Annotated in this window: 38 protein-coding genes (2 of these 38 cut by a window edge); 19 read left to right on the plus strand and 19 right to left on the minus strand. The window is 69.6% G+C overall.

The window, feature by feature from the left end; translation table 11 throughout:
• A protein-coding gene (locus tag BO221_RS25515) for a hybrid non-ribosomal peptide synthetase/type I polyketide synthase (RefSeq protein WP_073563093.1) crosses the window boundary here: on the plus strand, positions 1 to 787 show its final stretch. Its footprint begins 10,571 nt before the window's first position; the window shows 787 of its 11,358 coding nt (coding positions 10,572-11,358); its start codon lies beyond the left edge, outside the window; its stop codon occupies positions 785 to 787.
• Positions 784 to 20,805 carry a non-ribosomal peptide synthase/polyketide synthase gene (locus BO221_RS25520; protein ID WP_073563094.1) on the plus strand — a complete coding sequence of 6,674 codons (20,022 nt, stop codon included), beginning with the start codon at positions 784 to 786 and terminating at the stop codon, positions 20,803 to 20,805. The genes BO221_RS25515 and BO221_RS25520 overlap by 4 nt, the downstream gene beginning before the upstream one ends.
• Here BO221_RS25520 and BO221_RS25525 read toward each other — a convergent pair.
• Together BO221_RS25525 and lon are read right to left on the minus strand one after the other, a co-directional pair.
• A complete protein-coding gene (locus tag BO221_RS25525) occupies positions 20,776 to 21,711 on the minus strand; it encodes an N-acetylmuramoyl-L-alanine amidase (RefSeq protein ID WP_073563095.1) in 936 nt (311 codons plus the stop codon). The genes BO221_RS25520 and BO221_RS25525 overlap by 30 nt on opposite strands.
• A gap of 120 nt (positions 21,712 to 21,831) precedes the next feature.
• Positions 21,832 to 24,300: an endopeptidase La gene (gene lon / locus BO221_RS25530; RefSeq protein WP_073563096.1), complete on the minus strand. Its 2,469-nt coding sequence runs from the start codon at positions 24,298 to 24,300 to the stop codon at positions 21,832 to 21,834.
• A 261-nt stretch (positions 24,301 to 24,561) separates the two neighbouring features.
• Here lon and BO221_RS25535 point away from each other — a divergent pair, with 261 nt between their 5' ends.
• The 3 genes from BO221_RS25535 (at position 24,562) to BO221_RS25545 (ending at position 28,407) form a co-directional block, all read left to right on the plus strand.
• Positions 24,562 to 25,776, plus strand: coding sequence for a vWA domain-containing protein (locus tag BO221_RS25535; RefSeq protein WP_073563097.1), 1,215 nt, complete (start codon positions 24,562 to 24,564; stop codon positions 25,774 to 25,776).
• Between the two features lie 249 nt (positions 25,777 to 26,025).
• The gene (locus tag BO221_RS25540) at positions 26,026 to 26,874 is read left to right on the plus strand and encodes an ImuA family protein (RefSeq protein ID WP_073563098.1); all 849 of its coding nucleotides are present in this window, start codon (positions 26,026 to 26,028) and stop codon (positions 26,872 to 26,874) included.
• 21 nt (positions 26,875 to 26,895) lie between these two features.
• On the plus strand, positions 26,896 to 28,407 hold the full coding sequence (locus tag BO221_RS25545; RefSeq protein ID WP_073563099.1) for a DNA polymerase Y family protein: 1,512 nt from the start codon (positions 26,896 to 26,898) through the stop codon (positions 28,405 to 28,407).
• An 84-nt stretch (positions 28,408 to 28,491) separates the two neighbouring features.
• Here BO221_RS25545 and BO221_RS25550 read toward each other — a convergent pair whose 3' ends face one another.
• Positions 28,492 to 28,893, minus strand: coding sequence for a hypothetical protein (locus BO221_RS25550; RefSeq protein ID WP_073563100.1), 402 nt, complete (start codon positions 28,891 to 28,893; stop codon positions 28,492 to 28,494).
• Between the two features lie 72 nt (positions 28,894 to 28,965).
• The gene (locus BO221_RS25555) at positions 28,966 to 29,547 is read right to left on the minus strand and encodes a hypothetical protein (RefSeq protein WP_073563101.1); all 582 of its coding nucleotides are present in this window, start codon (positions 29,545 to 29,547) and stop codon (positions 28,966 to 28,968) included.
• Between the two features lie 31 nt (positions 29,548 to 29,578).
• Between BO221_RS25555 and BO221_RS54965 the strand changes: the two genes are divergently transcribed.
• Both BO221_RS54965 and BO221_RS54970 read left to right on the plus strand, forming a co-directional pair.
• Positions 29,579 to 29,746: a hypothetical protein gene (locus tag BO221_RS54965; protein WP_158079907.1), complete on the plus strand. Its 168-nt coding sequence runs from the start codon at positions 29,579 to 29,581 to the stop codon at positions 29,744 to 29,746.
• A gap of 19 nt (positions 29,747 to 29,765) precedes the next feature.
• A complete protein-coding gene (locus BO221_RS54970; RefSeq protein WP_158079908.1) occupies positions 29,766 to 29,930 on the plus strand; it encodes a hypothetical protein in 165 nt (54 codons plus the stop codon).
• 242 nt (positions 29,931 to 30,172) lie between these two features.
• Here BO221_RS54970 and BO221_RS53990 read toward each other — a convergent pair whose 3' ends face one another.
• Together BO221_RS53990 and BO221_RS25560 are read right to left on the minus strand one after the other, a co-directional pair.
• Positions 30,173 to 31,072, minus strand: coding sequence for a hypothetical protein (locus BO221_RS53990; protein WP_143195669.1), 900 nt, complete (start codon positions 31,070 to 31,072; stop codon positions 30,173 to 30,175).
• 67 nt (positions 31,073 to 31,139) lie between these two features.
• On the minus strand, positions 31,140 to 32,156 hold the full coding sequence (locus BO221_RS25560; protein ID WP_143195670.1) for an FAD:protein FMN transferase: 1,017 nt from the start codon (positions 32,154 to 32,156) through the stop codon (positions 31,140 to 31,142).
• 103 nt (positions 32,157 to 32,259) lie between these two features.
• Between BO221_RS25560 and BO221_RS25565 the strand changes: the two genes are divergently transcribed.
• The 9 genes from BO221_RS25565 to BO221_RS25605 all read left to right on the plus strand — a co-directional run bounded on the left by BO221_RS25565 (position 32,260) and on the right by BO221_RS25605 (position 40,783).
• The gene (locus BO221_RS25565; protein ID WP_158079909.1) at positions 32,260 to 33,774 is read left to right on the plus strand and encodes a glycosyltransferase family 39 protein; all 1,515 of its coding nucleotides are present in this window, start codon (positions 32,260 to 32,262) and stop codon (positions 33,772 to 33,774) included.
• Positions 33,774 to 34,481: a hypothetical protein gene (locus BO221_RS53995; protein WP_073563104.1), complete on the plus strand. Its 708-nt coding sequence runs from the start codon at positions 33,774 to 33,776 to the stop codon at positions 34,479 to 34,481. The genes BO221_RS25565 and BO221_RS53995 overlap by 1 nt, the downstream gene beginning before the upstream one ends.
• 5 nt (positions 34,482 to 34,486) lie before the next feature.
• Positions 34,487 to 35,896, plus strand: a complete 1,410-nt coding sequence (locus tag BO221_RS25575) for a hypothetical protein (protein WP_143195671.1) — start codon at positions 34,487 to 34,489, stop codon at positions 35,894 to 35,896.
• A gap of 14 nt (positions 35,897 to 35,910) precedes the next feature.
• On the plus strand, positions 35,911 to 36,435 hold the full coding sequence (locus BO221_RS25580; protein ID WP_073563106.1) for a hypothetical protein: 525 nt from the start codon (positions 35,911 to 35,913) through the stop codon (positions 36,433 to 36,435).
• Positions 36,432 to 37,022 (plus strand): FMN-binding protein, encoded by a 591-nt coding sequence (locus BO221_RS25585; RefSeq protein ID WP_073563107.1) that lies wholly within the window; start codon positions 36,432 to 36,434, stop codon positions 37,020 to 37,022. Before BO221_RS25580 ends, BO221_RS25585 begins: the two co-directional genes overlap by 4 nt.
• A gap of 7 nt (positions 37,023 to 37,029) precedes the next feature.
• The gene (locus BO221_RS25590; protein WP_073563108.1) at positions 37,030 to 37,647 is read left to right on the plus strand and encodes a hypothetical protein; all 618 of its coding nucleotides are present in this window, start codon (positions 37,030 to 37,032) and stop codon (positions 37,645 to 37,647) included.
• A complete protein-coding gene (locus tag BO221_RS25595; RefSeq protein ID WP_073563109.1) occupies positions 37,644 to 38,369 on the plus strand; it encodes a glycosyltransferase family 2 protein in 726 nt (241 codons plus the stop codon). Before BO221_RS25590 ends, BO221_RS25595 begins: the two co-directional genes overlap by 4 nt.
• Before the next feature lie 5 nt (positions 38,370 to 38,374).
• Complete coding sequence (locus tag BO221_RS25600) at positions 38,375 to 39,724, plus strand: NAD(P)/FAD-dependent oxidoreductase (protein WP_073563110.1); 1,350 nt, start codon at positions 38,375 to 38,377, stop codon at positions 39,722 to 39,724.
• A 96-nt stretch (positions 39,725 to 39,820) separates the two neighbouring features.
• Entirely contained in the window at positions 39,821 to 40,783 is a 963-nt protein-coding gene (locus BO221_RS25605; protein WP_073563111.1) for an NAD-dependent epimerase/dehydratase family protein, read from the plus strand.
• A gap of 9 nt (positions 40,784 to 40,792) precedes the next feature.
• Here BO221_RS25605 and BO221_RS25610 read toward each other — a convergent pair whose 3' ends face one another.
• From BO221_RS25610 to BO221_RS25625, 4 genes are all read right to left on the minus strand, one after another.
• Positions 40,793 to 41,803: a DUF481 domain-containing protein gene (locus BO221_RS25610; protein WP_073563112.1), complete on the minus strand. Its 1,011-nt coding sequence runs from the start codon at positions 41,801 to 41,803 to the stop codon at positions 40,793 to 40,795.
• A 258-nt stretch (positions 41,804 to 42,061) separates the two neighbouring features.
• Entirely contained in the window at positions 42,062 to 43,138 is a 1,077-nt protein-coding gene (locus BO221_RS25615; RefSeq protein ID WP_073563113.1) for a phosphotransferase family protein, read from the minus strand.
• Entirely contained in the window at positions 43,135 to 43,959 is an 825-nt protein-coding gene (locus tag BO221_RS25620; protein ID WP_073563114.1) for an SDR family oxidoreductase, read from the minus strand. The genes BO221_RS25615 and BO221_RS25620 overlap by 4 nt, the downstream gene beginning before the upstream one ends.
• On the minus strand, positions 43,956 to 45,200 hold the full coding sequence (locus tag BO221_RS25625) for an acyl-CoA dehydrogenase family protein (protein WP_073563115.1): 1,245 nt from the start codon (positions 45,198 to 45,200) through the stop codon (positions 43,956 to 43,958). The genes BO221_RS25620 and BO221_RS25625 overlap by 4 nt, the downstream gene beginning before the upstream one ends.
• Before the next feature lie 78 nt (positions 45,201 to 45,278).
• Between BO221_RS25625 and BO221_RS25630 the strand changes: the two genes are divergently transcribed.
• On the plus strand, positions 45,279 to 46,247 hold the full coding sequence (locus tag BO221_RS25630; protein ID WP_073563116.1) for a LysR family transcriptional regulator: 969 nt from the start codon (positions 45,279 to 45,281) through the stop codon (positions 46,245 to 46,247).
• Here the strand turns inward: BO221_RS25630 and BO221_RS25635 are convergent.
• The 5 genes from BO221_RS25635 to BO221_RS25655 all read right to left on the minus strand — a co-directional run bounded on the left by BO221_RS25635 (position 46,228) and on the right by BO221_RS25655 (position 52,056).
• Positions 46,228 to 48,120 (minus strand): GAF domain-containing sensor histidine kinase, encoded by a 1,893-nt coding sequence (locus BO221_RS25635; RefSeq protein ID WP_073563117.1) that lies wholly within the window; start codon positions 48,118 to 48,120, stop codon positions 46,228 to 46,230. The genes BO221_RS25630 and BO221_RS25635 overlap by 20 nt on opposite strands.
• A gap of 156 nt (positions 48,121 to 48,276) precedes the next feature.
• Entirely contained in the window at positions 48,277 to 49,779 is a 1,503-nt protein-coding gene (locus BO221_RS25640; protein WP_073563118.1) for an ATP-binding cassette domain-containing protein, read from the minus strand.
• Between the two features lie 198 nt (positions 49,780 to 49,977).
• A complete protein-coding gene (locus tag BO221_RS25645; protein WP_073563119.1) occupies positions 49,978 to 50,355 on the minus strand; it encodes a hypothetical protein in 378 nt (125 codons plus the stop codon).
• A 150-nt stretch (positions 50,356 to 50,505) separates the two neighbouring features.
• Positions 50,506 to 51,573 (minus strand): SPFH domain-containing protein, encoded by a 1,068-nt coding sequence (locus BO221_RS25650; protein ID WP_073563120.1) that lies wholly within the window; start codon positions 51,571 to 51,573, stop codon positions 50,506 to 50,508.
• Entirely contained in the window at positions 51,574 to 52,056 is a 483-nt protein-coding gene (locus BO221_RS25655; protein WP_073563121.1) for an NfeD family protein, read from the minus strand. It lies immediately after the preceding gene.
• A 93-nt stretch (positions 52,057 to 52,149) separates the two neighbouring features.
• Between BO221_RS25655 and BO221_RS25660 the strand changes: the two genes are divergently transcribed.
• Complete coding sequence (locus BO221_RS25660) at positions 52,150 to 52,917, plus strand: glucose 1-dehydrogenase (protein WP_073563122.1); 768 nt, start codon at positions 52,150 to 52,152, stop codon at positions 52,915 to 52,917.
• Positions 52,918 to 52,973: 56 nt separating this feature from the next.
• A complete protein-coding gene (locus BO221_RS25665; RefSeq protein ID WP_158079911.1) occupies positions 52,974 to 53,687 on the plus strand; it encodes a histidine phosphatase family protein in 714 nt (237 codons plus the stop codon).
• 10 nt (positions 53,688 to 53,697) lie between these two features.
• Here BO221_RS25665 and BO221_RS25670 read toward each other — a convergent pair whose 3' ends face one another.
• The 4 genes from BO221_RS25670 to BO221_RS25685 all read right to left on the minus strand — a co-directional run.
• Entirely contained in the window at positions 53,698 to 54,084 is a 387-nt protein-coding gene (locus BO221_RS25670) for a hypothetical protein (RefSeq protein WP_143195674.1), read from the minus strand.
• A 65-nt stretch (positions 54,085 to 54,149) separates the two neighbouring features.
• On the minus strand, positions 54,150 to 55,235 hold the full coding sequence (locus BO221_RS25675; RefSeq protein ID WP_073563125.1) for an acyl-CoA dehydrogenase family protein: 1,086 nt from the start codon (positions 55,233 to 55,235) through the stop codon (positions 54,150 to 54,152).
• 27 nt (positions 55,236 to 55,262) lie between these two features.
• Entirely contained in the window at positions 55,263 to 57,275 is a 2,013-nt protein-coding gene (locus BO221_RS25680; protein ID WP_073563126.1) for a hypothetical protein, read from the minus strand.
• Positions 57,262 to 57,671, minus strand: partial view of a DUF3142 domain-containing protein gene (locus BO221_RS25685; protein WP_233166255.1) — the end only. The gene runs 712 nt beyond the window's last position; the window shows 410 of its 1,122 coding nt (coding positions 713-1,122); its start codon lies off the right edge, out of view; its stop codon occupies positions 57,262 to 57,264. The genes BO221_RS25680 and BO221_RS25685 overlap by 14 nt, the downstream gene beginning before the upstream one ends.

Below are 57,671 nucleotides of genomic sequence, written 5' to 3' on the forward strand. Positions count from 1 at the left end.
GGACTCGCCGGGAGGGGAGAACCTGGAGGGCTCGGCACGCGGCGTGAGCCTGAGCCTCACCGCCGAGGAGACCCGCGCGCTGTTGCAGGACGTGCCGAAGGCGTACCACACGCAGATCAACGACGCGCTCCTCACGGCGCTGGCGAGGACGGTGGGCCGCTGGTCCGGCAACCCGCTGGTGCTGGTGGACGTGGAGGGCCACGGGCGCGAGGAGCTGCTCGCGGGCCTGGACGTCTCGCGCACGGTGGGCTGGTTCACCACGTTCTTCCCGGCGCTGCTGGAGGCGCGGGAAACGGTGGGCCCCGGTGAGGTGCTGCGCGACGTGAAGGAAGCGCTCCGGGCCGTACCCTCCAAGGGCATGGGCTACGGGTTGCTGCGCCACCTGAACGGGGACGCCGGGCTGGCGGGGCTCCCGTCCGCCGAGCTGAGCTTCAACTACCTCGGACAGGTGGATGGGGCGCTGAGCGGGAACGGGATGCTCTCGCTCGCGACCGAGGGCATGGGACCGCAGCGAGGGCCCCGTACCCGCAGGCCGTACCTGCTCGACGTGATGGGCGCCGTGGTGGGTGGTTGCCTCCAGATGACGTGGACGTATGGGGAATCGATTCACCGCCGGGAGACCGTCGAGAAGCTCGCGGCGGACTTCCTGGAGCGGTTGCGCGAGCTGATCGCGCACTGCCAGTCCCCCGAGGCCGGAGGCCACACGCCCTCCGACTTCCCGATGGCCAAGGTGAAGCAGTCCCAGCTCGACAAGCTTTCCGCCCGGTTCGGCAAGAAGACCAAATGAGCGACAACATCGAGAACCTGTACCCGCTCTCCCCGCTGCAGCAGGGGATGCTCTTCCACGTCCTGCAGGAGCAGGGCTCGGGCCTGTACTTCAACCAGCTCTCCTGTGAGCTGCGCGGGTCCCTGAATCTCCCGGCGTTCACGGAAGCGTGGCGGCGGGCGGTGGCGGCGTTCCCCATCCTCCGCACGGCCATCGTCTGGGAGGACGTCGACGAGCCCCTCCAGGTGGTGCTCAACGAGGTGGAGCCGCCACTCGAGCAGGAGGACTGGCGCGCGACTCCGGCCGCGGAGCAGGAGGCGCGCTTCACCGCGTGGCTGGAGGCGGATCGCCGCCGGGGAGTCGAGCTCGGCACGCCGCCCCTGCTGCGCCTGTCGCTGTTGCGCACCGGGGACGCGGCGTACCGCTTCGTCTTCAGCCATCACCACATCCTGCTGGACGGGTGGTCCGTTCCCCTCCTCATCAAGCAGGTCTTCGTCCTCTACGAGAGCCTCGTCCGGGGCCTCACGCCGCGCGTGGAGCAGGGGCGGCCCTACAGCGACTACATCGAGTGGATTCAAGAGCGCGGGCTGGAGGAGTCCGAGCGCTTCTGGCGCCGCTCGCTCGCGGGCTTCTCCGAGCCCACCGCACTGGGGCGGGGCTTCCCGGGCCTGGAGGGTTCGCCGGCGTCCGGCCGCGCCTCCCGGAGGATCCACCTCTCCGCCGCCACCACCGAGGCGCTGAATGCGCTCGCTCGCCAGCAGGGGCTCACGCTCAACACCGTGGTGCAGGGGGCGTGGGCGTTGCTGCTCGGACACCATGCGGGGACGAAGGACGTCGTCTTCGGCACCACCGTCTCCGGCCGCCCGCCGGAGCTGTCCGGTGTGGAAGGCATGGTGGGCCTCTTCATCAACACGCTGCCGGTGCGCGTGCGCCTGCCCGCGGACGAGCCGCTCGTCACCTGGTTGAAGGGGCTCCAGGGCTGGCTGCTGGAGATGCGGCAGCACGAGCACTCGCCGCTGGTGAAGGTGCAGCGCTGGAGTGATGTCCCACCGGGCACCCCGCTCTTCGAGAGTCTGCTGGTCTTCGAGAACTACCCGGTGGACGCGGCGCTCACCGCGTCGTTGCCGTCGCTGGAGGTGCGGGATGTGCGCGCCGTCGAGGCGGACCACCATCCGCTGACGCTCACCGCCGTGCCGGGGCGTGAGCTGCGGCTGGAGCTCGCTCACGAGCGCGAGCGCTTCGACACGGCCCACGTTGATCGGATGCTGGCGCAGCTCCGTCACCTGCTCGAGTCCATGGCCACCTGGCCGGAGCGGCCACTGGCCGGGCTTCCGCTGCTCTCCGAGCGGGAGCGGCACCAGCTCCTGGTGGAGTGGAACGGCACGCGGGCCGATTACCCTCGCGAGCTCTGCATCCACCAGCTCGTCGAGGCTCAGGTGGAGCGGACGCCGGACGCGGTGGCCGTGGAGTTCGAGGGGCAGCGGCTCACGTACCGGGAGCTGGACCGGCGCGCCAACCAGCTCGCCCACGCCCTGCGCGAGCGCGGCGTGGGTCCCGAGACGCGGGTGGGCCTGTGCGTGGAGCGCTCGCTGGAGATGGCGGTGGGGCTGCTCGGCATCCTCAAGGCCGGTGGTGCCTACGTGCCGTTGGATCCCGGCTATCCCCCCGCGCGGCTGGCCTTCATGCTGGAGGACTCCGCGCCCGCGGTGCTGCTCACCCAGCGGCCCCTGTTGGAGCGGCTCGAGCCGAAGGGCACACCGGTGCTCTGCCTGGACCCGGAGGGGCCGGAGCTCTCCCGTCAGCGCGAGGACGCGCCGGACGCGGGCGCCCACCCCGGCAACGCGGCCTACGTCATCTACACCTCCGGCTCCACCGGCCAGCCCAAGGGCGCCGTCATCACGCACCGCGCGCTGGGCAACCACATGGCGTGGCTTCTCTCCGCGTTCGGTCTCGGGCCGGCGGATCGGGTGCTGCAGAAGACTCCGCTCAGCTTCGATGCCTCGGTCTGGGAGTGCTGGGCCCCGCTCATGTCCGGCGGACGGCTGGTCATCGCCGCCCCCGACGCACACCGGGACGGCGTCGCGCTGCTGGAGGCGGTGACGCGCGGGCAGGTGACGGTGCTCCAGCTCGTTCCGTCGCTGCTGCGGGTGCTGCTGGAGGAGAAGGGGCTGTCCCGGGCCACGAGCCTGCGCTGGCTCTTCTGCGGAGGTGAGGCGCTGTCCGCCGAGCTGGAGCACCGGCTGCGTGCGCAACTGCCCTCGGCCACCCTGGTCAACCTGTACGGCCCCACCGAGGCCACCATCGACGCCACCTTCGCGCGTTGCCCGTCCTCTGGCTCGGGGGCGACGGTCCCCATCGGACGCCCCATCGCCAACACGCAGCTGTACTTGCTGGACGCGTCGCTCCAGCCGGTGCCGGTGGGTGTTCCGGGCGAGCTGTACCTCGGCGGCGAGGGACTGGCGCGCGGCTATCTGCGCCGGCCGGAGCTGACGGCGGAGCGCTTCATTCCTCATCCCTTCAGTGACTCGCCCGGCAAGCGGCTGTACCGGACGGGGGACCTGGCTCGCTACCTGCCGGACGGGAGCGTGGAGTTCCTGGGGCGGCGGGACGCGCAGGTGAAGGTGCGCGGCTTCCGCGTGGAGCTGGGCGAGGTGGAAGCGGCGCTGGCCAGGCACCCGGCGGTGCGCGAGGCGGTGGTGGTGGTTCGAGAGGACACCCCCAGCGTCCGGCGGCTGGTGGCGTACGTGACGGGCGAGCCGCGGGCGCCAAGCGCGGACTCCCTGCGTGCCTTCCTCGAGCGGGAGCTGCCCGCCCACATGGTCCCCGGGGCCTTCGTGGCGCTGGAGGCACTGCCGCTCTCGCCCAATGGCAAGGTGGATCGCAAGGCGCTGCCGGCCCCGGACGCCACGCCCGCGGAGCAGGCACGGTCCTTCGTCGCCCCCCGCGGTGAGGTGGAGCGGACGCTGGCGGAGACCTGGGCGCAGGTGCTCGGGCACGAGCGCGTGGGCATCCACGATGACTTCTTCGAGCTGGGCGGTGACTCCATCCTCGCCATCCAGATCATCTCCCGGGCCGCGCAGGCGGGAGTCCACATCACCGCGAAGCAGCTCTTCTCGCACAAGACGATCGCCCGGCTCGCCGCGGTGGCCGGCTCGGCGCCCGGAGTCACCGCCGAGCAGTCGTTGGTGACGGGGCCGGTGGTGCCCACGCCCATCCAGCGCTGGTTCTTCGAGCTGGAGCGGGTGAATCCGCACCACTACAACCAGGCGTTGCTCTTCGCGTTGCGTGAGCCGTGGGACGTGGCGTTGCTCGAGCAGGCGCTCCAGCACCTGAGCCAGCATCACGATGTGCTGCGCCTGCGCTTCTCCCGGAACGGTGGGGGATGGAGCCAGGAGCATGCGGGCGCCGTGGGCCGCTTCCCGCTGGAGCGCGTGGACCTCTCTGGCGTGGCTCCCGCCGGGCGCAGGGAGGCCCTGGAGGCCCATGCCGGGAGGACTCAGGCCTCCCTGTCGCTCCACGAGGGGACGCTCGCGCGCGCGGTGCTGTACGACTTCGGTGTGGGGGAGCCGAGGCGGCTGTTGCTCGTCATCCACCACCTCGTGGTGGACGGCGTCTCGTGGCGGGTGCTGCTGACGGACCTCGTCACGGCGGGGGCCCAGCTCCAGGCGGGCGGGCCGGTGCGGCTGCCGCCGAAGACCACGTCCTTCCAGCAGTGGGCGGAGCGGCTGGAGGCGTATGCCCAGACGCCGGCCATGCGCGAGGAGGCGGAGTACTGGTTGGGGCTGCCCTGGGAGCGTGTCTCCCGCCTGCCCGTGGAACTGCCCGGTGGCGAGGACACCGAGGGCTCCTCGCGCCTGGTGCGGGTGGAGCTCGACGCGGAGGAGACGCGGGTGCTCCTCCAGGAAGTGCCGCGTGCGTGGCGCGCGCGCGTGGAGGAGGTGCTGCTGGCGGCGCTGGTGGAGTCCTTCCGGCGTTGGACGGGCGTGCCGTGCCTGCAGGTGGACCTGGAGGGACACGGGCGCGAGGACGTGCTCGAGGGCGTGGACCTGTCGCGCACGGTGGGCTGGTTCACCAGCCTGTACCCGGTGCTGTTGGAGGCGGGAGATGGCCAGACGCCCGAGTCGGGACTGCGGGCCGTCAAGGAGACGCTCCGCCGCATTCCGCGCCGGGGCCTGGGCTTCGGCGTGCTGCGCTACCTGTCGAAGGACGAGGCACTGGCCGCACGCCTGCGCGCGCTCCCGGCCGCGGAGGTGTCCTTCAACTACCTGGGCCAGCTCGACCACGTGCTGCCCCCTGGGTCGCCGCTCGCGCTGACCTCCGAGTCCGTGGGCCCCACCCAGGATCCCGGAGATCGCCGCGCCCACCGGATTGGCGTGAATGCTCTCGTGTCCGGAGGCCGCCTCCAGATCTCCTGGGCCTATGGCGAGCGCCTCTATCGGAAGGAGACGCTGGAGTCCCTGGCCCGAGGCTTCCTGGACGCCCTGCGCGCCCTCCTCGCGCGGAGCACCGCCGGAGACACGGCGAGCCTCCTCACACCAGCGGACTTCCCGCTGGCACGGCTTGGACAGACACAGCTGGATGCGGTGGTGGAGCGCGTGGCGGGCGGAGGCCCGCGCGGCCGCCGGAGTCTCGAGGATCTGTACCCGCTCTCCCCGTTGCAGCAGGGCATGCTCTTCCACGTCCTGCGAGAGCAGGGCACGGGCCTGTACTTCAACCAGCTCTCCTGCGAGCTGCGTGGGACCCTGGACGTCTCCGCCCTGACGTGGGCATGGCGTCAGGTGATGGAGGCCCACACCATCCTGCGGACGGCAGTGCTCTGGGAGGGCATCGACGAGCCCCTCCAGGTGGTGCTCCACGGCGTGGAGATTCCGCTGCACCAGGAGGACTGGCGTGAGGTGCCGGCCTCCGGGCAGGAGGCACGTTTCTCGGAGTGGCTGGAGGCGGATCGGCACCGCGGCTTCGAGCTGTCCACACCACCGCTGTGCCGGCTGGCGCTGCTGCGAACCGGGGAGTCGGTGTACCGCTTCGTCTTCAGCCACCACCACCTGTTGATGGACGGGTGGTCCGTTCCCCTCCTCATCAAGCAGGTCTTCGCCCTCTATGACCAGCGGTGCCGGGGGGAGGCGCCGGAGGTGGAGCGGGCGCGGCCCTACGGCGACTACATCGGCTGGATCCAGGAACGGAGCCTGGAGGAGCCGGAGCGTTTCTGGAGGCGCTCGCTCGCGGGTTTCTCCGAGCCCACCGAGCTGGGCCGGGGCACCGCGAGCCCGGAAGTCCCCGGAGCTGGCCGGGCCACGCGGGAGCTCCGCCTGTCCACCGCCACCACCGAGGCGGTGAACGCGTTCGCGCGACAGCAGGGCCTCACGCTCAACACCGTGGTGCAGGGGGCGTGGGCGTTGCTGCTCGGACACCATGCGGGGACGAAGGACGTCGTCTTCGGCACCACCGTCTCCGGCCGCCCGCCGGAGCTGCCTGGAGTGGAGGGCATGGTGGGCCTCTTCATCAACACGCTGCCGGTGCGCGTGCGGCTGACCCGGGACGAGCCCCTCATTCCGTGGCTCCAGCGCCTCCAGACGTGGCTGCTGGAGATGCGGCAGCACGAGCACTCGCCGCTGGTGAAGGTGCAGCGCTGGAGCGAGGTCCCCGCGGGGACGCCGCTCTTCGAGAGCCTGGTGATCTTCGAGAACTATCCGGTGGATGCGGCGCTCACGGCGTCGCTGCCCTCGGTGGAGGTTCGCGACGTCCGCTCGTTGGAGTCGGATCACCACCCGTTGACGCTCATCGCGTCACCCGCGCGGGAGATGCCGCTTCACCTGGCCTACGACGCGGCGCGGTTCGACGCGGAGCATGCGGACCGGCTCCTGGAGCAGTTGCGTCACCTGCTGGAGTCCATGGTGGCCCGGCCCGGACAGCGGCTGGGCGAGCTGTCTCCGGTGGACGAGTCCGAGCGGCGCCGGCTGTTGCGGGAGTGGAGTGGGGCCGGCGTGCCCGCGGCGGAGACCGGTCTGCTGCACCGGCGCTTCGAGGATCGGGCGGCGGTGGCTCCGGAGGCGGAGGCGATCCGCTTCGGGAAGGAGCGGCTCACCTACGGAGAGCTGGACGCGCGGGCCAACCAGCTCGCGCACCACCTGCGCGGGCTCGGCGTGAGGGAGGAGTCCCGGGTGGTGCTGTGCCTGGAGCGTTCTCCGGAGCTCATCATCTCTATGCTGGGCGTGCTCAAGGCGGGTGGTGCGTACGTGCCGGTGGATCCATCGTGGCCGGCGGCACGGCTCCGCTCCCTGCTGGAGGACAGTGGCGCATCCGGGGTGATTGCCCAGGAGCGCACGGCGGCGTGGCTGGAGGGGCGGGACGTGCGGCGGGTGCTGATCGACGCGGAGGCGGAGCGTGAGGTGCTCGCGCGCGCGCCGAGGACGTCTCCCGGGGTGGAGGTGCACCCGGGACAGCTCGCCTATGTCATCTATACGTCGGGCTCGACGGGCAGGCCCAAGGGCGTGTTGGTGGAGCACCGGGGCGCGAGCAACACCGTGCGGGCCTCGCGAGAGGCCTGGGCCATCGGGCCGGGCAGGCGGGTGCTGCAGTTCGCCTCGGCGAGCTTCGACGTGTCCGTGTTCGAGATCTTCGGCGCGCTGAGCGACGGCGCGGCGCTGGTCATGGCTCCGCGCGAGGCGTTGATGCCGGGCGCGGATCTGCTGCGCGTGCTGCGTGAGGAGCGGGTGACGACGGCCGTGCTCACGCCCTCCGTGCTGGAGGCGACGCCTGTCGAGGCGCTGCCCGTACTGGAGTCGGTGATGGTGGCGGGCGAGGCCTGTGGTCCGAGGCTGCCGAGGCGCTGGGGAGCGGGGCGGCTCTTCGTGAACGCCTACGGCCCCACGGAGATCTCCATCTACGCGACCCTGGCGAAGTGCGCGCCGGACGCGGCGGTGGTGCCCATTGGAGGGCCGCTCGCGGGGGCGAGTGCCTGCGTGCTCGACGCGGACCTGCGGCCGGTGGCGGTGGGCGTGCGAGGAGAACTGTATGTGGGAGGGGAGGGCGTGACGCGGGGCTACCTCGGGCGCCCGGAGCTGACGGCCGAGCGCTTCATTCCGGATCCGTTCCATGGCGCGCCTGGTGCGCGCATGTACCGGACAGGAGACGTGGTCCGGTGGCTGCCGGACGGGCAGCTCGAGTTCTTCGGCCGTGCCGACGAGCAGGTGAAGCTGCGCGGGTTCCGCATCGAACTGGGGGAGATCGAAGCCGCGCTGGGTGAGGAGCCCTCAGTGGGCGAGGCGGTGGTGGTGCTCCGCAAGAGGGCCGGAGGAGATCCGTGGCTCGTGGCCTACGTCGTGCCTACATCCCCTCGCCCTCCGGGAGAGGGACGGGGTGAGGGTGCCACGGCTCCCGGGTTGGAGCCCGCCCATCTGCGAGCCTTCCTGAGTCAGCGCATCCCCGAGTACATGGTGCCCTCGGTCTTCGTGCCGCTGACCGAGCTGCCGCGCACCACGAGTGGCAAGGTGGATCGCAAGGCGCTGCCCGCGCCGGAGCAGGCGCGGGAGAAGCCGGCCACCCATGAACCGCCCCGTACGCCGGAGGAGCGCGTGCTGGCGGAGACGTGGGCGCGGGTGCTCGGGCACGAGCGGGTGGGCATCCACGATGACTTCTTCGAGCTGGGTGGCGACTCCATCCTCGCCATCCAGATCATCTCCCGGGCCGCGCGAGCGGGAGTCCACATCACCGCGAAGCAGCTCTTCTCCGAGCCGACGATCGCCCGGCTCGCGGCTGTAGCGGGCGCGGCATCCAGCCAGTCCCCGGAGCCGGCGGCGCGAGCACGTGCCCCGGAAGACAGGGAGCGCTTCACTCCGTCCGACTTCCCGCTCGTGAAGCTCAGCCAGCAGGAACTGGATGCCCTGGTGGAGCGGGTGGCGCGAGGCGATGCCGTGCGCCGCCGGAACATTGAGGATCTGTACCCCCTCTCTCCGCTCCAGAAGGGGCTGCTCTTCCACGTGCTCCACGCCTCCAGCGCGGACATGTACCTCAACCAGCTCTCCTGGGAGCTGGAGGGCCCGCTGGATGTCACGGCGGTGGCTCGAGCGTGGCAGGAGACGGTGGACCGCCATGCGAGCCTGCGCACGGGCTTCCTGTGGGAGGGACTGGAGGAGCCGCTGCAGGTGGTGATGCGGGAGGCGCGGCTTCCCATCCGGTCGGAGGACTGGCGAGAGGTTCCGCCCTCGGAGTTCGAGGCGCGGTTCACGGCGTGGATCGCCGAGGATCGGCGTCAGGGCTTCGAGCTGGAGCGGGCGCCCCTGCTGCGGATCGCGCTGCTGAGAGTGGGCGAGCGGGCCTGGAGGCTCGTGCTCAGCTACTCGCACCTGGTGCTGGATGGCTGGTCCATGCCGCTGATGCTGGGCGAGGTGTTCACCCGCTACGGAGCGCGGATGCTCGGTGGTGCGCGGAGCTGGCCCGAGGCGCCCGCGTATCGCGACTTCATCGCCTGGTTGCAGCGTCAGGAGCTGGACGCCGCCCGGGAGTTCTGGCGTGAGTCGCTCGCGGGCTTCACGTCGCCCACGCAGGTGGGAGTGGATCGCGGCCCCGTGCCGGCCGGCGTCCCCGTGCGCCGGGAGCGGAGGGTCCGTCTGACGTCCGAGCAGGTCGCCGCGCTCCAGGAGCTCTCGCGCCGCCAGAAGGTCACCCTGAGCACGTGCCTCATGGGCGCCTGGGCGCTTCTGCTGCGCCACCACGCGGGCGAGGACGACGTGGTGTTCGGCAATACCGTCTCCGGCCGTCCGGCGACGCTGGCGGGGGTGGAAGAGACGATCGGAATGTTCATCAACACGCTGCCGGTGCGCGCGCGTGTTGTCCGTGGGAAGCCCGTGGGCGAGTGGCTGCGGGAGTTGCAGGGCTGGCTGCTGGAGATGCGTCAGCACGACTACAGCCCGCTGGTGGAGGTGCGGCGCTGGAGCGAGGTGCCGCCCGGGGCGCCGCTCTTCGAGTCGCTGGTGGTGGTGGAGAACCTGCGAGTGGGCGAGGCGCTGGAGGGCGGGCTCGGGAAGGGGACGGGGCTGGAGATCCGGGATCTGCGCAGCTTCGAGCTCGACAGCTTCCCGCTGGTGCTGATCGCGAATCCCCACGAGGGGCTGGAGCTGCACCTCTACCATGACGAGTCCCGCATCGACGGGGCGGACGCGCAGCGGTTGCTGGAGCATTTCCAGCGTCTGCTGGAGCGGATGGTGGAGTCGGCGGAGCGCCCGGTGGACGAGTTGTCGCCGCTGGGTGAGGAGGAGCGTCAGCGGGTGCTCCGCGAGTGGAACGCCACGGCGGTGGCGCGCGAGGGCGCTTCCGGCTTGGCGGCGCTGCTGGAGGCGCAGGTGGCGCGCACGCCGGAGGTGCCAGCGGTGGTGATGGGGCCGGTGAGGCTCACCTTCCGCGAGCTGGACGCGCGGGCCAACCAGGTGGCGCACCGGCTGCGGCGGATGGGCGTGGGCCCGGAGGTGCGGGTGGGCCTGTGCGTGGAGCGCTCGGTGGAGCTGGTGGTGGGCCTGTGGGGCATCCTGAAGGCGGGCGGTGCGTACGTACCGTTGGATCCGGAATACCCGTCCGAGCGGCTGCGCTACATGCTGGAGGACTCGGGAGCGGGAGTGGTGGTGACGAAGGGGGAGGCGGTGGGCGGGTTGTTGGGAGCCGGGCCTCGGCTGTTGCGGCTGGACGCCGAGGCGCAGTCACTGCGTGCGGAGCCGGAGACACCGGTGCCAGGAGACGTGGGGCCGGAGAATCCGGCGTACGCCATCTACACCTCGGGCAGCACGGGCCGGCCGAAGGCGGTGATGGTGCGGCGGGGAGCGGTGGCCAACCTCGTCGAGGCGCTGCACGGTGCGGTGTACGCGGGGCTGGAACCCGGGCGGCGGGTGAGTGTGAACGGCTCCGTGTCCTTCGACACCTCGGTGAAGCAGCTCTTCCAGGTGCTGCGCGGGCACACGTTGGACGTGACGCCGGAGCACGTCCGCTTCGACGGTGAGGAGCTACGCGCCTGGCTGGAGCGGCAGGAGGTGGACGTCTTCGACTGCACGCCCTCGCAGCTGCAACTGCTGGTGGAGACGGGCTGGTTGGAGGAGACCACGAGACCGGTGACGGTGCTGGTGGGAGGCGAGGCCATTCCGGAGACACTGTGGCGGCGGCTGGCCGCGTCGCGAGCGGTACGGGCCTTCAACGTGTACGGCCCCACCGAGTGCACGGTGGACGCGACGGTGTGCCCGGTGACGGAGGAGTACGGACGCCCCGTGCTCGGCCGGCCCATCGAGAACGTGCGGCTGTACGTGCTGGACCGCGATGGGCAGCCGGTGGGCGTGGGTGTGGCGGGTGAGCTCTTCATCGGTGGAGCGGGGCTGGCGCGTGGGTACCTCGGGAGGCCGGACGCGACGGCCGAGCGCTTCGTGCCGGATGTCTTCAGCGGCGAGCCTGGAGCGCGGCTGTACCGGACGGGAGATCGAGCCCGATGGCTGTCGAACGGGACGGTGGAGTACCTCGGGCGAGTGGACTTCCAGGTGAAGCTGAGAGGCCACCGGATCGAGCTGGGCGAGGTGGAGTCTGCCCTGCGCGAGCAGCCCGAGGTGCGTGAAGCAGTAGCCGCCGTACGCGAGTACGGACCAGGAGACCAGCGCCTCGTGGCCTACGTTGTGCCCAATACCCCTCGCCCTCCGGGAGAGGGACGGGGTGAGGGTGCCACGGCCCCCGGGTTGAACCCGTCCGAGCTGCGAGCCCGTCTGCGCCAGCGCTTGCCTGAGCCCATGATCCCCGCCGCGATTGTCGAACTGTCGGCCATCCCGCTCACGCCGAGCGGCAAGGTGGACCGCAAGGCGCTGCCGATACCGGGAACTCCCCAGGGGAGCACAGGCTTCATCGCGCCGCGCACGGACACGGAGAGGAAGCTGGCGGAGCTGTGGTCGCGCACGCTGGGAGTGGAGCGCGTGGGAGTCACGGACTCCTTCTTCGAGCTGGGTGGGCACTCGCTGCTGGCGACGCAACTGGTGTCTCGGGTGCGAGGCACCTTCGGGGTGGAGCTGCCGCTGCGAGCCGTCTTCGAATCTCCCACGCTGGAGGCGCTCGCCCTCCGGGTGGAGGAGCTGCCGCGGATTTCCACGGGCACGGGCGCGGCCACACCACCGCCGTTGGTGGCGCACCGGGGCCCGGAGGAGGTGGTGCTCAGCTTCGCGCAGCAGCGGCTGTGGTTCCTGGATCGGCTGCGGCCTGGAAGCGTGGCCTACAACATCCCCTATGGCGTCCGGTTGACGGGCACCCTGGAACTCGAGGCCCTGGAGCGGGCGCTGGAGACGATCATCCAGCGCCACGAGGTGCTGCGCACGGTGTTCGGTGAGCACGAGGGCAGGCCGGTGGCGCGTGTCGTGGAGCGGATGAAGGTGCCGCTCGGGCGGGTGGAGCTCTCGGGGCTCGGGGTGGACGAGCGGGAGGCGGAGGTGCACCGGCTCGCGGAGCGGGAGGCGCTGACGCCCTTCGTGCTCGCGGAGGGGCCGTTGCTGAGGACCGTGCTGCTGCGGCTGGGAGACACCGCGCACGTGCTGTTGCTGACGGTGCACCACATCGTCACGGACGGCTGGTCCACGGGCCTCTTCGTGCGGGAGCTGGCGGCGCTGTACGCGGCCTTCGTGCGCGGGGAGCCGAGCCCGCTGGCGGAGCTGCCGCTGCAATACGCGGACTACGCGAGGTGGCAGCGCGAGTGGCTGAAGGGCGAGGTGCTGGAGGCGCAGCTCGCGTACTGGAGGCGGCGTCTGGAGGGCAGTCCGCCGGTGTTGAACCTGCCGTTGGACAGGCCGCGCGCCGAGGAGCCGGAGTTCCACGTGGGCACGAGGCCGTTCTCCCTGCCGGGGGAGCGGTTGGCGCGGCTCGAGGCCCTGGGGCGGCGCGAGGGGAGCAGCCTGTTCATGGTGCTGCTGGCGGGCTTCCAGGCGGTGCTGGCGCACTGGAGTGGGCAGGAGGACGTGGTGGTGGGCACGCCGGTGGCGGGGCGCACGCGGGCGGAGGTGGAGGGGCTGCTCGGCCTCTTCGTCAACACGTTGGTCTTGCGCACGGACGTGAGCGGAGCGCCGACGTTCCGGGAGCTGCTGTCACGGGTGCGCGAGGTGGCGCTGGGGGCGTACGCGCACCAGGAAGTTCCCTTCGAGAAGCTGGTGGAGGAGCTGAGGCCGGTGCGGGACGTGCGGTATACGCCGCTCTTCCAGGTGATGTTCTCGCTGCGGAACCTGCCCCGCGCGCCGCTGGAGCTGCCGGGCCTCACGCTCACGGGCGTCGAGACGGTGATGGGCGGCTCGAAGTTCGATCTCTCGTTGTCGCTGGAGGAGGGTGAGGGAGGCGTGCGAGGGCAGCTCCTCTACAACGCCCGGCTCTTCGACGAGAGCACGGCGGCGCGGTGGATGACGGAGCTGGAGGCGTTGTTCGGCGCGGTGGCGATGGAGCCGGATCAGCCGCTTCCGCGTCTGCTGGGAGAGGGCACCGGGGCGCGCCCCGTGTCACCTCCGCCGCTGCTTCCCACGCACCCGGCGCGGCTCGGGTACGTGGAGCCCGAGGGCCCGGTGGCGCTTGGCCTTGCCCGGATCTGGCGCGAGCTGCTCCGGGTGGAGCGGGTGGGCATGCACGACGACTTCTTCGAGCTGGGCGGGCACTCGCTGCTGGCCACGCAGCTCGTGTCGAGGGTACGCAAGGAACTCGGGGTGGAGGTGCCGCTGCGGACGCTCTTCGATGCGTCGACGCTCGGGGCCCTGGCCTCGCACATCACGGGGTTGGGGGGGAGAGCGGCGGCCACGGCGGCGCTCCTGGTCCGGGCGGTGGACACGGACGAGCCGCCGCCCCTCAGCTTCGCCCAGCAGCGGCTGTGGTTCATGGATCAGCTCCAGTCGGAGAGCACGGCGTACAACATTCCCTATGCGCTGCGGCTGGAGGGCCGGTTGGAGCGGGAGGCGCTGGAGCGCGCGCTGGAGGAGGTCATGCGCCGGCACGAGGTGCTCCGGGCCTCCTTCAAGAGCCGGGAGGGCGAGCCGGTGATGCACATCGCGGAGCCCACGAGGCCCTCGCTGTCGCCGGTGGACCTGTCGGAGATGGACGCGGGGCAGCGGCGGGGGGCGGTGGAGTGGCTCGTCTCCGAGGAGTCCTCCCGGCCCTTCGAGCTGTCGCGGCCCCCCCTGCTGCGGGCGACGCTGCTGCGGCTGGGAGAGCGGGAGCACGTGCTGCTGCTGACGGTGCACCACATCGTCTTCGACGGCTGGTCGGCGGGCATCCTGTTCCGGGAGCTGGCGGCGCTGTACGACGCCTTCAGCCGTGGAGCGCCGAGCCCGTTGCCGGAGTTGCCGCTGCGGTACGCGGACTACGCGAGGTGGCAGCGGGGGTGGTTGAAGGGCGAGGTGCTGGAGAAGCAGCTCGCGTACTGGAGGCAGCGGCTGGGGGATGGTCCGCCGGTGTTGGACCTGCCGCTGGACAAGCCGCGTCCGGCCCAGAGGTCTCCGCGTGCGGGCCGGGTGCCGGTGGTGCTGGCGCGCGAGCCGAGCGAGGCGCTGGAGGCCCTGGCGCGCAAGGAGGGGAGCAGCCTGTTCATGGTGCTGCTGGCGGGCTTCCAGGCGCTGTTGGCGCGCTGGAGTGGCCAGGAGGACGTGGTGGTGGGCACGCCGGTGGCGGGGCGCACGCGGACGGAGGTGGAGGGGCTGATCGGCCTGTTCGTCAACACGCTGGTGCTGCGTACGGACGTGAGCGGAGCGCCGACGTTCCGCGAGCTGCTGGCGCGGGTGCGCGAGGTGGCGCTGGGGGCGTACGCGCACCAGGACGTGCCCTTCGAGAAGCTGGTGGAGGAGCTGCGTCCGGAGCGGGAGTCGGGGCACTCGCCGCTCTTCCAGGTGCTGTTCGTCATGGAGAACCTCCCGGCGCGCGAGGTGGCGCTGCCGGAGCTGAAGCTGTCGCCGGTGGAGCAGGAGGGCCTGGAGGCGAAGCTCGATCTGACGTTGGGCTTCACGCGGACGCCGGAGGGGCTGCGGGGCGATTTCCTGTACGACGCGGCGCTCTTCGAGCCGGAGACGATCCAGCGTCTGGCGAGGTACCTGGAGACGCTGCTGGAGGCGGTGGCGAGGGCGCCGGACCGGCGGGTGGATGAGGTGGAACTGTTGGTGGGGGAGGAGCGGGCCCGGGTGCTGGAGCAGTGGAGCCGGGGGCCGCGCGTGGAGGGGGCGATGGAGGGCCTGGCGCGGGTGCTGGAACTCCAGGCGGAGAGGACGCCGGAAGCGCTGGCGGTGGAGGGGAGCGGGCAGCGGCTGAGCTACCGGGAGCTGGAGGCGAGGGCCCGGAGTCTCGCGCACCGGCTGCGGCGCGAGGGCGTGGGGCCGGAAGTGCGGGTGGGCGTGCTGTTGGAGAAGAGCGTGGAGGCGGTGGTGGCCTTCTGGGGCATCCAGAAGGCGGGGGGCGTGTACGTGCCGCTGGAGGCGGTGCTGCCCGCGGAGCGTCTGGAGTGGATGGCGAGGGACGCGGGGGTGCACGCGGTGGTGACACTGCGGGGCCTGGAGGCACGGTGCCGGTTGCCCGAGGCCGTGTCCGTGGTGCGGCTGGAAGAGCTGGAGGCGGCGGCGGGCGCGCTGGAGGCGGGAGTTCAGCCGGGCAATGCCAGCTACATCCTCTATACGTCGGGGAGCACGGGGCGGCCCAAGGGCGTGGTGGTGACACACGAGGGCGCGTGCGATCTGGTGCGCGGCAAGGCGGGGGCCTTTGGGTTGGGATCGGAGAGCCGGGTGATGCAGCTCGCGTCGCTGGGCTTCGATGCCTCCATCTGGGAGTACCTGCTGGCGGTGTCGGGGGGCGGGGCGCTGTATGTGCCCGCGGGCGGGAGGGTGCCGCTGGGGGAGGAGTTGCGGCGCGAGCTGGTGGAGGGTGGGGTGACGATGGTGACGCTGCCGCCGTCGGTGCTGGCGCTGCTGCCGGACGAGGGGCTGGAGCACCTGCGGGTGGTGATGTCCGTGGGCGAGGCCTGTCCGGCCGGGCTGGTGGAGCAGTGGGCCCCGGGGCGGCGTTTCGTCAACGGGTACGGGCCCACGGAGGTGACGATCTGCGTCACGTGGGAGGAGTGCGTGGCGGGCGGGGGCCGGCCGGGCATTGGCGGGCCGCTGGGCAACGTGCGCGCCTACGTGCTGGATGGAGGGATGCGGCCGGTGCCACCCGGGGTGGCGGGGGAACTGTACCTGGGAGGCCCGGGGCTGGCGCGGGGCTACGTGGGGAGGCCGGAGCTGACGGCGGAGCGCTTCGTGCCGGATGCGCTCAGTGGTGAGCAAGGAGCGCGGCTGTACCGCACGGGGGACGTGGTGCGGTGGAGGGCGGACGGGCGGTTGGACTTCCTGGGCCGGGTGGACGCGCAGGTGAAGGTGAACGGCGTCCGCATCGAGCCGGGCGAGGTGGAGGCCGCGCTGCGGGAGCTGGCCGGGGCGAGGCAGGCCCACGTGAAGGCGTGGAAGGGGCCCTCGGGCCAGTCGCGGCTGGTGGCGTACGTGGTGCCGGGAGAGGCCACGCCGCGCGAGGAGCGGGACGTCCGCGCGCTGCTGCGCCAGCGGTTGACGGAGGTCATGGTGCCCTCGGCCTTCGTCTGGCTGGAGGCGCTGCCGCTGACGTCGAGCGGCAAGGTGGATGGGCGAGCGCTGCCAGCACCGGAGGAGGTCCGCCCGGAGCGCAGGCGTTCCGTCGCGCCGAGGAATGAGCTGGAGCGCGAGCTGGCGCGCCTCTGGGAGGAATTGCTCGGGGTGGAGTCGGTGGGAGTGACGGACTCCTTCTTCGATCTGGGCGGGCACTCGTTGCTGGCCACGCAGCTCGTGTCGAGGGTGCGCAACGAGCTCGGGGTGGAGGTGCCGCTGCAGGCCGTCTTCGATGCACCGACACTCGAGGCCCTGGCGGCGCACATCACCGCGGTGGGCGGGACGGCGGTTGCGGTGGAGCCCCTGGTCCGGGCGGTGGACACGGACGGGCCGCCGCCGCTCAGCTTCGCCCAGCAGCGGTTGTGGTTCCTGGAGCAGCTCCAGCCGGGGAACACGGCGTACAACATCCCCGTCGCGCTGCGATTGGAAGGCCCGCTCGACACGGCGGCGCTGGAGCGCGCGCTGGAGGAGGTGGTGCGCCGGCACGAGGTGCTCCAGGCCACCATCGAGAGCCTGGGGGGCGAGCCGGTGCTGCACCTCTCCGGGCGCGTGAGCCTGCCGCTGACGCCCGTGGATTTGTCGGCATTGGACGAGGACACGCGGAGCGAAAGGGTGGAGCGGTTCACCTCCGAGGAGTCTGGGCGGCCCTTCGAGCTCTCCCGGGGCCCGCTGTTGCGCGCGACGCTGCTGCGGCTGGGCGAGCGGGAGCACGTGCTGCTGCTGACGGTGCACCACATCGTGTTCGATGGGTGGTCGGCGTCCATCCTGTTCCGGGAGCTGGCGGCGTTGTACGAGGCCTTCTCCCGTGGGGCTCGGAGCCCGTTGCCGGAGCTGCCGTTGCAGTACGTGGACCATGCGCGATGGCAGCGGGGGTGGTTGAAGGGCGAGGTGCTGGAGAAGCAGCTCGCGTACTGGCGCCGGCAGCTCGCGGGCAGTCCATCGCTGCTGAGCCTTCCCCTGGACAAGCCGCGTACTTCGGCTCGGACGGGGAGGGCCGGCAAGGTGCCGGTGGTGCTGTCGCGCGAGTCGAGCGAGGCATTGGAGGCCCTGGCGCGGAAGGAGGGGAGCAGCCTGTTCATGGTGCTGCTGGCGGGCTTCCAGGCGCTGCTGGCGCGCTGGAGTGGCCAGGAGGACGTGGTGGTGGGCACGCCGGTGGCGGGGCGTACGCGAGCGGAGGTGGAGGGGCTGATCGGCCTGTTCGTCAACACGTTGGTGTTGCGCACGGACGTGAGCGGGGCGCCGACGTTCCGTGAGCTTCTGGCGCGGGTGCGCGAGGTGGCGTTGGGGGCGTACGCGCACCAGGATGTGCCCTTCGAGAAGCTGGTGGAGGAACTGCGGCCGGAGCGGGAGCTGAGGCACTCGCCGCTGTTCCAGGTGATGTTGGTGCTCCAGAACACGCCGGGCCACGCGGTCTCGCTGCGGGAGCTGAAGCTGTCGCCGGTGGAGCAGGAGGGCCCGGCGGCGAAGCTGGATCTGGTGTTGAGCTTCGCGCAGACGCCGGAGGGGCTGAAGGGCGTGTTCTCCTACGACACGTCGCTCTTCGAGCCGGAGACGATCCAGCGTCTGGCGAGGTACCTGGAGGCGTTGCTGTCGGCGGTGGCGGAGGCACCGGAGCGGCGGGTGGAGGAGGTGGAGCTGCTGGCGGGTGAAGAGCGGACCCGGGTGCTGGAGCAGTGGAGCCAGGGCCCTCGAGTGGAGGGAGAGACAGAGGGCCTGGGGCGGCTGCTGGAGCTCCAGGCGGCGCGCACACCCGAGGCCATGGCGCTGGAGGGGAGCGGGCAGCGGCTGAGCTACCGGGAGCTGGAGGCCCGTGCGAACCAGTTGGGCCGGAGGCTGCGGCGCGAGGGCGTGGGGCCGGAGGTGCGGGTGGGCGTGCTGTTGGAGAAGAGCGTGGAGGCGGTGGTGGCCTTCTGGGGCATCCAGAAGGCGGGGGGCGTGTACGTGCCGCTGGAGGCGGTGCTGCCCACGGAGCGTCTGGAGTGGATGGCGCGGGACGCGGGCGTGCGCGCGGTGGTGACGAGGCGCGGACTGGAGGACAGGTGCCGGCCGCCGGAAGGAGTCCCGGTGGTGCTCATGGAGGAGCTGAGCGGAGAAGACGCGGGCCCGCTGGAGAGCGGTGTCCGTGCTGGCAACGCGGCCTATGTCCTCTACACCTCGGGAAGCACGGGGAGGCCCAAGGGCGTCGAGGTGACGCACGAGGGCGCGTGCGATCTCGTCCGGGGGAAGGCGAAGGACTTCGGGGTGGGGGCGGAGAGCCGGGTGATGCAGTTCTCGTCGCTGGGCTTCGACGTGTCGCTCTGGGACTACCTGTTGGCGCTGGCGGTGGGCGGGACGCTGTACGTGCCCTCGGGAGGGAAGGTGCCGCTGGGGGAGGAGCTGCGGCGCGAGCTGGTGGAAGGCGCGGTGTCGGTGCTGGCGCTGCCGCCCTCGGTGCTGGCGCTGTTGCCGGACGAGGGGCTGGAGCACCTGCGGGTGGTGATGGTGGCGGGCGAGGCCTGCCCGGCGGAGTTGGTGGCGCGGTGGGGCAGGGGCCGGCGCTTCGTCAACGGGTACGGGCCCACGGAGGTATCGGTGCTCGCCACGTGGGAGGAGTGCGAGCAGGGCGAGGCCCGTCCGCCCATCGGAAGGCCGCTGGCCAACACACAGACGTACGTGTTGGACGGGGCGATGAGGCCGGTGCCCCCGGGAGTGGCGGGAGAGCTGTACCTGGGTGGCCCGGGCCTGGCGCGGGGCTACGTGGGGAGGCCGGAGCTGACGGCGGAGCGCTTCGTCCCGAACCCCTTCGGCCGAGAGCCGGGCGAGCGCCTGTACCGTACGGGAGACCGGGTGAGGTGGAGGGCGGATGGGCGGTTGGACTTCCTGGGCCGCGTGGACGCGCAGGTGAAGGTAAACGGAGTCCGGGTGGAGCCGGGCGAGGTGGAGGCGGTACTGCGGGAGCGAGCCGGGGTGAAACAAGCGCACGTGAGGGCCTGGAAGAGCCCCTCGGGCGAGTCGCGGCTGGTGGCGTACGTGGTGCCCACGCCTGTGGTGCCCCCCCCCACCGTACCCACATCCCCCACCGTGCCCACATCCCCCACCGTGCCCACATCCCCTCGCCCTCCGGGAGAGGGACGGGGTGAGGGTGCCGGATCCCCCGGGTTGAACCTCGAGGCCGTGCGTACCTGGCTGAAGCAGCGGTTGCCTGAGTACATGGTGCCCTCGGCGTTCGTGGTGCTGGAGGCGCTGCCGCTGACGTCCAGCGGCAAGGTGGACGGGCGAGCCCTGCCGGCGCCTGGGGAAGCGCGCCAGGGGAGCCGGAGCTCGGTCCCGCCGAGGGACGAGCTCGAGCGGCAACTGGCGAACGTCTGGGAGGAGGTGCTCGGGGTGACGCCCGTAGGAGTGACGGACAGCTTCTTCGAGCTGGGCGGACAGTCGCTGCTGGCGGTGCGTCTGGTGGCGAGGCTGCGGGAGCGGCTGGGGCGCACGATCCCGTTGGCGGCGCTCTTCGAGGGGCCCACGATCGAGGAGCTCGCGGCCCGGCTGCGGGCGGGGACACTGGCCTCGGTCCAGGGCAACCGGGTGACACTGCAACCGGAGGGCACGGACACGCCGGTCTTCTGGGTGCACCCGGTGGGAGGCAACGTCCTGTGCTACGCGGAGCTCGCGAGACACCTGGGCACTGGACGGCCCTTCCATGCGCTGCAGGCCACGGGGCTGGACGGGAGCGAGGCCCCCCTCACGACCGTGGAGGACATGGCCCGCCGGTACGTGGAGCAGGTGCGCGCCGTCCAGGCCGAGGGGCCGTACCTCCTCGGAGGCTGGTCGCTGGGAGGGACGGTGGCCTACGCGATGGCGAGGGAGCTGCGGCGCCAGGGGCAGGAGGTGGCCCTGTTGGTGCTGCTCGACAGCTTCGCCCCCGCGGCGCAGCCCTCGCTGGAGCCAGACCCGGCCACGCTGCTGGCGGGTTTCGCGGCGGACCTGGCCCGGAGTGCCGGGCGTGAGCCGTTCCTCACTCCCGAGTCCCTCACGGGCCTGTCACCCGAGGAGCAGCTCCGCGCCCTCTGGGCACAGGCGCGCGAGACCGGGCTTCTCCCTCCAGGGATGGGCCTGGACGAGCTGCGGGTGCTGCTGGAGGTGGCCCGGGCGAACCTGCGCGCCGTGGCTGGCTACGACCCCGAGCCCTACGAGGGGCGGATGCTGCTGCTCCGGGCGCGGGACGCGCGGAGGGGCGCCAACGTGGACGCTACGCATGGCTGGGGCCGGCTCTCCTCCTCCGGGCTCATCGTGGAGCACATCCCGGGAGACCACCACGGCATCCTCCGGGCGCCGCATGTGCATGAGCTGGCGGAGCGGCTCACGCGCTGGCTGGCGGAAGCGGAGCGGGCGGAGTCAGGGCACGGGGAGCGTGGCACGGGTTGAGACCTGGGGCGCTGGCGGGGCACTCGGGGGCGGGGAGAAGGCGTCCACCAGCCCCTGGGTCACCGCCGCGGCGAAGGCCTCCAGGGTGCGCTCCTCGCGCCAGCGGGCCACCTCCTCGAGGTCCAGCGCGTGGTGCGTCTCGATGATGACCGAGGGCATGGGCGGCTTGCGCAGCACGAAGATGCGCTGTCCCGGCAGGTGCCGGCTCACGAAGGTCCCCGGCTGCTCGGAGTCGGGGGCGTAGAGGCCCACGTAGTCCTCGCCGCCATAGGGCAGGAAGCCCGCGTCGCCCATGCGCCGGGCCAGCGTCCGGGCCAGGGTGTGCCGCTGGGAGAGCAGGGGCTCGGCGATGTCATCGGCGTAGAGCACGCTGTACCCGGGGGCCGTGTCATTCCTCAGGCACACCTGATCCAGCGAGCTCTGCCACCAGCGCGCTTCCCCCCGGGCGTCCGAGTGGATGCTCACGAAGAGCTGCGCCCGCCAGCGCTCGGCCTCCTCGAGCCGCGTCTGGTACGTGGGCCGCTGCCCGGCCTTCCGGCTCACCTTCACCAGGAAGTGCCCGGTGGCCTCCAGCCGCTTCGCCAGATCCTCGGCCACCCGGAGCGTGTGGGCCTCCTCCGGCTCGCAGATGACGGAGGTGTTCCCCTCGTTCCCGGGCGCGCCGTGTCCCGCGTCCAGGTAGATGCGCTTCTTCCCGAAGCCCTTGGGGAACTCCACCCTGGCCACGGTGAGCGGGGCGTTCGCGGCCGGCCAGCGGGGTGGAGCCTCCGGCACGGGGGCGGGCGCGGCGATCACCGCGGGAGCGGGGACGGCCTCGGGCGGAGGGGGTGCGGCGCGGGCCTGCTCCTCGCATCCGGCGGACAGGCCCAGGATCAGGAGCAGCGGCCAGGTGGGGCTCTTCGACATGTCTCCTCGGACCCCGGCCGGTGACTCGGCGTTCCCACCATACCCCACCCAACGACAACGGGCAGGCCCCCTGTCTGGAGACCTGCCCGCCATCTACATCAGCTCTGGCTCAGGGCCGCGTTACGCGCGGACCTCGGGAGCCGGCTCCGCCTGGGGGGGCACCGACTTCTCACCCTCGGTGACCCCCGGCTTGAAAGGGGAGGTCTCCAGCGCGGCCTCGAGGACCTCGTCCATGCGGGTGGCGAAGATGAACTCGATGTCGTTCTTCGCCTGCTCCGGCACGTCCTGCAGGTCCTTGCGGCAGCGCTCCGGGAGGATGACGCGCTTGATGCCGGCGCGGTGGGCCGCGAGCACCTTCTCCTTGATGCCGCCCACCGGCAGCACCAGGCCACGCAGCGTGGCCTCGCCCGTCATCGCCGTGTCGCCACGCACCCGGATGCCCGTGAGGAGGCTGGTGAGCGCGGTGAGGATCGTCACGCCGGCCGAGGGACCATCCTTGGGGATGGAGCCCGCGGGGAAGTGCAGGTGCAGGTCCGTCTTCTCGAGGAAGTTCGGGCTGATGCCCAGCACCTCCGCCTTGCTGCGCAGGTAGCTCAGCGCGGCCGTGGCGCTCTCCTTCATCACGTCGCCCAGCTGGCCGGTGAGCGTCATGCCGCCCTTGCCCGCCATCTTGGTCGCCTCGATGAAGAGCAGGTCTCCACCGGCCGCCGTCCAGGCCAGACCCGTGGACACGCCCGGCACCTCGGTGCGCTCGGCGACCTCGGAGTAGAACATCTCGGGCCCCAGGATCTCCTTCACCCGGTTGCCATCGATGTTCTGCTTGTCGGTCTTCCCGCCGGCCACCTCCACCGCCACGGCGCGGCAGATGTCCGCGATGCGCCGCTCGAGGTTACGCACACCGGCCTCGCGCGTGTACGCGGTGGTCAGCGTGAGCAGGGCCTCATCGGTGATGGTGATGTGGTCCGCATTGAGCCCGTGCTCCTTGAGCTGCTTGGGCACCAGGTGGATGCGGGCGATGCTCTGCTTCTCCTCGAAGGTGTAGCCGGACAGCTCGATGATCTCCATGCGGTCACGGAGCGGGCCAGGGATCGGATCCAGCTGGTTCGCCGTGGCGATGAAGAGCACCTTGGACAGATCGAACGCCACGTCCAGGTAGTGGTCGCTGAACGTGTTGTTCTGCTCCGGATCCAGCACCTCGAGGAGGGCCGCGCTCGGGTCGCCGCGGAAGTCCGCGCCGAGCTTGTCGATCTCATCGAGCATCATCACCGGGTTCTTGGTCCCGGCCTTCTTCATGCTCTGGATGAACCGGCCCGGCAGCGCGCCGACGTAGGTACGCCGGTGGCCACGGATCTCCGCCTCGTCACGCACGCCGCCGAGCGACAGGCGCACGAACTTGCGGCCCACCGCCTTGGCGATGCTCTGACCCAGCGACGTCTTACCGACACCCGGCGGCCCCACCAGGCAGAGGATGGGCCCACGCATGTCGTTCTTGAGCTTGCGCACCGCCAGGTACTCCAGGATGCGCTTCTTCACCTTCTTGATGCCGTAGTGGTCCTTGTCCAGCGTCTGCCGGGCGTTCTCGATGTCGAGGTTGTCCTCGCTGAGCTTGGCCCAGGGCAGGTCGGCGATCCAATCCAGGTAGGTGCGCGCGACGGTGTACTCGCTGGAGGCCGCCGGAATCGTCTTCAGGCGGTTGAGCTCCTTGTTGGCCACCTTCTCCACCTCGGGCGGCAGGCCGGCCTTCTTCAGGCGCTCCTGCAGCTCGTCGAGCTCCTCCTCCTCCTCGCCCATTTCGCCGAGCTCTTCCTTGATCGCCTTGAGCTGCTGGCGCAGGTAGTACTCGCGCTGGGTCTTCGACATCTCGCCCTTCACGGCGGAGTCGATCTTGTTGGAGAGCTTGAGGATCTCGCGCTTGCGGTTGAGCAGCTCGAGCACGAGCTTCATCCGCGCCTTGAGGTCCACGGTCTCGAGGACGGCCTGCTTCTCCTCGATGGGCACGTCCACGTTGGCGGCGATGAGGTCCGCGAGGTGGCCGGGGTGGGTGATGGACTCGACCAGCTCGGTGGCCGCGGCGGGCAGCTCGGGCATCAGCTCGATGACCTCGCGCGCCAGCTTCTTGAGGTTGATGCCCAGGGCCTCGACCTCGACGTTCTCCGCCGACGTCCGGTCCTCCACGGCCTCTACGCGGGCCTTGAGGTAGGGGGCCTCCTGGACCAGGTCCATGACGCGGAAGCGCGCCAGACCCTGGACGACGAGCGAGTAGTTGTCCTCGCCCATCTTGAGCAGCTTCACGATGCGGGCCACGGTGCCCATGGTGTAGAGGTCGGACGCACCCGGGTCCTCCTCTTCGGCGCGGCGCTGGGTCACGACGCCGATCACCTGGTCGTCACGCACCGCGTCCTTGATGAGGGCGATCGTCTTCTGCCGCCCCACCGCGAGCGGAAGCACGCCGCCCGGAAAGAACACTGAATTACGCAGGGGGAGGATCGGCAGGACCTGTGGAATGTCCTCCTTGTTGATCATCCCCGGAGGCGCCATCGCGGCCGGCATGGCCGCAGCGCCGGAACCCTTCTTCTTGTCGTCGGACATGTAGTCGATGCCTCGGTTTCCAGCCCGGCCGGACAGCTTCCGAGCCGGTCAAACAACTTAGTTGTCGATCTTCTGTGAGAGTTGACTCAACGTAGCAACCAAAACGCACATGGCAAACGCGGCCTGCGTTTTTCGTGAAGGTCGTCGGATCCCGGACGGTTGCTCGCACATCCCCCCGGATGTGGGGCATGTTCGGTGGCCCCCCCTTTGTCCGTGGGCCGGTGCGCGCTACATCCGGCCACGTTCCCAGGAGACCCCCCCATGATGCAGTCCATCCGTACGAGCGCGCTGTTGGCCACCGCCCTGTGGGGCGTGGCGTGTACATCGCCGGTGGAGGAGCCCGGCTCCACGTTGCCGGGCCGGTGTCAGGCGGACGCCCCGCTGATCTCGGCCCAGAAGACGGATCTGCTCTTCGTCATCGACAACTCGGGTTCGATGGCCGAGGAGCAGGCGGCCATTGCCTCCGAGCTGCCCGCGTTCCTGGAGGAGCTCCAGCGGGGAAGCGGCGTGGAGCAGGACTTCCGCGTGGGCGTCATCACGACGTCGGTCTACCTGCGCGCGTTCTATGATAACCGCGAGCAGTTGACGGATTTTCCCGATCAGGCGGGGAGGCTGAGGCCGGTGCCCGACGAGCGGGAGCGGCCCACGGCCGAACGCTACCTGGACGAGAGCGATCCGGACCTCCTGGCGAAGTTCCGCCGCCTGGTGAAGGTGGGGACGAGTGGAAGCGGGCAGGAGACGCCCTTCGAGGCGGCGCGGCTGGCGGTGACGCCGCCCCTGTCGACGACGCCGGTGGGGGAGGGAGGCAACGGAGGCTTCCTGCGGGAGGGGGCGCGGCTGTTGGTGGTGGTGGTGTCGGACGAGGAGGACTGCAGCTCGACGGAGCGGCCGCCGCCGGTGCTCCTGACGGAGGACACCAGCCAGGACCTGTGCAGTGAGCAGTCGGATCGGCTGACGCCGGTGCGCGAGTACGTGCGGATCTTCCGGAACCTGGACGACGGGAGGGGGTCGGCGCGCGAGGTGCTGTGGGCGACGATTGGCCCGGTGGGGCTGACGGACAAGGAGGTGGGGACGGTGCTGGATCGGACGCCGCAGGGGACGTTCGTGCGCAACGTGGACTGCCCGACGTCGTATGGGCCGGGATTCCGGCAGAAGGAGATGGCGTCACAGTTCGATACAGGGCTGAAGAACCTGGACTCCATCTGCCGGCCGAGCTTCCGGGAGACGCTGGTGTCGATCGCGACGTTGGCGAGGACATCGCAGAGCATCGAGGTGGTGAACCTGCCGGACGCGAGGTTGGCGCAGGTGAGGGTGACGAGGGAGGACGGCACGGTGCAGACGTGCAGCGTGGCGGGGGGAGACCTGACGTACGAGCCATCGGCGGAGGGGAGGGCGGCGAGGCTGTACTTCCAGTCCTCGTGTCCGCGGCAGCCGACGGATCAGAAGTTGGAAGTGAAACTACTCTGCGCCAACTAAGCTCACTCCCCTCTCCCCCCGGGAGAGGGACGGGGTGAGGGTGCCCGGCCCCTGGGTTGAGCCCGTGTAAACCCCCTCTCCCTCTGGGAGAGGGCCGGGGTGAGGGTCTATCTCCACCCCTGCGCACCCACCCCGAGAACCATGAAAAACAACACGCCCAGCTGATCACCAGGCGACATTTCCTGGCGCATGTCAGCCCGCTCGTCATACTGAACCCGTTTTCAGGTCCAGTGTGGGACGGGGGACGTGATGAGTGCGACGGCCGAGAAGGTGTCGGTGACGGTGGAGGCGCTGAAGGAGCAGATCCGCCGATTGCAAGCGGCGCCGAGGAAGTACCTGGCGGCGCTGAGGACGGGGGTGGAGGCCTTCGACGAGTTGCTGCCGGGGGGAGGGCTGCCGTTGGGTCAGGTGGTGGAGCTGTGGGGGGAGGCGGCGTCGGGGAGGACGAGCCTGGCGTTGAGGGCGATGGCGTCGGCGCACCGGGAAGGGCGGCTGTGCGCGTACGTGGATGGACCTGGAGAGCTCTACCCGCCGGCGGCGATGGCGGCGGGGGTGGACCCTGCCCGGCTGCTGATCGTGAGGCCAAAGACGGCGGAGCAGCTGGCGTGGTCCGCGGTGCAGCTGGTGCGGAGTGGGGCGTTCGCGTGCGTGGTGCTGGATCTGACGCGAGGCCCGAAGGGCGCGAGCGGAGTGCGCCTGTCCCCGGCGGAGGGCAAGCGGCTGATGGACGCGGCGGTGCGGGGAGGGAGCCTGCTGCTGCTGCTGACGGCGCCGGAGGCCCCTGGGGACGGGATGATGAGGCTGCGCACGGAGGCGCGGGACGATGAGGGCCTGTCGGTGGAGGTGGTGCGAAGCCGGCAGGGCGGAATCGGGGCTCGGACGCTGGTGCCGTGGAAGGCGCTCTATCCAGAGCTGGAGGGCGGCGAGACCCCATGGGGTGCGGAGCTGCCGCCAGCGGAGGACGTGACGGTGCCGGAGCTCCCGAGGGAGCGGCCCCCGTCCGAGGGACACCGGGGAATCCTGTGGCAGCGCCCGGGCCGTGACGCGCCGATGCCGTCGTTGCGCGCGAGCCTGGACGCGGGCTCGGCGCTGCACTGAGTCGAGGGGAGGGGAACGGAGATGCGGCTGGGGTATCTGCACTTTTCGCGCTTCCCGGTGCAGCGCAAGGTCATCGAGCTGCCGGAGCTGGCGGGCAAGCCGTTCGTGCTGGTGGAGGAGGTACGAGGCCAGCAGCGGGTGGCGTGCGCGTCCACGAGTGCGCTGAAGGCGGGCGTGAAGCAGGGGATGACGGTGACGGCGGCGACGGCGCTGGAGCCGGCGCTGAGACATTTCCCATACCGGCCGGAGGAGGAGAGGCGGGCGCTGGTGGGCATTGGCGAGATGCTGATGGGGCTGGCGCCGGGCTTCCAGCTGTCGGAGCCGGACGGGCTGTGGTTCGACGCGAGCGCGGCGCACTTGGCGAAGGGGGAGGAGGGGCTGTGCGCGAAGGTGCTGGCGCAGTGCTCGGAGCTGGGGTGGAGAGGGAGGGTGGTGGTGGCCTCGGAGAAGTTCACGGCGAGGGCGCTGGCGAGGCATGGGGCGCCGCGGATGAGCGTGGTGCCGGAAGGAGAGAGCGCTCAGGCGCTGGCGCCATTGCCGCTGAGTGCGCTGGAGGGACCGGAGCAGACGGCATTCGCGGCGCTCGGGCTGACGACACTGGGCGAGGTAGCGGGGCTGCCGGTGGGGGCGGTGACGGCGCGAGGCGGCGCGGCGGGGATGAGGGCGCACGCGCGCTGCCGGGGTGGGGATGAGACCCCGTTCATCGCGGAGGTGCTGGAGGAGGTGCTGGAGGAGCGGCTGACGCTGGAATGGCCGGCCGAGTCGCTGGAGCCGCTGCAGTTCGCGCTGAAGACGGTGCTGGACCGGCTGTGCGGACGGCTGGGAGGCCGGAAGCGCGCGGCGGTGCGGATGAACCTGACGTTGAAGCTGGACCCATCGGGACAGGCGGTGGTGCCGCTGACGCTGGCGAGGCCTACGGCGCAGGCGAAGATGCTGCTGGAGCTGACGCGGCACCGGCTGTCGGACGTGCGGCTCGATGGACCGGTGGCGGGGCTGATCCTCCGGGTGGAGGAGGACTGCGAGGACCGGGGCCAGCAACTGGCGCTGGGAGACGCCCCCGAGGGAGACGCGGCACTGGAGGTGGTGCTCTCGAGGCTGGCGACGGCGCTGGGAGAGGACGCGCTCTTCATGGCGGCGCTGGAGGACACGCACCGGCCCGAGGACGCGTATGAGACCAAGACCTTCCGGCCACCGCCCATGAGGCGCGGACTGGAAGGCGAGCTGCTCCAGTCCGTGGAGGCGGCGGAGCCGGTGCCCGAGGTGATGCGGGAGCGGCCCTCTCGGATGCTGGGGACGCCGGCCACGATCGACGTGGAGATGACGGCCTCAGGAGAACTGCTGGCGGCGAGACTCGGAGGGCGGAGGCGCCGGGTGATGGCGCTGGTGGGCCCAGAGCGGCTGAGCGGGGACTGGTGGGACGCGAGGCCGTACAGCCGCGACTACTACCGTGTGCACTTCGAGGGACTGGGCCCTGCGTGGGTGTTCCGGGACGCAAGGGACGGCCGTTTCTACCTCCAGGGCCTATTCGATTGACCCTGTGTATGCCCCCTCTCCCTCTGGGAGAGGGCTGGGGTGAGGGTCTATGACTTCATCCAAATCGTCGATGGAGCTGATCGCCTATTCTCGCTTGAGAATGATTCCCTCATCACTGACGGCATAGCTTGCTCCGGCATCGACAAGGCTTGGAGCAAGACCGCAGCGTTCATCTTCTTTGGGCGTGAAGTGAATGAACGTTACCTGGTCGCCGCGCTTGACCCATGCGTCGTAGTTCTCGATCTGCTGCAAGCAGTGCACCAGCGCGTCCTTGTTCTTGGAGGGCCCCCATCCTGCTGGTCGGAAGTCATCCATCGCAATCTGGAGTGCTTTGAGCTGTGGCCCGGTTACTGTGGCCGCGTCTTTGTCCCATTCCGGAAATTGGATGTGCTCAGCTACCTCGGGAGGCGCAACAGATGCCTTCCGGTGGATGTGAATGCACCCGGGAAGAACAATCATCAGGATTCCCAGGCTGATTCGTTTCATCCATCCTCCTGCGGGGTGCTTGTGCGGCATATTTGAGATGCCAGGTCGTTTTAACGTGTATGGCATGGGTTTTTATTGGCCGCGGATGTCGTCCGTCACCTGTTTGATGGGAGCGAATTTTCCGTCTTGAAGTTGGAAGACCGTACGATCTTGAAAGTCATACAGATAGACCTCGCAGATGCGGTTGAACATCACCCGGAAATAGAAGCGTTGACGATGCGCTTGTAGATCTTCAGGGGAGAACCGCGAGGCCGATGGGTGGCGATGGTAGTCAGCGTAGATTTGTCCTCCCGGTACTTCGGAATCACTGACTTTGTTTGGGACAAAGCAGGCTTTTCGCCCGCCCGGTAGTTCAAGGGGCGGGCCGAGCGAGGAGGGATAGCTTGCAAAAAATCTTGTATCTCCAGGACGCTGGTAGATGGCTCCACAATACTCCTGTCCACCGCGTTGATGCCCGGCTTGGGCACCGGGCATGTTTCGGACGTTTTCACAAAGCTGCGGAGCGAGCGTCTCCAGATTGTCGGCGGGGCCGAGCATGGGGCCCACTACGGTGATGTTGCCATCCGGGTCGCGCCAGAATTTTGGCTGTCCGCCAGTAGCACACCCCAGGATGCTCCCTGCGGCGAGTAGCATCGCGAGATAACGCGGCATCATTTTTCGTACCGCCTTTCAGGTTGTGACCGGCATGGCCATCCGCGTGAGCATACCATGCGGTTGGCTGGCGACGGCGTTGGGTGAGGACTCGATCTTCATGGCGGCGCTGGAGGGCATGCCCCGGCCCGAGGTCGCGTCTGAGGCCAAGACCTTCCGGCCGCCGCCTATGAGGCTCGGGCTGGAGGACGAACTGCTGTAGCCAGTAGAGGCAGCGGCCGGTGCTTGGTGCTGAGGCGGGATCGACCTTCGCGGATGCTGGGACGCCGGCCACGATCGACGTGGAGATGACATCCTCGGGGGAGTTGCTGGCGGCAAGGCTGGGAGGGCGGAGACGCTGGATGATGGAGCTGGTGGGCCCGGAGCGGTTGAGCGGGGACTGGTAGGGACGCGAGGCTGTACAGCCTCGACTCATTACTACCGGGTACACTTCGAGGAACTGGGCCCGGCATGGGTATTCCGAGACGCGAAGGACGGCCGCTTCTATCTCCAGGGCCTCTTTGATTTGCCCTGTGTATGCCCTCTCTACTTTTGAGAACGAGCCTTTTCTGGGGACTCAGGCAGAATCTGCTCTCTGCGCCCCAGCAGCGGTAAAGAAAAGCACACACAGTGGGTGGCGTTTTGTGGTTTATTGCTTTGGTTTTTTGATGGTGCTGATGTTCGGAGCAATCACGTTTTTCAAGGCGGATTCAAGCTTGCGCCATGCTTCCATGAATAGTGCGGGGTGAGTGTGTCGCGCATCTTTGAATGACTCCTTGATCTCCGCTGCGTATGTTTGTGGTGATCCAGTTTCTCTAAACATCTTCCAGTTCGCGTGCGATGCGCGCATTTGTGAGATTTGCATGTAGAGTTCATCAATGAGTACGTCTATCTCGGTGGAAAGATGAAGTTTTGCTTTGTGGTGTAAAGCACGCCATTTCGTCCATGTGGCTTGAGGATCTGGCAAGTCGATGACGCCGAACTTCTCCGGAGGGGCGAGTTGCCACCGCCGAACCTGTTCCACCATTTCGGCGAAGCCGGCGTGTATATCTTCCGCCACTTCGGCCGTTCTGTTTCGATTCGGCGCCGCAATTTGCTGAAGTTGGGCCGACAGATCCGGAATTAGTAGTTCAGGAAATTCTGCACGAACTTCTGGGTGTTTCGCTAGGATGGCAAGGAGTTTCTTTTCGCCCCATGACTCTGCAACAAAGTCTAACTCAGTGGCGATCTGTTGGAGTAGGATGTGAGTCTCATGTTGGATATCGAATGGGGTAAGGAATATGAACGTCTTTGCATTTGGGAAGTCCGTCTGCCTCAAGCCGTAGGCCAGTAGAAGAGAATCGAATATTTTCTTCCCTACCTTTGGCCACGAGAGTCTGTCTGGAGCATATGCTTGGAAAAGAATGCCTCCGGAATGGATAAAGCCGTCGTTTCCGAAGTCGCCCCCGGTGCCCTCTGCTGCTTGGAACCCGGGGAATTCGGAAGAAAGCAAAACCGAACAGAAATTCTGGAAGTCTTCTCGGCGGAAGCGGTCAAGTCGATTGAGCATTCCCATTAGTTCTTGTCCATATCACACGGCGGGTGCTGACTTGAGGGTTGTTGCGTCTCATTTGATTTCATGGGCTCGGGGTCTTCAGCCGCTTCAGCTTCTTCTCCAGCCTAGATGACACCAGTACCTGATTCTCCTTCGTCACCACCACCGCGGAGGCGCCGTGCTTCTCCGCGAGTGCCAGTCCCTCCTGGCCCCCGAGGATGAACACGGACTTCGTCAGCACCTCCGCGTCCACCGCGCTCGGGGCGAGCACCGTCGCCGAGCGCGAGGCCGTTGCCGGGTAGCACGTCCGCGGATCGATGATGTGGTGGTAGCGCTTGCCCTCCAGCACGAAGAAGTTCTCGTAGTCCCCACTGGTCGAGAACGCCGCGTCGGAGACCTCGAGCACCGCGAAGACGTTGTCCGGCTCGCCGCGCGGATCCCGGATCCCCACCTTCCACGGACGCCCCTCCTTCTTCCCCGCCGCGTAGAAGTCTCCCCCGGCCTGCACGAAGAAGTTCTTGAAGCCTTGTCCCCGTAGCTTCTTCACCGCCTCGTCCACGCCCCAGCCCTTCGCCAACCCTCCCAACCCCAACTGCATCCCCGCGCGCTTCAGCCGCACTCCGCACCCGGGTGCCCCTCCGTCCGCCGCTGGCGCGAACTCCAGGTCTCTGTACGAGATGAGCGCGCACCGCTTCTTCAGCTCGGCCTCGTCCGGCAGGGCAGGGGTCAGCTCCGTCCCGAATCTCCACATCCCCCGCAGCGCCGCCCACGTCGGATCGAACAGGCCTCCCGTCTGCTCCGCCCCCTGCACCGCGCGCCGCAGCGCCGCGCACAGGTCCTCGGGTACCGTCACCCACTCCTCGTCTCCCGCCTTGCGGTTCACCGCCGACAGTTCGCTGTCCGAGCGCCACTCGTTCATCACTTGGTTGACGCGCTCGAAGGCGCCGAAGGCCGCGTCGAACCCCTCGCGCGCCTTCTCTGGCGTGCCTCCCACCAGTGTCACCGTCACCGTCGTCCCCATCATCGGACGTGTCTCGGTGCGGACTCGCGGAGCGGGTGCAGCGGCCACGACCACCACCAGCAGGGCACTCAGCATCATGGCCTCCCTCTGTCACATGAGATGGTCCGCAGAGGCCACCGCTCCCCTCAACTTGACCTCCTCTCCGAGGGCGTAGTAGGCCATGTATTCCCTGTTTTTGAGAATGAATCTCAAAATCAACCCCTCCGCGCCTTCTCGGGATTTCGCTGGTGCCCTTGCCTTGCTGGTGGGGGCCGGAGTGGCCGCGCGCGTGCTCGCACTGCCCAGGCTGCTGCCGGACCTGGATGCGGTGAACTTCGCGCGCTCCCTCAGCCGCTTCGACCTCGCCGCGCAGGCTCCGCACTTCCCGGGCTACCCGGTGTACGTGGCCCTGGCTCGGCTGGCCTCGGTGGCTGGTGCCTCCGAGGTGCTGGCGCTGGCCCTGCCCGGAATCGTCCTTGGAGCGGTGGCCATTGGCGTGCTGGGCCTCGTGCTGCGGCCGTACCTTGGAGCCACCGGGGCGCTGGTGGCCGCGGCACTGCTGGCCCTGTTGCCCCTGCCCGTGCTCTTCGGCGCCACTCCGGGCTCGGATGGGACAGGCCTCGCGCTCCTGGTGCTCGCCGCCTGTGCGGCGCTGAGGGGGGCTGACTCCTCGCCTCGGGCGGCGGTGCTGGCGGGCGCGGTGGCGGGTGTGGCGCTCGGGGCCCGGCCTTCGTTCCTTCCGGCGTTGCTCGGGCTCGCCCTGGTGGTGCCTCGCGGCCGGCGGCTGGCGGCGCTCGCGGGCAGCGGCATGGGCGTGGGGGCGTGGCTCGTTCCCCTCGTGGTCCTCACGGGGCCGGCGGAATTGCTGCGCATCTGCTCGGGCTTCCTGCTCGGCCATGCGGGCAAGTGGGGCGGTACCGTGGCCGTGCGCCCGGACCTCGGCTGGCGCCTGGAGCACTTCGGTTTCGACATCCTGGCCGCGGGCCTCGGGCTTCCCTGGCCCGGCGTGGGAGATGACTCCGTGGCCGTGCTGGCCGCGCGGCTCCTCCTGGCGTTCGGCCTGACCGGAGCCCTGGTGGCGCTCGCCCATGCGGCGCTCCGGGCGTCGCTGTCCGCCTCCGAGCGTCGCGTGGCCCTGCTGGCCCTGGCGCTCGGTGGCCCCTATGCCGCGTGGATGTTCCTCGGGCAGAACCTGCTCAAGGCGCGCCATGCCCTGCCCGTGGTGCTCGCGCTGGCGCTGCTGGCCGCGGTGGGCGTGGCGGTGCTCGCTCGCGCCCGGTCCTCCCGGGTGTCCCTCTCCGTGGCCGGGGCCCTCGCCGTGAGCACCGTGGCCGTCATGCTGCCCGTGGCGCTCGAGCAGGGCCGAGATCCCTCGCCCGCGGTGCGCCTGGTGGCGCACGTGTCCTCCACGCTGGCACCGTCCGGCACGCTGCTCTTCACCGGCGAGGAGGCGCGGCTCTTCGAGCACTACGTGCCCCACTTCCGTGCCGGCCGTCCCGCCACGGGCGAGCAACTGCGCCGCGAAGTGGAGCGCGTGGCCGCAGCCGGAGCGGACGTCTACGTCACCTCCACCGCTCCCGGGGCCGAGGCGCTCGCGCCCCACCTGGAGCCCGTGTCGCGCTTTACGTGCGGCCGGCGTGTGCGCTCGCATGCCCACGACATCGTTCTCTTCCACTACCGGCCCGTGCCGCCGGCCCGCCCCGAGAAGGTCCTTTGATGCGCGCCCGCCTCCTCCTCGTCTTCGCGCTCTGTGCCGCCGCGTGTAAGGGCCCCGTGCCCACGGACTTCCAGCCCGTCCAGGACTCGGCGAAGGGCGCGCCCCGCATTACCGTATCCCTCAACCGCACCGTCGACGGCCGCTACCGCACCATCACGCCCACGTGCATCGGGCCGCGGTACACGGTGGACGTGCCGGAGGGCAGCACGGCGGCGTTCACCCGGACGGGCGGGTTGTCCATGCTGCCGGAGCAGATCGTCGAGTTCCGCAACTACCAGTCTGAAGTGCCCACCAACATCACCTCGCTGTCGTCGCCCGCGCCGCTCTTTAGCCCCAACCTGGTGCGCCCCTACAACGTGATGACCGAGTCCGGGCAGACGTACTCCTACTGGCGCTACGCCTTCCCCCGGCCGGGCGTCTACGAGTACTTCGACACCAACATGGGGAGTCCGGGCCGTCAGGTGGTGGACTCGTATTACGGCACGGTCACGTACGTGGGCGAGTCGAACGCGCCCAAGGCCGTGGTGTGCGTGGATCCGCCGGGCTGCCAGGCGACACCCGAGTGTCTGGCGGGCACCGCTCCCGAGGGCACCGCGTGCTGCGTATGCGTGGGCGTGTGCTGTGGGGGTGCTGTCCCGGAGAGCGAGTGCGCCACGGGCAAGACGTGTCTGCGTGGCCGCTGCGTGGACGTCGAGACGGGCGAGTGACGCGTATGACTTCGAGAGCCACCGTGCCAGGCCGCCATCACCTGCTCCTGTTGTCCCTGCTGTTCGCGCCCCTCACGGGCCTCGCGCAAGAAGAGGGCTCCACGCCCGCCCGGCCGGCGGAGGACGCGCCCCGTGTTCCCGCCGAGGAGCAACCGAAGCAGGACGAGGGCCCCCGCCTGGAGTTGGAGGGCCTGGAGGATCCGGCCGGGACGGGCACGAAGGCTCCGGCGCCCGGCGCAGAGACACCCGATCAGACGGCGCAGGACACCTTCACCGAGCGGCTCCAGCCCACCACCACGCTGGCGCAGAGGGCGGCGGCGATCCTCGACCGGACGACGCTGGGTGGCTACGCCGAGCACGACTTCATCCTGCCCCAGCAGGGCGTGACCACGTTCCGCGCGCACCGGTACGTGCTCTTCGTCTACAGCCACATCTCCGAGCGTGTCTCCACGGCGACGGAGATCGAGTTCGAGTTCGCGGGCAGTCCGCTCAAGCGCGACGGCATCCTGGGAGCGGGCGAGGTGCTGCTCGAGTTCTCGGTGGTGGACCTGATGTTGACGGACTGGGCCACCTTCCGGGCGGGCGTCATCCTGGTGCCGGTGGGGGCGTACAACCTGCGGCACGACGCGCCGGCGCAGGAACTGCCCGAGCGTCCCATCGCGTACACGACGATCGTTCCCACCACCTGGTTCGAGTCCGGCGCGGGCTTCCTCGGAGGCTTCGACCTGGGCGAGGACTGGCGGCTGTCCTACGAGGTGTACGCGGTCAACGGCCTGGACGCGAAGATCCTCGACGGCCAGGGCTTCCGGGCGGCGCGCGGCAGCCACCTGGAGGACAACAACAGCGACAAGGCCATCACCGGCCGCGTGTCCGTCTCGCCCTTTCTGGGGCTGGAGGCGGGCCTGTCCGGCTACACGGGCGCGTATGACGTCGAGGGCCGCCGGGTGAACATGATCAACGCCGATGTCTTCTGGCGGCTCGGCGCGCTGGACCTGACGGGCGAGGTGGTGCGCGCCTTCATCGATCCCGGTTACGTGCAGGGCTTCCCGAACAACTCGAATGCCAACACGCGCGACCGGGTGCCCACGGGGATGTTCGGCTTCTACGGGCAGGCCAACTACCGCTTCCGCATCGAGCCCTTCTTCCGGCTGCTGCCGGACGAGTGGAAGGAGGGCCACTTCACGGCCTCGCTGCGCTACGAGGAGAAGGACACCGACACGGAGTTCATCACCACGGGAGACGTGGCGAGGCTGACGCTCGGCCTGAACTTCCGGCCGCTGCCGCCCTACGTGCTCAAGACCAGCTACTACTGGGAGAAGAGCGGCGGCGATGGCGAGCAGCCCCACGCGTGGTCGGATGACTTCTGGAGCGAGGGCCATTGGACGTTCCTGGCCAGCGTGGCCTACCTCTTCTGAAAGCCGGAGATCCGATGCGCGCCTTGTTGCTTACCACCGTTGTGTTGCTCGCCGCCGCTTGTGGCGGGAAGGCCGTGCGTCCGGAGGGAGCTGTGTCGCGGGTGGTGGTGGTGGGCGCGTCGGTGGTGCCCAGACCCGCGCCGCGAGGATTCACGGCGGACGTGTTCGGCTCGGAGAATCCACGCGACGTGGTGGCCCGCGAGGGCGCCGAGGCCCTGCGCACCCGGGGCTACGAGGTGCTGGGCGTGGAACTGACGGCGGGAGCTGCGCCCACGGTGGAGCAGGCCGCGGCCCTGGCGCGCCAGTACCGTGCGGAGGCGGCGGTGGTGCTGGTGCTGACACAGTTGGATCTGTCGTCGGTGCAGCCGCTCGGGCGGGCCGAGATCGAGCTGGAAGCCATGATGGTGGGCCCGGATGGCCGGGTGCTGTCGAGCGACGATCGCCGGAGCACGACGTCGCAGAATCTCTATCGTGCCCGGACGGATTGGCGCTCGCACGTCAGGCAGGCCGTCATCCAGGCGGTCCGGGAGCTGCCATGAGCGTGGTAAGGGGAGTGACCGTGAAGCACTTCGTGCTGGCGCTGCTGGTGGGGTTGGGGCTCGGAGCGTCGCTCCCCGCGCGGGCGGCGGGGACGTTCTTCACGACGCCGCAGGTGCTCAAGGAGTTCTTCCCCAAGAGCCAGCGCGTCACCTACCGCAAGGTGAAGCTCGGACCCGCCGAGCTGGCCGCGGTGCAGGGGCGGCTCGGCTACAAGCCGGCGAAGCCCGAGTACGTCATCTTCGTGGCCACCACGGGCGAGCACGTGGACGGCTACGCCATCATCGACGAGGAGATGGGCCAGCACGAGCAGATCACCTTCGCGGTGAAGCTGTCGCCCGAGGGCGTGGTCGAGCGCCACGAGGTGATGGTGTACCGGGAGTCGTATGGCCAGGAGATCACCGACGCGCGCTTCCGCCGCCAGTTCCAGGGGAAGACGGTGAAGGACGCCGTGCGGGCGGGAGTGGACGTCGACGTGGTGACGGGAGCGACCATCTCGTCGAGGTCGATGGCCCTGGGCGTGCGCCGCGCGCTCGTGCTGCTGGACGAGCTCATCCTCAAACCCGCGCCGGGTGCGCCCAAGGGGTAGCCTTCTCGTGCGTCAATACGCCCGGCCGTTTCCCATCACCCGTCTGTCGCTCGAGGCGCGCGTCCTCTACACCGGATTCCTGCTGTTCCTGGTGTTGGGCTTCGTGTCCTCGGTGTGGCTGTACGCGGACTCGTTCGGAGGCCTGTCCGGGCTCGGTGCCACGGAGTACTACCGGGGTGGTGCCGCGCAAGCCGCGCCCGCGTCCGGAGCGGAAGCCGCGGGAGGCCCGGCGTTGGAGCTGCCTCCGGATGGACCGGCGCTGGACCTGCCCGGGGAGACGGTGACCGCCGCGCCCATGCGGCTGGAGAAGCCCGCGCGGCAGGTGATGGAGACGTTCCACTTCCACCTGTTCACGGTGCCGGTGGTTCTGCTGATCGTCGGGCACCTGTTCATGCTGACGGCGCTGTCCGTGCGGCTGAAGGTGGGCGTCATCGCGGTGGCCTCGGTGGCGACGTTCGTGCACCTGCTGGCGCCGCTGCTGGTGCGCTTCGTGGGGCCGCGGTGGGGCTGGCTGATGCCGGTGTCGGTGGTGGGCGCGGCGGTGGGGTGGTTGCCGATGCTGGTGTGGCCGCTGTGGGAGATGTGGCGGCCAGTGTCAGCCTCGCCGGAGGCGGCGGCGGAATGATCACCGTCGTCATTCCCGCGCGTGACGAGGTGGGCGCCATCGCCGGAGTGGTGCGGCGGGTGGGCGCGGCGCTGGCGGGGGAGGCGTACGAGATCCTCGTGGTGGACGACGGCTCGCGGGACGGCACGGGCGCGGTGGCGCGCGAGGCCGGAGCGCGGGTGCTGACGTTGAACGGAGTGGGCTACGGCGCGGCGATCAAGGCTGGAGCCGCCCAGGCACACGGCTCGCTGCTGGCGCTCATCGACGCGGACGGGACGTACCCGGAAGCGGCGCTGCCCCGGTTGCTCTCGGCGGTGCGCGGGGGCGCGCGGCAGGCGATTGGCGCGCGGCCGAAGCTCGGCGCCTCCGAGCCCTTCGCGCGCTCGGCGGTGAAGGCGCTCTTCCGGGGCGCGGTGCGATGGCTGGGCGGCTTCGAGGCGCCGGATCTCAACTCGGGCCTGCGGGTGCTGCGCACGGCGGATCTGCTGTCGCTCGCGCCGGTGTTGCCGGACCGCTTCTCGCTCACCACGACGCTGACACTGGCGCTGGCGGCGGCGGGGGACCCCATCGTCTTCCTGCCCATCGACTACCACGCGCGCGTGGGACGCTCGAAGTGGCGGCCGGTGCGGGACACGTGGCTGATGGGGCGCACGGTGGCGCGAGGCATCGGCTGGCTGCGCGAGGGCCGGGCTCCGAGGACACTCGCGGCGCTGGAGTTGCCGGCGGTGGGTGGCACGGGGTGAGCGCGATGGTGGTCATCGGTGCGGGGCCCTCGGGACTGGCCGCGGCGCATGCGCTCGTCCGGGCCGGCAAGCGGGTGGTGGTGCTCGAGGCGGCCGAGCAGGTGGGCGGACTGTCGGGCTCGTTCGACTTCGCGGGTTTCAAGGTGGACTACGGCCCGCACCGGCTGCACCAGGCGGCCGGGCCCGAGGTGCTGGCGCTCTACCGGGAGGCCCTGGGCGGCGCGCTGCACGTGAGGGCGCGCAGCGGCATGGTGCACGTGGGCGGGAGGCGGCTGCCATATCCACTGTCGCTGCTCGGCATCGCACGAGGACTGGGGCTCTCCGAGGTGGCGAGGCACGGGCTGTCGGCGGTGATGGCGCGGCTGCGTCCGCCGGAGGGCAACCACTTCGGCGCGGAGGCGGCGAGGCGGCTGGGGCGGCACGCGGCGCGGGTGCTGTACGGGCCCGCGGCGAGGAAGGTGTGGGGCCTGGCGCCGGAGGAACTGGACGCCTCACTCGGGCGGGCGCGGGTGCAGAAGGGGGGCCCGCTGGCGGTGGTGCGCGCGGCGCTCGGGCGTGGAGGCGCGTCCGCGGGGCGGCGGTACTTCTACCCGGAGGGCGGAGTGGGTGCGCTGGCCGAGGGCCTCGCGGAAGGCATCCGCCGGGCCGGTGGCGAGGTGCGCTGTGGCGCGGCGGCCGAGGGTCTGGTGCTGGATCGCGGGCGGGTGAGGGCGGTGGTGGTACAGGGGCGGGAGCTGCCGGCGGAGTCGGTGGTGGCCACGGTGCCACTGCCGCTGCTGTGCGAGTGGACGGGGCGGCCGGAGGCGGCCGAGGGCCTGGACTACCGGGCCCTGACGTTGCTGTACCTGATGCTCGCGACGCACCGTGGAACGCCACAGGACGTGCACTACTTCTCGGACGAGCGGCTTCCGGCCAACCGGCTCTTCGAGGCGAGGAACTTCCTGGGCGGAGAGGGGCCCGCGGGCCGGACGGTGGTGGGCTTCGATCTGCCGTGCGCGGTGGGAGACGGCATCTGGCGGGCCTCGCCGGAGGAGCTCACGGAGCGGGTGCGCCCGGCGTTGGAGCGGACGGGGCTGGCCGGGGTGGAGGTGCTGGGAGCCCGGGTGCGGCGCATGGCGGCGGCCTATCCCCTGTACCGCAAGGGCTTCGCGGTGGCGCGCGAGCGTGCGCTGAATGAATTGAGTCGGGTCGAAGGCCTCTACCCGGTGGGGCGGAGCGCACTGTTCGTCCACGACAACGTGCACCACGCGTGCGCGGCGGGTTTGGCGGTAGGGAGAATGGTCTCGGAAGGCGCGAGTTCCCGAGTCTGGCGCGACCGGCAGAAACCATTTCTCGAAACACAGATCGAGGACTGACTCGGTGCTATGTCCCTCTCCCTCTGGGAGAGGGTCCGGGTGAGGGTCTTCCCGGAGCAGTTCCGAGGTCCTGGATCGAGAAGTGGGAGTCGAGTCATGAAGGTGCTCGTCACGGGCGCAGCGGGCTTCATCGGGTATCACGTGTGTGAGCGGTTGCTCGCGCGTGGGGACACGATCATTGGGGTAGACAACCTGGACACGTCGGGAGACGTGACCTTGAAGGCGACGCGGCTCTCCAGGCTGAAGGCGGCGCCGAACTTCGGTTTCCACCGGATGGACATCCGGGACGTGAAGGCGTGCCGGGAGCTCTTCGACGGGGCGAAGCCCGAGCGCGTGGTGCACCTGGCGGCGAGGGTGGGTGTGCGGGCGATGCCCTCGGAGGCGCCGGACTACGCGGAGACGAACGTCACGGGCTTCCTGCAGGTGTTGGAGCTATGCCGGCTGGCGAAGGTGGAGCACCTGGTGTTCGCCTCGTCGAGCTCGGTGTACGGGACGGGCACGCCGGTGCCCTTCGCCGAGAATTCGCCGGCGGATCACCCGCTGAGCCTGTACGCGGCGACGAAGCGCGCGGACGAGCTGATGGCGCACGTGTACAGCCACCAGTATGGGCTGCCGGTGACGGGGCTGCGGCTGTTCACCGTGTATGGCCCGTGGGGCCGGCCGGACATGGCGCCGATGCTGTTCCTCCGGGCGATTCTGGAGGGCCGCTCCATCGTGCTCCATGCCGGGGGCGACATGCAGCGCGACTTCACCTACGTGGACGACGTGGTGGAGGCGCTGGTGCGGCTGCTGGACAAGCCGCCCACGGGTGCGCCGCCGTACCGGGTGCTGAACGTGGGGAGTGGCACGCCGGTGACGATGGCGCGCTTCGTGGACCTGCTGGAGGAGAAGCTGGGGACGAAGGCCTGGGTGGAGCTGCGGCCCGCGCAGCCGGGCGAGATGCCGGTGACGTGCGCGGACGTGACGGCGCTGGAGCGCGAAACGGGCTTCCGTCCCTCGGTGCCCCTGGAGGAGGGGCTCGCGAAGCTGGTGGCCTGGTACCGAGGCACCGAGGGTTGAGCGGGGCGGCTAGAAGGTGATGGCGGCGCTCACCGACAGCGAGGTGTCGGTGGGCAGCTTGCCCGGGGCCGGAACGCTGTCGTACTGGAAGAGGAAGGTGGTGGCGATCGACAGCGCCTTCGTCAGCCGCACGGTGAGCTGCGTCTGGCTGTTGATGAGCAGGCGCGCGTCATCGACGAGGCTGGGCAGCACGCTGAACTCTTCCAGGAACGACACGTCCTTGGAGATGCCGTAGCGGAAGGCCACGCCGAGGCGGGGGCCGCCGATCGACACGTCCGCCAGGTTCGAGCGGATGGGGTAGTACTGGAAGCGCATCTCCCGGGCGTAGCGGAAGGCGAGGTCGGTGCGCAGGAATGACTCGCCGCCGTCCTTGCGCTTCTCGTCCAACCAGATGATGCCGATACCCGCCTCGCCCGCGCCGCGGAACTCCACGCTGCGCACGTGGTCCGTGTCCGCGGCGCCCAGCAGGTAGCCGCTGATCTTCTCGTTGAACCGGCGGTCTCCGCGCAGCTGCAGGGCCGCGTTGAGCGCCGTCACCTGCGCCACCGTCTCCACCTCGCCCTCGAGCCCGGGCGGACGGCTCTCGCCGTAAACGCCCGAGGCCTTGACGGAGTAGATCCAGTTCTCCGACTTGCGCTCCGCGGCGAGCAGGCCGTTGAACGTGACGGTGGAGGCGTTGCCGGTGATGAAGATGAGGCCCAGGCCCACGGTGACGTCCCAGACGTCCTTCTTGGCCTCTTCCTTCTTCTCGGCGGGAGTCTCGGGCTTCTGCTCGGCCGGGGGCTGCTCGGCGGGGGGGGCGGTGCGGGCGATGCCCCGGGCGAGGCTCTCGATGGCCTCGGCCATGCGAGCATTGGCCTCGGCGGCGCGCTCGGCGGCGGCGGCGGCGCGCTCGGCGGAGGACGCGGCGCGCTCGGCGGACTGCTCGGCGGAGGGGGACTGCGCCGGAGCGGTGGGCTGCGCGGGCGCGGGAGTCTGGAACGTCAGGAAGGCGGAGAGAAAGGCGTGGGCAGGAAGCACGGCGGACTCGCGGAAGATGGGTGACGTCAGCGGCTGGGAGGACGAGCGCTCACGGCCACCGGTAGGACGCAGCGTCTACTACCAGGAGCACTCGAAGCGCAAAGTCCTGTTTTCATCATCGGCCCCTCCTATGAGCACAAACCGGGCCAGCGCCGTCCCGTGGGGAACCCCGCGAGACGACGGGCCTCGGGTTTCAGGAAGGGGCGTGAGGGCTCCGCTGACACAGCGGATGACGCGTCAGCCGGGCACCTTGACGTGTCAGCGGGAGGCTCGAGACGCCTTCTTGATGATGCCCCGGCAACGCCAGTCGAAGTAGTTGATGAGAATCCAGAAGTTCTTGAACGCCGGGTTGCGCGTCTGCTTGTGGTGGTAGCGGTAGTAGATCTGCTGGGCGATGACGGCGAGGCGGAACAGGCCGTAGACCTCGTAGAAGGCCCAGTTGGCCGGCTTCAGCCCGGTGCGCTCGAGGTAGTAGGCGACGACCTCCTCGCGCCGGAGCATGCCGGGCAGGTGCGTGGGCTGGCGGCGGGTGATGCGCATCAGCCAGGGATCATCGGCATGCACCCAGTAGGCCAGGGTGTTGCCGAGGTCCATCAGCGGATCTCCCAGGGTGGCCATCTCCCAGTCGAGCACGCCAATGACCTCGGTGGGCCGCTCGGGGTGGAGCACCACGTTGTCGAAGCGCCAGTCGTTGTGGATGACGCAGGTGGAGACGTCGTCGGGGGTGTGGGCGGCGAGCCAGTCACGCACGAAGCGGAAGCTGGGGACGTTCCAGGTGCGGGCCTTCTCGTAGCGATCCGACCAGCCCTCGATCTGCCGCCGGGGGTAGCCGGCGCCCTTGCCAATCGATTCGAGGCCCACGGCGCGGTAGTCCACCCGGTGCAGCTCGATGAGCTTGTCGATGACGCCGAGGCACAGCTGCCGGGTTTGCGCCGCGTCCAGCTCGAGCCCCCGAGGCAGACGCGAGCGGAGGATGAGGCCGGGGATGCGCTCCATGACGTAGAAGTCGGCACCGATGACGGCCGGGTCCTGGCACAGGCCGATCATGGTGGGCACGGCGGGATAGACGGGCTTGAGCGCCTTCTGCACCGTGTACTCGCGCGCCATGTCGTGCGCCGACTTCGCCTTGGTGCCCGCAGGGGGCCGCCGCAGGATGAGGTCTCGGTTGGCGTACTGGAGCCGGTAGGTCCAGTTGGAGGCGCCGCCCGCGTACTGGGTCACCTGGGGGGTGCCCTCCAGCGAGGGCACCTGGGCCTTGAGCCAGGCATCCACGGCGGGGATGTCGAGCTCCTCGCCCGCGCGGACGGCCTTGGCCTCATCGAGAGTGGGAGTCATGCCTGCTGTGCCCCTCCATACCCGCGCATCCGGCGGGTGCTCTTGCGCATCACAGAGGCATAGATGTTGCGCGGGAGGAGCCGCTTCATCAACCAGGCCTTACGGCCGTCGGGGTGGGGGAGGACGTAGAAGTCGCGCCGCTCGACGGCCCGGAAGATCTGATCGGCGATGTTGTCCGCGGTGATGGGCGAGCGCTCGAGCAGCTTGCCCATGGCCGTGCGCAGCCCGGCGTTGGAGGTGCGCAGGGACTCGGTGAGGTTGGTCTTGAAGAAGGAGGGGCAGACGAGGCTGACGCCGATGTGGTGGTCCGCGAGCTCGTTGTGCAGCGTCTCCGAGAGCGAGACGACGGCGGCCTTGGTGGCGTTGTAGCTGCTCATCATGGGCACATCGAGCAGCCCGGCCATGGAGGCCACGTTGACGAAGTGGCCGTGGCCCTGGCGCTTGAAGAGGGGCGTGAAGACCTTGCAGCCGCGCACGACGCCCAGGAGGTTGATGTCGATGATCCACTGCCAGTCATCGAGGGGGACCTCGTCGATGGCACCGGCCTGGGCGACACCGGCGTTGTTGACCACCACGTCGACACCGCCCCAGTTCGAGGCGAGCCATTCGGAGGCGGTGCGCAGGTCCTCCTCGCGCGTCACGTCACAGCGCAGGTAGTGCGCATGCTGGGTGAGGGAGGAGAGGGTCTTGAGGGTTTCGGCCCCGCGGGCGTCGTTGACGTCGGCGATGCAGACGCGCCAGCCGGCACGGGCGTAGCGCAGGGCGATGGCCTGCCCGAGCCCACTGGCACCACCGGTGATGAAGATGCGCTGGTTGCTCATGATTCACGGCTCCTGGAGAACCCGCGCCGGGCGAGCTCGATACGGGCGATGACGCCCTTGTGAACCTCATCTGGCCCATCCGCGAGCCGGAGGGTGCGCGCCTGGGCGAAGAAGCCCGAGAGCGGCGTGTCGTGCGACACCCCGGCGCCACCGTGGATCTGGATGGCGTCATCCACCACCTTCTGCAGCACGTTGGGGGCGACGACCTTGATGGCGGAGATCTCGTTCATCGCGCCCAGGGCGCCCAGTTCGTCCAGCTTCCAGGCGGCGTAGAGCGTGAGCAGGCGGGCCTGGTCGATGGCGATGCGGGCCTCGGCGACGCGCTCGCGGTTGCCGCCGAGGTTGAGCAGCGGCTTGCCGAAGGCGGTGCGGCTCATGCCGCGGTCGATCATCAGATCGAGCGCCTGTTCCGCCGCGCCGATGCAGCGCATGCAGTGGTGGATGCGGCCGGGGCCGAGACGTCCCTGGGCGATCTCGAAGCCGCGTCCCGGGCCCGCGATGATGTGGGAGACCGGTACCCGGACGTCACGGAAGTGCACCTCGCCGTGGCCATGGGGCTCGTCGTAGTCGCCGTACACCGGGAGCATGCGCTGGATCTCCACGCCCTGGGTGTCCAGCGGCACCAGCACCATCGAGTGCTGATGATGGCGGTCGCCGCCCTCGTTGGCGGTGCGGGCCATGAAGATGATGATCTTCGCGCGGGGGTCGCCGATGCCGCTCGACCACCACTTCTTTCCGTTGAGCACCACCTCGTCACCCTGGACGATGGCGGTGGCCTGCATGTTGGTGGCGTCCGAGGAGGCCACATCGGGCTCGGTCATGCAGAAGACGGAGCGGATTTCTCCGGCGAGCAGGGGAGTGAGCCAGCGGGTCTTCTGCTCCTCGGAGCCATAGCGCCAGAGCACCTCCATGTTGCCGGTGTCCGGGGCATTGCAGTTGAAGACCTCGGGGGCCATGAAGCTGCGGCCCATCTCCTCGGCGACAGGGGCGTACTCGAGGGTGCTGAGGCCAGCGCCGAGCTTCTCGTCGGGCAGGAAGAGGTTCCACAGGCCCTCGGCCCTGGCGCGCGCCTTGAGCTCCTCCATGACGGGGGGAATCTTCCATTGCCGCCAGTCACCACCGTGGCTGGCCGAGCGGATCTGCGCCCAGTACTGAGCCTCCACGGGCTGGATGTGCTTCTGGATGAAACTCCGCACGCGCTCGCGGTAGTCCTTGGAACGGTCACTCGGCTCGAAGTTCATGAGAGGTCCCTTGTATCGCCGCCCCATCCTGTGGCGGGGCCCCTTGATGAATCCAGTGAATGTTGGTCATGTGTCCCCATGAATGGGGCTCATGAAACGGGAAAGCTGTCCCAGCTCGACCTCAACCTCTTCCGGGTGTTCGACGTCGTCTACCGGGAGCGGAACTTCACAAAGGCCGCCGAGGTCCTGTTCCTGAGCCAGTCGGCGGTGAGCCATGCCCTGGCGCGCCTGCGGGAGCAGTTGGATGACCCGCTCTTCGTGCGCCAGGGGCGGGGTGTGGCACCCACGCCGCTCGCCGAGCGTCTGGCCCCTGGGATTCAGGAAGCACTCTCCCTGTTCCAGCAGGCGGTGGCGCGCACCCGGCACTTCGATCCCCAGCGCGACGCGGGCCACGTCACGATCGCGATGAACGACGAGCTGGAACCGTCACTGCTTCCACGGTTCGTCAATCGCCTGCGCGAGAGCGCTCCGCAGGTCCGGGTGGCGAGCGTGCGGCTGGAGCGGGCCAGCCTCGAGAGGGACCTGGCGTCAGGGCGGCTGGACCTGGCGGTGGATGTGGCGCAGCCGACCGGGGCCGATCTGCGCCACACGGTGCTGCTGCGTGACACCTTCTGTGTGGTCAGCGCGCGGAAGCGGAAGCTGGATGTGGCGGCCTACCTGTCCGCGCGGCACGTCACCGTGTCCTCGCGGCGCACGGGACTGGCGCTGGAGGACCTGGTGCTCAGCCGCCTGGGTTACCAGCGCGAGGTCGCCGTGCGCTGCCAGCATCCCGAGGCGGCGTGCCGCATCGTTGCCGGCTCGGACCTGCTCCTCACGATGCCGCGGCGCTACGCGGCGGCGCTCAATGCCCCACTCGGCAACCACCTCCTGCTGATGCCGGTGGAGCTCCCGCCGGTGGAACTCCACCTCTACTGGCACCGGCAGGTGGATGACGACCCCCGCGGCCAATGGCTGCGCACGGAGCTCTTGGCGCGAACAGAGGGGCTGCGCGGTGAGGTAAAGCCAGAGACAGCACGGCGCAGAGCGGTCAGGAGCCAGGGGGGATGATGGAGGCGGAATCCGTGGCCTCGGCCATGCTCGTGGTGGGAATCGTGAAGAAGAAGGTGCTCCCCACTCCCGGGCTGCTCTCGACCCAGATGTGTCCGCCGTGGGCATCCACGAGCCCCTTCACGATGGCGAGTCCCAGTCCGGTTCCCTGCTTCCTTACCGCGTGTGCCTGCCAGAAGGGCTCGAAGAGGTGGGGCAGGTCCTCCTCGGGAATCCCGGACCCGGTGTCGCTCACCGAGAACCGCATCATCCGTTCCACCGGTTCGGCCCGAAGGGTTATCTGTCCACCCCCGGGCGTGAACTTGAGCGCGTTGCCGAGCAGGTTCGAGAGGATCTGGATCACCCGGTCACCGTCCGCGAAGACAGGTGGGGCGTTCTCCGCGATGGCGATCGTCAGCTGAATGGACTTCGCATCCGCGAGCGCGCGATGCAACTCGGCGGCCTCCTTGACGAGTGTAGCGGTCTGCTCCGGCCGGCGGTCCACGGACAGGCGGCCTGCCTCCAGGCGGGCGACGTCCAGCAGGTCCTGGATGAGCCGGGTGGCCCGGTTGGCCGCATTCCTGATGGCCTCGAGCGGCTTCGTGTCGGTGGCTCGCTTTTCGGGCGGACACCTCAGGAGCACCCCGGTGCTCAGGGAGATGACGTTCAGGGGGGTGCGCAGATCATGGGCGACGATCCGGAGCACCTCGTCGCGAGTGCGTGTCGCTTGTTCGGACTTCTCGTGGAGGCGGGCATTGTCGATGGCGAGCGCGGCGCGGCTGGCCAGCTCTTCGGCCATGGCGAGGTCCCGGGCGCCATAGCGGCGTCCTGATTCGGAGGCCACGAGGATGATGGCGCCCAGGATGCGCCCGCGAGCGATGAGGGGGGCGACGATGGCCGAACGAGGGTCGAGGCGGCGGAGCAGTTCCAGATGGCGCGCGTCCTCCGCCGCCGGCTCGAGCATCCCCGCGGGGAACTCCGGCAAGAGGGCCGGCCTCCCCGTCCGGAGGACGTCGGCGACGATGCGCCCCTGGCGGGACGGATTATGGGGATAGGCGGTGAGCAACTCGCGCAGGACCTGTGACTTCTCGGGCGTGGCCGCCATGCTTTCCACCCAGTGCACCCGCCCGTCGTCACCGATGAGATCGAGCACACACCAGTCCGCCAGTTCAGGAACGATCAGCCCCGCGACAGCGGTGAGCGTGGTCTGGGACTCGAGCGAAGCCGCGAGCCGTGGGCCCGCATCGGCCAGGAAGCGCCATACCTGCTCGAGTTGCTTGCGCTCGGAGATGTCCTGGATTTGCGAGATGAAGTAGAGCGGCTCGTTCTGGGCGTTGCGTACCGCCGAGGCCGTCAGAAGGACGGTCACCAGTTGGCCCCGCTTGTGGAAGTAGCGCTTCTCCATCTGGTAGGAGCTGATCTCTCCTTGGATGAGCCGGTGCAGGTTCGCCAGATCCAGCTCCAGGTCATCGGGGTGGGTGATGTCCTGGAACGTCTTGGAGAGGAGCTCCTTCCGCGAGTAACCGATGATCTCGCACAGTGAGCCATTCACGTTCAGGAACCGGCCATCCAGACCGACCATGGCCATTCCGATGGGAGCATCCTCGAAGGCAGTCCGGAAGCGCTCCTCACTGTTGCGCAGCCCGTCCTTCACGCCCTGCTCCATGTCCCGATGCTGCTCCTCCAGCCGGGAGAGGGCGTTCGCATTGCGCACGATCACGAGCAGGAATGCCGCCATCGTGATGAGCACGAAGACCGGGACTCCGAAGGTGGTTCCGTAGAGCCCCAGCCGTTCACCCAGGAGCCAGGCTCCCCCCACCAGCAGGGGGATGAGGATGGCCGCTGGGAGAAGCCGGCGGGCCATGATGCCTCCCAGGTCGTCTCGGAGGAGCATTCCCGTGCCTCCCAACAAAATGACCAGCAGCCAGAGCGGTGCCTCTCAAGATGACGCCGATCGCGGTATTCGGCATCATGATGCCCGCCCCGGGAGGGGGGCAAGCCGGACGAGCAGCCTGCTTCCTGCCCCTCGTGCCTCCAGGAGAGCGAGGCCTCAGTCCGAGGTGACGTCCACACCGCCCGGCCGTACCTGCCAGCGCGTGGTGGTACAGCGCCGCGCGAAGTGCGCGTCGTGCGTCACCAGCAGCAGGGCCCCGGGGTACTCTCGCAGCGCCTCCTCCAGGTGCTCGATGGACGGCAGGTCCAGGTGGTTGGTGGGCTCGTCGAGCACCAGTGCCCAGGCATGTTCTCCCAGCCCCCGCGCGATGAGCAGCTTGCGCGCCTCCCCGGGGGAAGGCTGCTCCGAGGCGAGCAGGCGATCCGGATCCACCCCGAGCGCGGCCACCAGGGACAACACCCGGCCCTTCTCCATGGGAGGCAGCTCGCGCACGGACTCCAGTGCCTCCTCGGCCTCGTCCGCGTTCAGATCCTGCGGCACGTACAGTACGCGCTCCAGTGGGACGCGCGCCTGTTCGAGCAGGGCCCGGAGCAGGGTGCTCTTTCCCGCGCCATTGGGGCCTTCGATGCGGATGCGGGCGTCCCTCGGCACGTCCAGCCGCAGCGGGCCGAACAGCTCCACCTCGCCCGCGCACAGCCGGGGCACGTCGAGGCTGAACAGCAACGCGTGGGGCGGGCGGACGTAGTCGACGAAGATGGAGCGGCCGAGCGTCTTCTCCACCTCGATGGACTCGACGGCGCTGGCGGCGCGCTCGGCCTCGCGGCGGATGAGCGTTACACTGCGGCCGAGCCGGGCATCCGCCCAGTTCACGAGGTTCTTGGCGCCCAGGGTGCGCGCGTCGCTGTCGTACTTGTCCCTCATGCGGGCGCCCGCGTTGCGCGAGGCGGAGGCGGCCTCTTGATCCCGGCGCGTCTTGTCGAGCCGCTGCTGGAGCCGGCGGTGCTCCTCCTGGGCCTGATGCCGGGCGTTGCGGCGGCCCTCCAGCTCGGCTTCCCAGGCCTCGCGCGCGGCCGTGTAGGCCCCGGGCCACAGGCGCACCGTGCCCCCGTGGACGCGCAGCGTGGACGTGGTGAGGGACTCGAGCAGCTCGCGGTCGTGGGAGACGAGCACGCCCACCCCGCGGAAGCGGCGCAGCGCGGAGATGAGCCACTCACGGGCCTCGGCGTCGAGGTGGTTGGTGGGCTCGTCGAGCAGCAGCACGTCCGGCTCGCGCGCCAGCGCCGCGCCGATCTGCCAGCGCTTGCGCTCCCCGGGCGATAGCGTGGGCCATCGCTCCAGGGCCGTCACATCCAACCCGAGCTGGCCGAGCAGCCGCCTCGAGCGGGAGTCATAGGCCTCGGCGAGCGCGGTGATGTCGGGGGTGAGCTCCTCGACACGCTGCGGACAGAGGTGGACGAGCGCCGAGGTGGGCTCGAAGTGGAGGTGTCCGTCCGAGGGCTGGAGCTCGCCGGAGATCAGCCGCAGCAGGGTGGACTTGCCGGCGCCGTTGGAGCCGACGAGGCCGGTCCAGCCCGCGGGGAGGTGGAACTCGGCATCGGAGAAGAGGGCAACGGCGTCGGAGAACGCGAAGGAAACGCGGTGAGCGCGAACGAGTGACACGAGGAACTCCAGAATCGTTCCGGGCACGCACGAGGGGCCCGGGGGTTGGCTGAGAGACAGCGCCGACGATTCAGGAGTGGATCTTCAATGGAGTACGAAGCCTCGTGTTCGAGGGGACCCGGACTGCGGGACTCGGACTTCAGCGTCCGGAGGTTTTAACCACGGACGGGCCCCCGCGCAATCCCTGACGTGCGAGTTCTAGCGAACGGGCACGGTCGCGGCGGCGGCCCGTGCCTGCTGAGCGAGCCGCCATGCGCCGACGGAAGCCGCCAACGCCGACATCGTCGTCAGCAGGAGCGCCAGGGCCACGTTGTGCAGCGCCTCCTGGAAACCCAGGTACAGCACCGAGGGACCCTGGTCAGCGAGCGGGCCCGCGTAGGCGCGCATCAGGTTCATGATGCCCGTGACGAAGCCCAGGCTCCCCGCGAAGAGCGTGAACAGCCCCAGGGTGATCATCAGGGGAATGTATCGGGACTCCGGACGGCTGGCGTAGCGCGCGCTGGTGAGCAACAGCGCCAGACCCGCGATGAACGTGGGGTACATCCCGAAACCACCCGCGATGAAGGCTTCCCTCATGTGCTCTCCTTTGTGATGAGCAACCCCTCGGACAATGGGGCTCGCGGAAGGTTCCAACCCGGGGACCGAGATACCCTCACCCCGACCCTCTCCCGGAGGGCGAGGGGATGTTGACGAGGTGAGGGGAGGGGCCCGCTGGAACTACTGGAACTACTCCTCGGAGGGGAGGGCGGGGCGGTTGCGCACCGGCACGGCCGGCGGCTGCGTCTGCAGCGTGCGCGACAGCGACTGCGCGCTCAGGGCCGCGGCGCTCGGCGCGGGCTGCGCCTTCGTGGTGCCCTCCTTCGCGAACACCTCCTTGAGCGTCGCGATGCTGCCCAACGCCGCCGTGGCTTCGTAGGGGACGAACATCTTGTTGTCGCCCTTGCCCAGCTCCTGCAGCGTCTCCATGTAGCGCAGCGCCAGCACCTCGGGCGTCGCACCGCCACCGGAGTTGATGGCATCGAAGACCAGCCGCGTGGCATCGGCCTTCGCCTCCGCGTCCAGCAGCGTGGCGCGCTTGCGGCCCTCGGCGCGCGCCACCTCCGCGTCACGCTCGGCCTCCGCGCGGAGGATCCGGGAGATCTTCTCGCCCTCGGCCTGGAGGATGGCCGCGGACTTGTCACCCTCGGCCTTGGTCACCTCGGCGCGGCGCTCGCGCTCGGCCGTCATCTGCTTGGCCATGGCGTCCTTGATGGCGGAGGGCGGCTCGATCTCGCGCAGCTCCACCCGCGTCACCTTCACGCCCCACTTCTCCGTGGCGTCGTCCAGGACCGTGCGCAGCTTGGTGTTCACCGTCTCGCGGCTGGTGAGCGTCTGATCCAGCGTCAGCCCGCCCATGATGTTGCGCAGGTTCGTCATCGTCAGCTGCTCGATGGCCAGCGCCAGGTTCTCCACCGCGTAGAGCGCCTTCGCCGGATCCACGATCTGGTAGTAGATGACCGAGCCCACCTCCATGGTGACGTTGTCATGGGTGATGACCTGCACGGTCTCGAAGCCCATGACCTGCTCGCGCAAGTCCACCAGGTGGCTGCGGTGGTAGTTGTGACCCACGCGCATCTCCATCACACGCGGCGAGTCGAAGAACGGGATGAGGATGTTCGGACCGCTGCCGGCCACGTGGTGGAACTTGCCCAGGCGCTCCACCACCATGACCTTGGCCTGGGGAACGATGCGCAGGCCCTTCACCATGGCGAACACCACGGCCACCGCACCAAACACAAAGAGGGCAGTACCCATCTAACGACCTTCCTTCTTCTGTTTCGGAGTCACTTCCAGGGACGCGGAGGGACGCCGCACCCACAATTTCAAACCTTCCACCTGCTCGACGACGACGAGCTCACCCTCGGCCACGCCACCACCGAGGGAGCGGGCGGACCAGAGCTCGCCATTGATGCGGACGGTGCCGCCGCTGTGCCCCTCGACCAGGGCCTCGGTCACCACGGCCTCCTGACCCACCATGGCCTCCACGCCCGTCTTCATCTTGGAGGCGTTGCGCATGAAGGCCTTCTTGAAGATGGTGCGCGAGCTGGCGAAGAGCGCCAGCGAGACGCTGATGAAGACCGCGAGCTGGGCGTTGATGCCCAGCCCCAGCGCCGCGATGAGGCTGGCGGCCAGCGCGCCCACCGCGAACCAGAGCACCACGAAGCCGGGGAGGGCCATCTCCAGCGCTCCCCCGATGATCGCCGCGAGAATCCACAACTGCCAGCCATGGATGTCCATGAACGCTCCTATGCGGCCGAGAGCTTGCCACCTTCGAGACGCGGTGCGCCAGGACCGTGTAGGCTCCGCCGCCTTCGAACCCCTGGAGGAGTGATGGCCGGAAGAGTCGAGGGCAAGGTGGCACTGGTGACGGGAGCCGCGTCGGGGCTGGGCAAGGCCGCGGCGGCCATGCTGGTGCGCGAGGGCGCCCGGGTGGCGCTCACGGATCGCAACGAGGCCGGCGTCCGCTCGGCCGCCGAGACGCTGGGCGCATCCGCCCGGGCCTGGGCGCTGGACGTCACGAACGAGCAGGACTGGCAGCGGGTGGTGGACGAGGTGGTGGCCACCTTCGGCCGCCTGGACGTGGTGGTGAACAACGCGGGCATCGGCGTCTCGAAGGACATCGAGACGCTTTCACTGGAGGAGTGGCGGCTCGTGCACGCGGTGAACCTGGATGGGGTGTTCCTCGGCTGCAAGCACGCCATCCGCGGCATGCGCCAGAGCGGCGCGAAGGGCTCCATCATCAACATCAGCTCCGTGGCGGGGCTGGTGGGGGTGGACACCCTGCCTGCCTACTGCTCGAGCAAGGCGGGGGTGCGCCTGCTGACGAAGTCCGTGGCGCTGCACTGTGCGCGCAAGGGCTACGGCATCCGCTGCAACTCCGTACACCCCACCTTCATCGAGACGCCCATGGTGGATGGGCTCGCGAGCCTGGGCGGCGACATGGCGGCGGGCAAGGCGAAGCTGTCGCGCATGATTCCGCTCGGCCACCTCGGTGAGCCGGACGACGTCGCCTACGCGGTGCTGTACCTGGCCTCGGACGAGTCCAAGTTGATGACCGGCTCGGAGCTCGTCGTGGACGGTGGCTCCACGGCGATGTGAGCAGCCCGCTGATGGGCTTCCGGGGTGAGCAGTCCTTCGAGAGTGAGAGGTGGCGGATGGGAGTGTTGACCCTGGTGCGGCACGGGCAGACGTCTGGCGAGTGGTACGACCGGGACCGGTTGTCCGAGCTGGGGATGCGTCAGGCCGAGCGGCTGGGGGAGGTGTGGGCGGCGGCGGAGCACGCGTTGGAGGCGGTGTACGTGGGACCAGCCTGGCGCCATCAGCAGACATGCGAGGCGGTGAGGGCGGCCTACCTGGCCCGGGGCCTGCGGTTCCCCGAGCCGGTGGTGCTGCCGGAGCTGGACGAGTACTCGGCGGAGCCGTTGTTCCGGGTGCTGCTGCCGAAGCTGGCGGAGCGGAACGATCAGGTGCGCGAGCTGATGGAGTCGGGCGCGCTGGAGGGGCCGGACGGAGCGCGGCGGCTGTTCCGGCTGTTGGATCCACTGGGCCGGGCGTGGGCGCGGGGCGAGCTGGAGGATCCGGCGGTGGAGCGCTGGAACTCGTTCGTCTCGCGGGTGGAAGCGGGGCTGCGGAAGATGATGCAGCAGCCGGGGAGGAAGGCGGAGGTGGTGGCGTTCACGTCGGCGGGGACGATGGCGGTGGCCACGGGGCTGACGTTGGAGGCGAGCGCGGAGAAGGTCTTCGCGCTGAGCCTCATGGTGTGGAACACCGCTTGTACGGACTTCCTCTTCTCGGGAGATCGGATCTCGTTGCGGAGCTTCGACGCGACGCCGCACCTGCTGGAGCCCGGGCTCCAGACGCTGCGCTGACAGGTTCCCATCAAGGCAGGAGGTTGGGGAGCACGAGCACCTGGAGCCAGTCCAGTGCCGCGATGGCCTGGAACTTCTCGGTGGCATAGGTGGATCCCCTGTGCCGCCACGTGAGCCTGGCGTACAGGCGGCCCGGTGAATCCACGCCGCGCTGGACCTTGTACTCCATCCCCGGTGGAGGCAGGCCGACGACCGGAGCCGCGGTGGTCAGCATCAGATGATCTTTGTCCGTGAAGACGTGCACCCGCATCTCACCGTCGAGGAGCGCATCGACGCCCAGGTACATGTTCCTCGCGCAGCGAACGACCCGGTGGCTGTCGCCTTCGTCTATGGCGCATCCCGGGTGCCTCGTGGACAACTCGATGCCCGCCCAGCGCAGAAATTCCGGCCGATCCATGAGGCCATCTTCTCCTGAAATGCCGCCCCGCGTGGGTGAAAGCGAGGCGGCGGAGTGCACATGACTCAGGCCGGTGGAGGCCCCAGGAGACCCAGGATGGCCTTGCCGAGGAGGTCGCGCGTGACGGCGGGAGACCAGGCCATCAGAGGCCCGCTCATGGCGTCACGGACGTAGCGCTCGATGGGGCGGCTCTTCAGGTAGCCCGAGCCTCCCGCGAGCTCCAGTGCCGCGGTGGCGATGGCGATGGCGGCGTCATTGGCCACCATCTTGGCTTGCATCTGCAGGAAGGGAGAATCCGGGGTGCGCTGGTCGGTGGCGGTGGCCGAGCGGATGGCCAGGGAGCGCGCCGCCTCCAGACGGGTGCTCATGTCCGCGACGGAGAACTGGACCCACTGCAGCTCGGCGAGCGGCTTGTTCTCCGGGGGAAGCCTGCGCTCCTTCGCGTAGCCGATGGCGAAGCCCATCGCCGCCTCGGCGATGCCGATGGAGATCCACGGCAGCCCCACGGAGATGGCGTTGGGCTGGGTGGGATCGAGCCGCAGCCTCCGGGACTCCGGCAGCAGTGTGTCCTGGAGGTGCAGGAGCTGGCTGCGGGTGGCCCGCATGCCCATGGGATCCCAGATCTCCTCCGCCCGGACGGAGTCATCCTTGTCGATGAGGAAGAAGCCGGGTTGCCCGTCACAGATAGCGCTGGTGATGAGGTACTTCGCGCCCTCGCCGCCGGAGACGAAGCGCTTGGACCCCGAGAGGCGCCAGCCTCCCTCCACGCGGCGGGCTTGCTGCAGCGGCATGAGGAACTGGTTGCCGCTGGTGGGCTCGCCCAGGGCGTTTCCGAACCAGGCGCCACGGCGGAACTCCGCCTCCATGAAGGAGGCCTGCGCCGGATCCGCCAGGGCCCGCAGCATCGCCGCCGACCCCTGATGCATCAGCCAGGCCGTGGCGAAGGAGGCATCCCCCCGGGCCAGGATGCTGATGACCTGCCCGAAGGTCAGCCACGAGGCGCCATCCAGGAGCGCCGTGTTCAGCGGCGAGTGATTCATGGCCGTCTTCCCCTCCTCGGGGAAGGTGGTCTCACGATCATGCTTCGCGGCCTGCTCGGCCAGCAGTACCTGGAGCCGCTCCGCTTCCTTCAGAAGATTCGCATCCGTCATCGTTGTCTCCACGTGAAGCGAGCCATTCTACTGGCGGCGTTTGCGGCGTACGAGGACAACAGCGCCCAGCATGGGCAGCAGGAAGCCCGCGCCCACCGTGGCCAGCGTGCGCAGCCTCCAGGTCCGCCAGGGCATGGCGAGCTTCTGGTTGCGCAACCGCTCGAAGTCCGGCTCCGGGCAGCGCTCGCCAAACAGCGTCGTGTCGTAGATCAACGCTCCGTTCTTCACGTAGGTGGTCCAGAGCCGCTGGACGCGCTCCGGCTCGGTGCGAGCGACGAATCGCGCGGCGTGGCACAGGAGCGCGGCGTATGCCTGACTGCGGGGAGGCACCAGCGCCGCGGCCCGCTCGGCGAGATCCGCCGCCGTGGAGCGGTAGTGGAAGCGCCGCGTGTGCGGTGGTGCGTGGGCGGTCAGCCGCGCGCGCTCAGCCTCCGAGTCGAGCGGCAGATCTCCCAGGATGGCTCGCGCAGGGGAACCCTCGGAGGCCCGCTGGATCTCGGCATTCCACTCGCCCACGTCGTACAGGCCCGCCACCCAGGCCCAATCTGGTGCCACTTCGGTGCCCATCATCTCCATGCCCGTGGAGCGCGCGAGCCGCGCCGCCGTGTAGAGCGCCTGGGCCTCATCCAGGTCGCGCCAGGCGGACCGGGCCTGCTCGAGTGCCTCCACGTACTGGCGCGCGGGCTCCTCCCACTTCGTGCCGCGGAAGTACTCCAGGGACTCCTGGCCACGCCCGCCGCGCAGCAGACGCCGCCCGAGTAGCAGACGGAGCTGGGCATTCACGTCCTGGCGCTCGTTCTCCTCCTGCCACAAGCCAGGCTCGGGCTTGCACCGGAGCTCCGGGCTGGAGGCATGGGCCACGATGAACCTTTGCAACTCCTCCACCGTCAGCACGCGCTCCGCGACATAGGCGATGTCCGGCCAGGAGCAGGTCTTCAGCACGAGCTCCGCCGCCTGTGGGAAATCGCCGCGCAGGAGCGCCAGGAGCGTCCGCTCTCCCTCCACATGGGCCCGTGGACGCTGCGGCATCATCCAATCCTGGGGCGCCCAGTTTTCCTGCTCCGGGTAGCCCTCCGCGGCCTCCGCGAGGAACCGTTCCGCCGCCGCCTTGTCTCCCCGGCGCACCGCCAGCTTCGCCTGCACCCAGGCGGCGAGCGGGGTCCGCTCCTGTCCGGCGAAGCGCTCGGCCAGGTCGAAGCGTCCCGCGCGCCACGCTCCCGCAGCCAGCCGGTCCGCTCCGGTCAGCCCGGGCACGGCCGCGAGTGCCTCCAGCAGACGCCGCAGCGGCGTGGGCGACTCCGTGTCGTCCACCCACAGGATCTCCTGCCCGCGCGTCCAGGCATAGGTGGCCATCAGGCGCTGCCCCAGGGGCTCCCTCAACACCTGGAGCAGGCGCGCCTCGTCACGGGCGATGGCCCGGGCCATGAACAACAGAGAGGTTGCTCCGTTCCAGCTCCCGTGGGCCGCCTGCTCCGCGTAGAGATGGATCGCTCCCGTGTCGTCACCCGCTCTCAGCAGGGGCCGTGCTTCCTCGCCCAGGCTGGCGGCCGCCAGGCCCAGCGGATCGTCGAAACCCTCTCGCACCAGAGCGCGCACCTCGGCGAAGCGCTGCCGTGCTTCCTCCAACTCCGTGCCCGCGCCCGCCATCCGCCCCAACATGAAGGCCGCGAAGGTGGAGAAGCGGCGGCGCTCCCCGGCGGGCAGGGCGAGCACTTCCTGGAAACGGGCACGCGCCTCGTCCCAGTGCCCCTCGTGGAAGACCTTCGCACCGGACTGGTACAGCTCCGTCTCGCGGGCACCGCCACCCGTCCGGGATCCCTCCGGTTCCTTGGCGGTCTCGACGACGACGAAGGTGTCCGCCGGCTTCGGCAGCAGGTGCGAGACCTCGTGCATGAAGGCACTGTCCGGCAGTTCCGCCAGCAGACGGGCCCGATCGCCCAGCAACACGGGCGGGAAGTCGGGGCCGCAGGCGCGCGCGTGGCGCACGGGAGTGAGCACCACCAGGAAGACCAGGAACGTCAATGCACTACGGAGCAGCAATGGCCACCTCGGATCCCCGGACGAAGCCAATGACACGGCGCTCGCCGGCGCGCAGCCGGGGAGGCATGCGCGCCACGAGCGAGGTCCCTCGCGGGGCATAGCCGCCCACGCCATCGAGGACCTCGAGATTTCCAGAAAGGGTGAGGCTCGCGGGAGCGGGGGCATCCACGCGGCCGGTATTCTCGATGACGATGTCCAGCGTGCCTCCGCCCGCGTCCACCAGTCGCGGGAGGAACCGCGGGTCGAGCGATTCACCGCGCACCACCGCCGAGAGGGTGGACGTGCTCCACGCCTCTGGATCGCCCCGATGTCCGAGCCGGAACCAGACGATGCCCGCGACTCCCTCCACGGGGCGCTCGCGCAGTCCGGCGAGGAAGCGGGCCACCTCGCGAGGCT

It is taken from the genome of Archangium sp. Cb G35, from assembly GCF_001896145.1.
GTDB classification, from domain to species: domain Bacteria; phylum Myxococcota; class Myxococcia; order Myxococcales; family Myxococcaceae; genus Archangium; species Archangium violaceum.

Coding starts and splice junctions, on each gene's coding strand:
- BO221_RS25520 (WP_073563094.1), top strand. CDS start 784: ATGAGCGACAACATCGAGAACCTGTACCCGCTCTCCCCGCTGCAGCAG.
- BO221_RS25525 (WP_073563095.1), bottom strand. CDS start 21,711: ATGTCGAAGAGCCCCACCTGGCCGCTGCTCCTGATCCTGGGCCTGTCC.
- lon (WP_073563096.1), bottom strand. CDS start 24,300: ATGTCCGACGACAAGAAGAAGGGTTCCGGCGCTGCGGCCATGCCGGCC.
- BO221_RS25535 (WP_073563097.1), top strand. CDS start 24,562: ATGATGCAGTCCATCCGTACGAGCGCGCTGTTGGCCACCGCCCTGTGG.
- BO221_RS25540 (WP_073563098.1), top strand. CDS start 26,026: ATGAGTGCGACGGCCGAGAAGGTGTCGGTGACGGTGGAGGCGCTGAAG.
- BO221_RS25545 (WP_073563099.1), top strand. CDS start 26,896: ATGCGGCTGGGGTATCTGCACTTTTCGCGCTTCCCGGTGCAGCGCAAG.
- BO221_RS25550 (WP_073563100.1), bottom strand. CDS start 28,893: ATGAAACGAATCAGCCTGGGAATCCTGATGATTGTTCTTCCCGGGTGC.
- BO221_RS25555 (WP_073563101.1), bottom strand. CDS start 29,547: ATGATGCCGCGTTATCTCGCGATGCTACTCGCCGCAGGGAGCATCCTG.
- BO221_RS54965 (WP_158079907.1), top strand. CDS start 29,579: ATGGCCATCCGCGTGAGCATACCATGCGGTTGGCTGGCGACGGCGTTG.
- BO221_RS53990 (WP_143195669.1), bottom strand. CDS start 31,072: ATGCTCAATCGACTTGACCGCTTCCGCCGAGAAGACTTCCAGAATTTC.
- BO221_RS25560 (WP_143195670.1), bottom strand. CDS start 32,156: ATGATGCTGAGTGCCCTGCTGGTGGTGGTCGTGGCCGCTGCACCCGCT.
- BO221_RS25565 (WP_158079909.1), top strand. CDS start 32,260: ATGAATCTCAAAATCAACCCCTCCGCGCCTTCTCGGGATTTCGCTGGT.
- BO221_RS53995 (WP_073563104.1), top strand. CDS start 33,774: ATGCGCGCCCGCCTCCTCCTCGTCTTCGCGCTCTGTGCCGCCGCGTGT.
- BO221_RS25575 (WP_143195671.1), top strand. CDS start 34,487: ATGACTTCGAGAGCCACCGTGCCAGGCCGCCATCACCTGCTCCTGTTG.
- BO221_RS25580 (WP_073563106.1), top strand. CDS start 35,911: ATGCGCGCCTTGTTGCTTACCACCGTTGTGTTGCTCGCCGCCGCTTGT.
- BO221_RS25585 (WP_073563107.1), top strand. CDS start 36,432: ATGAGCGTGGTAAGGGGAGTGACCGTGAAGCACTTCGTGCTGGCGCTG.
- BO221_RS25595 (WP_073563109.1), top strand. CDS start 37,644: ATGATCACCGTCGTCATTCCCGCGCGTGACGAGGTGGGCGCCATCGCC.
- BO221_RS25600 (WP_073563110.1), top strand. CDS start 38,375: ATGGTGGTCATCGGTGCGGGGCCCTCGGGACTGGCCGCGGCGCATGCG.
- BO221_RS25605 (WP_073563111.1), top strand. CDS start 39,821: ATGAAGGTGCTCGTCACGGGCGCAGCGGGCTTCATCGGGTATCACGTG.
- BO221_RS25615 (WP_073563113.1), bottom strand. CDS start 43,138: ATGACTCCCACTCTCGATGAGGCCAAGGCCGTCCGCGCGGGCGAGGAG.
- BO221_RS25620 (WP_073563114.1), bottom strand. CDS start 43,959: ATGAGCAACCAGCGCATCTTCATCACCGGTGGTGCCAGTGGGCTCGGG.
- BO221_RS25625 (WP_073563115.1), bottom strand. CDS start 45,200: ATGAACTTCGAGCCGAGTGACCGTTCCAAGGACTACCGCGAGCGCGTG.
- BO221_RS25630 (WP_073563116.1), top strand. CDS start 45,279: ATGAATGGGGCTCATGAAACGGGAAAGCTGTCCCAGCTCGACCTCAAC.
- BO221_RS25635 (WP_073563117.1), bottom strand. CDS start 48,120: ATGCTCCTCCGAGACGACCTGGGAGGCATCATGGCCCGCCGGCTTCTC.
- BO221_RS25645 (WP_073563119.1), bottom strand. CDS start 50,355: ATGAGGGAAGCCTTCATCGCGGGTGGTTTCGGGATGTACCCCACGTTC.
- BO221_RS25650 (WP_073563120.1), bottom strand. CDS start 51,573: ATGGGTACTGCCCTCTTTGTGTTTGGTGCGGTGGCCGTGGTGTTCGCC.
- BO221_RS25655 (WP_073563121.1), bottom strand. CDS start 52,056: ATGGACATCCATGGCTGGCAGTTGTGGATTCTCGCGGCGATCATCGGG.
- BO221_RS25660 (WP_073563122.1), top strand. CDS start 52,150: ATGGCCGGAAGAGTCGAGGGCAAGGTGGCACTGGTGACGGGAGCCGCG.
- BO221_RS25665 (WP_158079911.1), top strand. CDS start 52,974: ATGGGAGTGTTGACCCTGGTGCGGCACGGGCAGACGTCTGGCGAGTGG.
- BO221_RS25670 (WP_143195674.1), bottom strand. CDS start 54,084: ATGGATCGGCCGGAATTTCTGCGCTGGGCGGGCATCGAGTTGTCCACG.
- BO221_RS25675 (WP_073563125.1), bottom strand. CDS start 55,235: ATGACGGATGCGAATCTTCTGAAGGAAGCGGAGCGGCTCCAGGTACTG.